60 protein-coding genes and 3 tRNA genes (2 of these 63 running past the window's edge) are annotated in these 55626 nt (G+C 65.8%); 21 read left to right on the top strand and 42 right to left on the bottom strand.

The window, feature by feature from the left end; all coding sequences use genetic code 11:
* Positions 1 to 1036, top strand: partial view of a phage portal protein gene (locus SAOR_RS00850; protein WP_123629790.1) — the 3' portion only. It extends 35 nt beyond the left edge of the window; only the last 1036 of its 1071 coding nucleotides appear in the window; its start codon lies beyond the left edge, outside the window; its stop codon occupies positions 1034 to 1036.
* Between the two features lie 386 nt (positions 1037 to 1422).
* Here the strand turns inward: SAOR_RS00850 and SAOR_RS00855 are convergent.
* The 12 genes from SAOR_RS00855 to uvrB all read right to left on the bottom strand — a co-directional run bounded on the left by SAOR_RS00855 (position 1423) and on the right by uvrB (position 12056).
* Positions 1423 to 1499, bottom strand: a tRNA-Pro gene (locus tag SAOR_RS00855).
* Positions 1500 to 1846: 347 nt separating this feature from the next.
* The gene (locus SAOR_RS00860) at positions 1847 to 2203 is read right to left on the bottom strand and encodes a MerR family transcriptional regulator (RefSeq protein ID WP_123589833.1); all 357 of its coding nucleotides are present in this window, start codon (positions 2201 to 2203) and stop codon (positions 1847 to 1849) included.
* Positions 2187 to 2486 (bottom strand): integration host factor subunit alpha, encoded by a 300-nt coding sequence (locus SAOR_RS00865; RefSeq protein ID WP_123589834.1) that lies wholly within the window; start codon positions 2484 to 2486, stop codon positions 2187 to 2189. The genes SAOR_RS00860 and SAOR_RS00865 overlap by 17 nt, the downstream gene beginning before the upstream one ends.
* Before the next feature lie 2 nt (positions 2487 to 2488).
* The gene (gene pheT, locus SAOR_RS00870) at positions 2489 to 4876 is read right to left on the bottom strand and encodes a phenylalanine--tRNA ligase subunit beta (RefSeq protein ID WP_123629791.1); all 2388 of its coding nucleotides are present in this window, start codon (positions 4874 to 4876) and stop codon (positions 2489 to 2491) included.
* A gap of 28 nt (positions 4877 to 4904) precedes the next feature.
* Positions 4905 to 5906, bottom strand: coding sequence for a phenylalanine--tRNA ligase subunit alpha (gene pheS / locus SAOR_RS00875; RefSeq protein ID WP_123589836.1), 1002 nt, complete (start codon positions 5904 to 5906; stop codon positions 4905 to 4907).
* 127 nt (positions 5907 to 6033) lie between these two features.
* Positions 6034 to 6390 (bottom strand): 50S ribosomal protein L20, encoded by a 357-nt coding sequence (gene rplT, locus SAOR_RS00880; protein ID WP_123589837.1) that lies wholly within the window; start codon positions 6388 to 6390, stop codon positions 6034 to 6036.
* 77 nt (positions 6391 to 6467) lie between these two features.
* Complete coding sequence (rpmI, locus tag SAOR_RS00885) at positions 6468 to 6665, bottom strand: 50S ribosomal protein L35 (protein WP_123589838.1); 198 nt, start codon at positions 6663 to 6665, stop codon at positions 6468 to 6470.
* Positions 6666 to 6691: 26 nt separating this feature from the next.
* Positions 6692 to 7231, bottom strand: a complete 540-nt coding sequence (infC, locus tag SAOR_RS00890; protein ID WP_123589839.1) for a translation initiation factor IF-3 — start codon at positions 7229 to 7231, stop codon at positions 6692 to 6694.
* Between the two features lie 104 nt (positions 7232 to 7335).
* On the bottom strand, positions 7336 to 9243 hold the full coding sequence (gene thrS / locus SAOR_RS00895) for a threonine--tRNA ligase (RefSeq protein WP_123629792.1): 1908 nt from the start codon (positions 9241 to 9243) through the stop codon (positions 7336 to 7338).
* A gap of 220 nt (positions 9244 to 9463) precedes the next feature.
* Positions 9464 to 9540 (bottom strand) — tRNA-Val (locus SAOR_RS00900).
* Positions 9541 to 9565: 25 nt separating this feature from the next.
* Positions 9566 to 9739 (bottom strand): hypothetical protein, encoded by a 174-nt coding sequence (locus tag SAOR_RS16740; RefSeq protein ID WP_185015497.1) that lies wholly within the window; start codon positions 9737 to 9739, stop codon positions 9566 to 9568.
* A 298-nt stretch (positions 9740 to 10037) separates the two neighbouring features.
* Positions 10038 to 12056, bottom strand: coding sequence for an excinuclease ABC subunit UvrB (uvrB, locus tag SAOR_RS00905; protein WP_123629793.1), 2019 nt, complete (start codon positions 12054 to 12056; stop codon positions 10038 to 10040).
* 197 nt (positions 12057 to 12253) lie between these two features.
* Here uvrB and SAOR_RS00910 point away from each other — a divergent pair.
* Positions 12254 to 12329, top strand: a tRNA-Asn gene (locus tag SAOR_RS00910).
* 1099 nt (positions 12330 to 13428) lie between these two features.
* On the opposite strand, the gene SAOR_RS00920 is transcribed toward SAOR_RS00910, so the two are convergent.
* The 24 genes from SAOR_RS00920 to SAOR_RS01030 all read right to left on the bottom strand — a co-directional run bounded on the left by SAOR_RS00920 (position 13429) and on the right by SAOR_RS01030 (position 30013).
* Entirely contained in the window at positions 13429 to 14103 is a 675-nt protein-coding gene (locus tag SAOR_RS00920; RefSeq protein ID WP_123629794.1) for a hypothetical protein, read from the bottom strand.
* Positions 14104 to 14112: 9 nt separating this feature from the next.
* On the bottom strand, positions 14113 to 14475 hold the full coding sequence (locus tag SAOR_RS00925; protein WP_123629795.1) for a hypothetical protein: 363 nt from the start codon (positions 14473 to 14475) through the stop codon (positions 14113 to 14115).
* 160 nt (positions 14476 to 14635) lie between these two features.
* A complete protein-coding gene (locus SAOR_RS00930) occupies positions 14636 to 14827 on the bottom strand; it encodes a hypothetical protein (RefSeq protein WP_123629796.1) in 192 nt (63 codons plus the stop codon).
* A complete protein-coding gene (locus SAOR_RS00935) occupies positions 14827 to 17232 on the bottom strand; it encodes a hypothetical protein (protein ID WP_123629797.1) in 2406 nt (801 codons plus the stop codon). The genes SAOR_RS00930 and SAOR_RS00935 overlap by 1 nt, the downstream gene beginning before the upstream one ends.
* A 1-nt stretch (position 17233) precedes the next feature.
* Complete coding sequence (locus SAOR_RS16745) at positions 17234 to 17518, bottom strand: phage tail assembly protein T (protein WP_425472086.1); 285 nt, start codon at positions 17516 to 17518, stop codon at positions 17234 to 17236.
* Positions 17470 to 17871: a phage tail assembly chaperone family protein, TAC gene (locus SAOR_RS00945; protein WP_123629798.1), complete on the bottom strand. Its 402-nt coding sequence runs from the start codon at positions 17869 to 17871 to the stop codon at positions 17470 to 17472. Before SAOR_RS00945 ends, SAOR_RS16745 begins: the two co-directional genes overlap by 49 nt.
* Positions 17868 to 18335, bottom strand: coding sequence for a phage tail tube protein (locus SAOR_RS00950; protein WP_123629799.1), 468 nt, complete (start codon positions 18333 to 18335; stop codon positions 17868 to 17870). The genes SAOR_RS00945 and SAOR_RS00950 overlap by 4 nt, the downstream gene beginning before the upstream one ends.
* Positions 18336 to 18345: 10 nt before the next feature.
* The gene (locus SAOR_RS00955) at positions 18346 to 18765 is read right to left on the bottom strand and encodes an HK97-gp10 family putative phage morphogenesis protein (RefSeq protein ID WP_123629800.1); all 420 of its coding nucleotides are present in this window, start codon (positions 18763 to 18765) and stop codon (positions 18346 to 18348) included.
* Entirely contained in the window at positions 18762 to 19121 is a 360-nt protein-coding gene (locus SAOR_RS00960) for a DUF3168 domain-containing protein (RefSeq protein WP_123629801.1), read from the bottom strand. Before SAOR_RS00960 ends, SAOR_RS00955 begins: the two co-directional genes overlap by 4 nt.
* Positions 19118 to 19447, bottom strand: a complete 330-nt coding sequence (locus SAOR_RS00965; protein WP_123629802.1) for a phage head closure protein — start codon at positions 19445 to 19447, stop codon at positions 19118 to 19120. Before SAOR_RS00965 ends, SAOR_RS00960 begins: the two co-directional genes overlap by 4 nt.
* Positions 19447 to 19767 carry a head-tail connector protein gene (locus SAOR_RS00970; protein ID WP_123629803.1) on the bottom strand — a complete coding sequence of 107 codons (321 nt, stop codon included), beginning with the start codon at positions 19765 to 19767 and terminating at the stop codon, positions 19447 to 19449. Before SAOR_RS00970 ends, SAOR_RS00965 begins: the two co-directional genes overlap by 1 nt.
* Positions 19760 to 20968, bottom strand: coding sequence for a phage portal protein (locus tag SAOR_RS00975; RefSeq protein WP_123629804.1), 1209 nt, complete (start codon positions 20966 to 20968; stop codon positions 19760 to 19762). Before SAOR_RS00975 ends, SAOR_RS00970 begins: the two co-directional genes overlap by 8 nt.
* Before the next feature lie 2 nt (positions 20969 to 20970).
* Entirely contained in the window at positions 20971 to 22290 is a 1320-nt protein-coding gene (locus SAOR_RS00980; protein ID WP_221179825.1) for a phage major capsid protein, read from the bottom strand.
* 30 nt (positions 22291 to 22320) lie between these two features.
* Positions 22321 to 22869 (bottom strand): HK97 family phage prohead protease, encoded by a 549-nt coding sequence (locus SAOR_RS16880; RefSeq protein WP_221179826.1) that lies wholly within the window; start codon positions 22867 to 22869, stop codon positions 22321 to 22323.
* 15 nt (positions 22870 to 22884) lie between these two features.
* On the bottom strand, positions 22885 to 24435 hold the full coding sequence (locus SAOR_RS00985) for a terminase large subunit (protein ID WP_221179827.1): 1551 nt from the start codon (positions 24433 to 24435) through the stop codon (positions 22885 to 22887).
* A 32-nt stretch (positions 24436 to 24467) separates the two neighbouring features.
* Positions 24468 to 24680, bottom strand: coding sequence for a hypothetical protein (locus tag SAOR_RS00990; RefSeq protein WP_123629805.1), 213 nt, complete (start codon positions 24678 to 24680; stop codon positions 24468 to 24470).
* Between the two features lie 14 nt (positions 24681 to 24694).
* Positions 24695 to 25333, bottom strand: coding sequence for an HNH endonuclease signature motif containing protein (locus SAOR_RS00995; protein WP_123629806.1), 639 nt, complete (start codon positions 25331 to 25333; stop codon positions 24695 to 24697).
* A 334-nt stretch (positions 25334 to 25667) separates the two neighbouring features.
* Positions 25668 to 26672: a bifunctional DNA primase/polymerase gene (locus SAOR_RS01000; RefSeq protein ID WP_123629807.1), complete on the bottom strand. Its 1005-nt coding sequence runs from the start codon at positions 26670 to 26672 to the stop codon at positions 25668 to 25670.
* 79 nt (positions 26673 to 26751) lie between these two features.
* Positions 26752 to 26955: a hypothetical protein gene (locus SAOR_RS01005; RefSeq protein ID WP_123629808.1), complete on the bottom strand. Its 204-nt coding sequence runs from the start codon at positions 26953 to 26955 to the stop codon at positions 26752 to 26754.
* Positions 26952 to 27158 (bottom strand): helix-turn-helix transcriptional regulator, encoded by a 207-nt coding sequence (locus tag SAOR_RS17260; RefSeq protein ID WP_342782553.1) that lies wholly within the window; start codon positions 27156 to 27158, stop codon positions 26952 to 26954. Before SAOR_RS17260 ends, SAOR_RS01005 begins: the two co-directional genes overlap by 4 nt.
* 611 nt (positions 27159 to 27769) lie before the next feature.
* Positions 27770 to 27967, bottom strand: coding sequence for a hypothetical protein (locus tag SAOR_RS01015; RefSeq protein ID WP_123629809.1), 198 nt, complete (start codon positions 27965 to 27967; stop codon positions 27770 to 27772).
* Entirely contained in the window at positions 27964 to 28170 is a 207-nt protein-coding gene (locus SAOR_RS01020; protein ID WP_123629810.1) for a hypothetical protein, read from the bottom strand. Before SAOR_RS01020 ends, SAOR_RS01015 begins: the two co-directional genes overlap by 4 nt.
* The gene (locus SAOR_RS01025) at positions 28163 to 28363 is read right to left on the bottom strand and encodes a hypothetical protein (RefSeq protein ID WP_123629811.1); all 201 of its coding nucleotides are present in this window, start codon (positions 28361 to 28363) and stop codon (positions 28163 to 28165) included. Before SAOR_RS01025 ends, SAOR_RS01020 begins: the two co-directional genes overlap by 8 nt.
* Before the next feature lie 423 nt (positions 28364 to 28786).
* On the bottom strand, positions 28787 to 30013 hold the full coding sequence (locus SAOR_RS01030; RefSeq protein ID WP_123629812.1) for a tyrosine-type recombinase/integrase: 1227 nt from the start codon (positions 30011 to 30013) through the stop codon (positions 28787 to 28789).
* 398 nt (positions 30014 to 30411) lie between these two features.
* Between SAOR_RS01030 and SAOR_RS01035 the strand changes: the two genes are divergently transcribed.
* The 3 genes from SAOR_RS01035 to SAOR_RS01045 are packed head-to-tail and all read left to right on the top strand — an operon-like array spanning position 30412 to position 34259.
* A complete protein-coding gene (locus tag SAOR_RS01035; RefSeq protein ID WP_425472087.1) occupies positions 30412 to 31047 on the top strand; it encodes a (2Fe-2S)-binding protein in 636 nt (211 codons plus the stop codon).
* Positions 31048 to 31056: 9 nt separating this feature from the next.
* A complete protein-coding gene (locus SAOR_RS01040) occupies positions 31057 to 32058 on the top strand; it encodes an FAD binding domain-containing protein (RefSeq protein ID WP_123629814.1) in 1002 nt (333 codons plus the stop codon).
* On the top strand, positions 32055 to 34259 hold the full coding sequence (locus SAOR_RS01045) for a xanthine dehydrogenase family protein molybdopterin-binding subunit (RefSeq protein ID WP_123629815.1): 2205 nt from the start codon (positions 32055 to 32057) through the stop codon (positions 34257 to 34259). The genes SAOR_RS01040 and SAOR_RS01045 overlap by 4 nt, the downstream gene beginning before the upstream one ends.
* A gap of 413 nt (positions 34260 to 34672) precedes the next feature.
* On the opposite strand, the gene SAOR_RS01050 is transcribed toward SAOR_RS01045, so the two are convergent.
* From SAOR_RS01050 to SAOR_RS01060, 3 genes are all read right to left on the bottom strand, one after another.
* Positions 34673 to 35212 carry a DUF2845 domain-containing protein gene (locus SAOR_RS01050; protein ID WP_245965349.1) on the bottom strand — a complete coding sequence of 180 codons (540 nt, stop codon included), beginning with the start codon at positions 35210 to 35212 and terminating at the stop codon, positions 34673 to 34675.
* Positions 35213 to 35273: 61 nt separating this feature from the next.
* The gene (locus tag SAOR_RS01055) at positions 35274 to 35891 is read right to left on the bottom strand and encodes a general secretion pathway protein GspB (RefSeq protein WP_245965350.1); all 618 of its coding nucleotides are present in this window, start codon (positions 35889 to 35891) and stop codon (positions 35274 to 35276) included.
* A 139-nt stretch (positions 35892 to 36030) separates the two neighbouring features.
* Positions 36031 to 37728: an ExeA family protein gene (locus SAOR_RS01060; protein WP_123629818.1), complete on the bottom strand. Its 1698-nt coding sequence runs from the start codon at positions 37726 to 37728 to the stop codon at positions 36031 to 36033.
* A gap of 137 nt (positions 37729 to 37865) precedes the next feature.
* Here SAOR_RS01060 and gspC point away from each other — a divergent pair, with 137 nt between their 5' ends.
* The 12 genes from gspC to SAOR_RS01120 all read left to right on the top strand — a co-directional run bounded on the left by gspC (position 37866) and on the right by SAOR_RS01120 (position 49361).
* A complete protein-coding gene (gspC, locus tag SAOR_RS01065) occupies positions 37866 to 38717 on the top strand; it encodes a type II secretion system protein GspC (RefSeq protein WP_281273401.1) in 852 nt (283 codons plus the stop codon).
* Positions 38718 to 38764: 47 nt separating this feature from the next.
* Positions 38765 to 40792, top strand: a complete 2028-nt coding sequence (gspD, locus tag SAOR_RS01070; RefSeq protein ID WP_245965352.1) for a type II secretion system secretin GspD — start codon at positions 38765 to 38767, stop codon at positions 40790 to 40792.
* Positions 40793 to 40814: 22 nt separating this feature from the next.
* Positions 40815 to 42386 carry a type II secretion system ATPase GspE gene (gene gspE, locus SAOR_RS01075; protein WP_123629821.1) on the top strand — a complete coding sequence of 524 codons (1572 nt, stop codon included), beginning with the start codon at positions 40815 to 40817 and terminating at the stop codon, positions 42384 to 42386.
* A gap of 18 nt (positions 42387 to 42404) precedes the next feature.
* The gene (gene gspF, locus SAOR_RS01080; protein ID WP_123629822.1) at positions 42405 to 43622 is read left to right on the top strand and encodes a type II secretion system inner membrane protein GspF; all 1218 of its coding nucleotides are present in this window, start codon (positions 42405 to 42407) and stop codon (positions 43620 to 43622) included.
* Between the two features lie 84 nt (positions 43623 to 43706).
* Positions 43707 to 44165, top strand: a complete 459-nt coding sequence (gspG, locus tag SAOR_RS01085; RefSeq protein WP_123629823.1) for a type II secretion system major pseudopilin GspG — start codon at positions 43707 to 43709, stop codon at positions 44163 to 44165.
* A 26-nt stretch (positions 44166 to 44191) separates the two neighbouring features.
* On the top strand, positions 44192 to 44734 hold the full coding sequence (gspH, locus tag SAOR_RS01090) for a type II secretion system minor pseudopilin GspH (RefSeq protein WP_245965353.1): 543 nt from the start codon (positions 44192 to 44194) through the stop codon (positions 44732 to 44734).
* On the top strand, positions 44731 to 45195 hold the full coding sequence (gene gspI / locus SAOR_RS01095) for a type II secretion system minor pseudopilin GspI (RefSeq protein WP_123629824.1): 465 nt from the start codon (positions 44731 to 44733) through the stop codon (positions 45193 to 45195). Before gspH ends, gspI begins: the two co-directional genes overlap by 4 nt.
* Positions 45192 to 45851, top strand: coding sequence for a type II secretion system minor pseudopilin GspJ (gene gspJ / locus SAOR_RS01100; protein WP_245965354.1), 660 nt, complete (start codon positions 45192 to 45194; stop codon positions 45849 to 45851). Before gspI ends, gspJ begins: the two co-directional genes overlap by 4 nt.
* Positions 45848 to 46789, top strand: a complete 942-nt coding sequence (gene gspK / locus SAOR_RS01105) for a type II secretion system minor pseudopilin GspK (RefSeq protein ID WP_245965355.1) — start codon at positions 45848 to 45850, stop codon at positions 46787 to 46789. Before gspJ ends, gspK begins: the two co-directional genes overlap by 4 nt.
* Before the next feature lie 120 nt (positions 46790 to 46909).
* Entirely contained in the window at positions 46910 to 48112 is a 1203-nt protein-coding gene (gene gspL / locus SAOR_RS01110; RefSeq protein WP_245965356.1) for a type II secretion system protein GspL, read from the top strand.
* Entirely contained in the window at positions 48109 to 48609 is a 501-nt protein-coding gene (gspM, locus tag SAOR_RS01115; RefSeq protein ID WP_123629825.1) for a type II secretion system protein GspM, read from the top strand. Before gspL ends, gspM begins: the two co-directional genes overlap by 4 nt.
* Positions 48610 to 48635: 26 nt before the next feature.
* Positions 48636 to 49361, top strand: coding sequence for a type II secretion system protein N (locus tag SAOR_RS01120; RefSeq protein ID WP_245965357.1), 726 nt, complete (start codon positions 48636 to 48638; stop codon positions 49359 to 49361).
* 137 nt (positions 49362 to 49498) lie between these two features.
* Here SAOR_RS01120 and SAOR_RS01125 read toward each other — a convergent pair whose 3' ends face one another.
* Positions 49499 to 50746: an SAM-dependent methyltransferase gene (locus SAOR_RS01125; RefSeq protein WP_123629827.1), complete on the bottom strand. Its 1248-nt coding sequence runs from the start codon at positions 50744 to 50746 to the stop codon at positions 49499 to 49501.
* A gap of 215 nt (positions 50747 to 50961) precedes the next feature.
* Between SAOR_RS01125 and SAOR_RS01130 the strand changes: the two genes are divergently transcribed.
* Positions 50962 to 51432: a universal stress protein gene (locus tag SAOR_RS01130; RefSeq protein WP_245965358.1), complete on the top strand. Its 471-nt coding sequence runs from the start codon at positions 50962 to 50964 to the stop codon at positions 51430 to 51432.
* Between the two features lie 336 nt (positions 51433 to 51768).
* On the opposite strand, the gene SAOR_RS01135 is transcribed toward SAOR_RS01130, so the two are convergent.
* Both SAOR_RS01135 and SAOR_RS01140 read right to left on the bottom strand, forming a co-directional pair.
* Positions 51769 to 52374, bottom strand: a complete 606-nt coding sequence (locus SAOR_RS01135; protein ID WP_123629828.1) for a YceI family protein — start codon at positions 52372 to 52374, stop codon at positions 51769 to 51771.
* Positions 52375 to 52429: 55 nt separating this feature from the next.
* Complete coding sequence (locus SAOR_RS01140; RefSeq protein ID WP_245965359.1) at positions 52430 to 53221, bottom strand: CDP-alcohol phosphatidyltransferase family protein; 792 nt, start codon at positions 53219 to 53221, stop codon at positions 52430 to 52432.
* Between the two features lie 115 nt (positions 53222 to 53336).
* On the opposite strand from SAOR_RS01140, the gene SAOR_RS01145 reads away from it, so the two are divergent.
* The 3 genes in view from SAOR_RS01145 to SAOR_RS01155 are tightly spaced (at most 37 nt apart) and all read left to right on the top strand, a layout consistent with a single transcriptional unit that may run on beyond the window.
* Positions 53337 to 54314, top strand: coding sequence for a zinc-dependent alcohol dehydrogenase (locus SAOR_RS01145; RefSeq protein ID WP_123629829.1), 978 nt, complete (start codon positions 53337 to 53339; stop codon positions 54312 to 54314).
* Positions 54315 to 54351: 37 nt separating this feature from the next.
* The gene (locus SAOR_RS01150) at positions 54352 to 54750 is read left to right on the top strand and encodes a 6-pyruvoyl trahydropterin synthase family protein (RefSeq protein ID WP_123629830.1); all 399 of its coding nucleotides are present in this window, start codon (positions 54352 to 54354) and stop codon (positions 54748 to 54750) included.
* Positions 54747 to 55626 carry the 5' portion of a glycosyltransferase family 4 protein gene (locus SAOR_RS01155; RefSeq protein WP_123629831.1) on the top strand. Its footprint extends 182 nt past the window's final position, so only the first 880 of its 1062 coding nucleotides appear in the window; its start codon is at positions 54747 to 54749; its stop codon lies beyond the right edge, outside the window. Before SAOR_RS01150 ends, SAOR_RS01155 begins: the two co-directional genes overlap by 4 nt.

Genomic DNA, 55626 nt, shown 5'->3' on the forward strand with positions numbered 1-55626 from the left:
CCCCGACGAAACGCGCAACTACACGTCGCAGATGATGGCGTCGCGGTTCGTGGAGATCACCGGCCAACGCGGCATCGCCGATCTGACGGCGACGGTGCAGGGCTGTATCAGTCTGTGGGAGTCCGGCCTGTCCCTGGCCGACGTGAACGGCACGGATGCGCTGACACCGCGCGATCTGACGCTGATGGCCCGGCAACTGGGCCTGAAAGGCGAAAGCGTGTTTCTCATGGGCGACGACCGGCTGATTCCGGTCTCACAGTGGGATCTTAAGACTCGAGACGGTATCCCGACCGCCTACCGGCTGACCTTGCCCGACGTGGCCGGGGGGCGATCGTTCACGGCTCTGGCCGGCGAAGTGCTGCATATCCGCGTCGGCTCGACCGTTGAAGCCCCGTGGCGTGGCACGGCCCCGTTGATGCGCGCCAGTCTCACCGCCGGGCTGCTGCATGCCGTCGAGTCCGCGCTTTCCGACGTATACGCCGATAGTCCGCTCGGTAGCCAAGTGGTGCCGATGCCCGAAGACCCGAATATCAGCAACGAACAACTGGCCCGGTCATTCCGAGGCCAGCGGGGCCGCGTACTGCTGCGCGAATCCACCGCGGTCACGGCAGCCGGCGGCCCGGCCCCGACGACCGACTGGCGCCCGTCCGACCTGTCGCCCGATCTATCGCGCACCATGAGCACCGAGAGCATGGCCGCAGCCCGCCAAGCCATTCTCGGCGTCTACGGCGTCCTGCCGAGCCTGATGGATGCACAAGCCGCCGGGCCGTCTGTACGCGAAGGCCAGCGGCATCTCGCACAGTGGCAACTGCAACCGATCGCCACGCTGATCGCCCAGGAGGCCAGCGAGAAGCTGGGCACGGCCGTATCGCTGGATACCCTGCGGCCGACGCAAGCCTACGATGCCGGCGGCCGTGCGCGCACGCTCGCGGGCGTCATCGAGGGCATGGCGGCTGCGAAGGAGGCCGGCTTGTCCGATGAGCAGGTAACGGCCGCGCTCAACTTCGCGGGTATCACTGACCGGGCTTATCCCTAGACTCCCCCGAGCCAGACGGGCCGGCGCTTTCCCGGTAGGTGGCGCTGGATAATCTGGACGCGGCTTTGTCGATCTGTGCCGCGTACGGAAATCATCGACAGCCGAAGGCGTTTAAGGCGCGCACGATCGGCAGCCCCTACGCCATGCGCTGGGGGCTTTTTTGTGTCTACCGGTAGAGGTTCGCCCGTGCGCGCGGGGAGCGCAGCGAGAATAGTGGGACAACTTGTCCCACTAATCCGGTTCGCCCGTGCGCGCGGGGAGCGCAGGGTTATAGAGCCTTGTCGGCACCGTCGAGGCTGCATGCTGATACGCCATGCCGAACTGCTGACATAGCGCTGACACGAAAAACCCGGCGCTTGGCCGGGCTCTGTAAGTTCCTGTTTTTATGGTCGGGGTAGCAGGATTTGAACCTGCGACCTTCTGCACCCCATGCAGACGCGCTACCAAGCTGCGCCATACCCCGATTACAGAGCGCGCATGATACCAGAACTCGCCCCTGCGTCGACCATCTCGCGCCGGCGTCTGCCAGCACTTCATGCGAACGCCGCGTTTAAGAGTGCATGTCGCATGCGGCAAGGTGTGGAGTCGCCGATCGTGGCGAGTCCCGATCGAGACTGGCAACGCCGCAGCACTCCCATGGTCAGGTTTCATGGGCAGCCCAAGCCGAATGGCCAAGCGCTGTTGTCGGCAAGCCAGCGTTGTCGCACGCTGGCGCAGAACAAGTGCGCGGCGTGCACGGTGCCTCGTCTCGCCGCCCATCATCACTTCTCACGAAGCGATTGGCGCGGGCTCACGTGCAATGGGGCAGCCCTAGTCGAGCCTTTGAAGTATGGCCTCGAGTTCACGCCGAACCGCCGCCAGCGAATCCGCCGCGCTCGCGGCCGGCAGCGAAGCGAGCGTACGGCCCTTGCTCCGCAGCTGAAGCCGCGCACCCTGGATCGTGAACCCCTGCTCATAGAGCAGCATGCGGATGTCGCGCGCGATGAGCACGTCGTGCTGCTGATAGTAGCGGCGATTGCCGCGCCGCTTCACCGGCTTGAGCTGCGTGAACTCCTGTTCCCAGTAGCGCAGCACATGCGGTTTGACGCGACAGAGCTCGCTGACTTCACCGATGGTGAAGTAGCGTTTGTCTGGAATGTCCGGCAGCGATTCAGCGGGCTGCGTCAACGCTGGACTCGACACGGGCGCGCATCTTCTGGCCGGGCTTGAAGCTCACGACACGGCGCGCGGAAATCGGTATTTCCTCGCCCGTCTTCGGATTGCGGCCGGGCCGCTCGTTCTTGTCCCGCAGTTCGAAGTTGCCGAAACCGGAGAGCTTCACATAGTCGCCGTCCTCGAGCGTCGACCGCACTTCCTCGAAGAAACAATCGACAAACTCCTTGGACTCGCGCTTGTTGAACCCGAGCTGCTCGAAGAGATACTCGGTCAGATCTGCCTTGGTCAGTGCCACCGCTATTCACCCCTGATGTGCGCACCGCATCGGCGTCCCAGAGCCTCGACCACGGCGCTTATTGTTGTATCCACGCTGCTGTCGGTAAGCGTGCTCGCTTTATCTTGGAAAATCAAGCCTAAAGCGACGCTCTTGAATCCTCTCTCAAGGCCCTCTCCGCGAAAGACGTCGAAGACGTCGATCGACTGCAACGCCGGCGGATCCAGGTCCTCGATCACATCGATCAGTTCGGCCACCGGCCGCTCCTCGGCAACGACTACGGCGAGGTCGCGTCGTATCCGTGGCTGCTCGGAAAGCGATTCGAAGCGAATGCCGCCGCGATCACTCAGCGCATGCGAATCGACTTCAAAAAGATACGGCAAATCACTTTTTTTGCTTAGCTTCTTGAATTCCGGAGCGAGCTGCCCCAGCCAGCCGACGGCTTCGCCGTCCAAACGGATGCGTGCACTTCGACCCGGATGCAGCGCGGGATGGCTGGCCGCGTCGAAGCGCAGGCGACCGGAAACGCCGGCGAACAGCGCCTCGACATCGCCCTTGATGTCGAAGAAATCCACGGCCCGCGACGGGCGGTCCCAGTGTGTGTTTTCGGCCTGTCCCCATATCAAGCCGGCCAGCGTCGAAATCTGGGCGATCCCGTGTTCGGCCGCCGTATCAGGCTCGAACCGCAGGCCCGCTTCGTAGAGACGCACATCCGTATGCTGCCGCCGCACGTTGTGCTGCCAGCTGGGCAGCAGCCCGGCCCAGAGGGTACGGCGCATTTCCGCGTACTGCTCCGAAATGGGGTTGTCCAGCGCGACCACCGCGCCCTCGCCCATCAGCGCACGATGCAGCCCCGGCTCGACGAAACTGTAGGTGATGGCTTCACTGTAGCCGCGCTGTCGCAGCGTCTCGTGCCAACGCGCCTCGTCGTCGACGGCGGCCCCGGCGTCGGCTGGCGGCAGATCTACGCCCTGCGTGCCGCTCTGGAGACGCTCGTAGCCGTAGATCCGTGCGACCTCCTCGATCAGATCCGCCTCGAGCTCGATGTCGTAGCGCCAGCTCGGCGGCACCACGTGCCAGCGATCTTCATCCGTTGTTTCGACGACCATGCCGAGTGCGCCGAGGATCCGCTCGATCTCGACCGCGGCCACCGGCTGGCCGAGCAGGCGCTCGACGTGGGCGCCTTCCAGCGCGATCTCGCGCGACTGCGGCCAGACGGGCTCGCCGCTGACATGCGTCACCGGACCGACCTCGCCGCCACCGTGGGCGATCAGCAGCGCGCTGGCCCGCTCCAGTGCCGGTCTGCGCAGTGCGGGATCGACGCCGCGCTCGAAGCGATGCAGCGCGTCCGTGTGAATCTTGTAGCGTCGGCCCTGGCCGGCGACGGCCGACGGCGTGAAGCAGGCCGATTCGAACACCACATGCGTCGTGGTGGCGTCGACGGCGGTGCGCTGGCCCCCGATGACGCCCGCGATGGCGACGGGCCCCTCGTCGTCGGCAATGACCAGCGTATCGTCGGCAAGTGCGACCGTCTCGCCGTCGAGGGTCTCGATCCGTTCGCCCGGCGCCGCGAGCCGCACGCGGATCGCGCCCACCAGCCGATCGCCATCGAAGGCGTGCATCGGCTGACCGAGCTCCAGCATCACATAGTTGCCGACGTCCACCGGCAGGTTGATGCGACGAACGCCGGCCCGCCGCAGGCGCTCCGCCATCCAGAGAGGTGTCGCCGCATCCGCGCCTACCGACGTGATGCAGCGTGCCGCATAGCCGGCGCAGCGTTCCGGCGCATCGATCCCCACGTCGCGCCGCACCGTGCTCACAACGGCGCAGGGGGTGACGTCCGGCTCGCCCAGCGGCAGATCCTCGTCGATCGCCACCTCGCGGGCGATGCCGCGCATACTCAGACAATCCCCCCGGTTGGGCGTCAGATCGATCTCGAGCACGTGATCAGGCAGCTGGAGATAATCGGCGAGCGGCGTGCCCACCGGGGCATCGTCAGGCAGCTGCCAGAGGCCGTCGTCGTCCGTCCCCAGGCCGAGCTCGCTCGCGCTGCAGAGCATGCCGCTGGATGCGACGCCGCGAATGGTCGTGGCCTCGATCGCGACCCCGCCCGCCAGCACGGCGCCGACGCGCGCAACCGGGACACGGGCGCCGGTCTGGGCGTTGGCCGCACCGCAGACGATCGACAGCGGCTCGGCTCCCCCCACGGCAACCGTGCACACTCGCAGGCGGTCGGCCTCCGGATGGGGCGCCGTATCTTCGATCCGCCCGATCACGACCCGGTCGAGCGACGGCGCGGCCGCCTCGACGGAGTCCACCTCGAGGCCGGCCATGGTCAGGCGTTCGGCGATCGTGTCGATATCGGCGCGCGAGGCGACCCATTCGCGCAGCCATTGCTCACTGACTTGCATCGCGACTCCCGGGGCCTTGGATGATCGATCAGGCGAACTGCGCGAGGAAACGCAGATCGTTGTCGTAGAACTGGCGTAGATCGGTGACGCCGTAACGCAGCATGGCCAGGCGCTCGATGCCCATGCCGAGGGCGTAGCCCGTATAGCGCGCACCGTCGATACCTGCGGCCTCGAGCACGCGCGGATGCACCATGCCGCAGCCGAGCACTTCCATCCAGCCGGAGCCGGTCCCCAGTGCCCGGCCGTCGATATCGACCTCCGCCGAGGGCTCGGTGAACGGAAAGTACGACGGCCGGAAGCGCAGCTTCAGCTCGGTCTCGAAAAAAGCCTCCAGAAACGACTGCAGCTCGGCACGCAGATCGGCGAAGTTCACCGCCTCGGCAACGTACAGCGCCTCCACCTGATGGAACATCGGGCTGTGCGTGCGATCCGAGTCGCAGCGATAGACACGCCCCGGCGCGATGATGCGTATCGGCGGCTGGCGGGCCTCCATGGTCCGGATCTGCACCGGCGAGGTATGGGTGCGCAACAGCAGCCGCGCGCCGTCGACATAGAACGTGTCCTGCATCGCCCGCGCGGGATGATCCGGCGGCACGTTCAGCGCCTCGAAGTTGTGGTAGTCGTCCTCGACCTCGGGGCCGGTCACCACTTCGAAGCCCCGCCGTGCGAACAGCGACTCGATGCGGCGCCGCGTCAGCGTGATCGGATGCATCGCACCCGGGCGACGGCCGCGACCGGGCAGCGTCACATCCACCCGCTCCTGGGCCAGCCGCTGCGCCCGCGCCTCGGCTTCCAGCACCTCGCGTCGCGCCGTGATCGCCTCGCCGAGTTCCTGCTTCAGGGCGTTGATCGCGCCGCCCGCCGCACGACGCTCGTCGGCGGGCAGATCCCCCAGCGTCTTCAGGCGCCGGGTCACGCTGCCCTTCTTGCCCAGCAGAGCTACGCGCTGGGCCTCGAGAGCCTGCAGATCACCGGCATCCGCGATCGCAGCCAGCGCCTCGCTGCGGAGACGGTCTAGATCAGTGGTCATGCGGGAGCGGCCTCCGGTCACGTTCTCATCGCGCAAAAACAAAAGGGAAAGGCGATGACCTTTCCCTTTGCAGCAAGCCGGGCGCGCGCGGGCGCCGCAGCCGGCGACCGCCGGCTCGTGACTCGGGTCAGGCCTGGGCGGCGCGCGCCTGTTCGACCACCGCGGCGAACGCAGCCTTGTCGCGCACCGCGAGATCCGCCAGAACCTTGCGGTCCAGCTCGATGCCGGCCTTGTTCAGACCGTTCATGAGCGCGCTGTAGGACAGCCCCAGCTCTTTCGCGCCCGCATTGATCCGCGTGATCCAGAGGGCGCGAAACTCGCGCTTGCGATTGCGACGATCGCGATACGCATACTGGCCGGCCTTGAAAACGGCCTGCCGAGCAACGCGATAGGTCCGGCTGCGTGCGCCGTAATAACCCTTCGCCTTCTTGAGAACCTTCTTGTGACGCGCCTTCGCCGTCACCCCGCGACTGACTCGTGCCATTTTCGCGTTACCTGCTGTATTTCAAACCGAAGCAGTCCGCCGACGGCGGACTGCGCGAACACTCTCGGGCGATGCGCCTACTTGTACGGAATCAACCGATCCATGGACGGCTGATCGGCCTCGGCCACCAACGCGCCCTGCGCGAAGCGACGCTTACGCTTGGTCGCCTTCTTGGTCAGGATATGGTTGCCGAACGCACGGCGCCGGCGCAGCTTGCCGCTGCCGGTCCGCTTGAATCGCTTGGCCGCGCCGCGGTTGGTCTTGAGCTTGGGCATAGTAGATCTCTGACTCGAACTGTGCGTTATTTCTTGCTGTGCTTCGGCACGCCCTTGAGCGGCGACATCACCATCGTCATCAGCCGCCCCTGCATTTCGGGGCGCTGCTCGACCGACGCCAGCTCTTCAAGGTCGTCCCGTACACGGTCCATCAACTCTTTGCCGAGCTCCTGATGGGCCATCTCACGACCACGAAAACGCAGCGTGATCTTGATCTTGTCGCCCTCTTCCAGAAACTCCTTCAACTTACGCAGCTTGATGTTGTAGTCGCCGGTATCCGTACCCGGTCGAAACTTCACTTCCTTGAGCTGCGTCTGTTTCTGCTTCTGCTTGCCGGCCTGCTGTGTCTTCTTCTTCTCGAAGATGTGCTTGCCGTAGTCCATGATTCGGGCGACCGGCGGCGAGGCATTCGGCGACACCTCGACCAGATCGAGATCGTACGCGCCGGCACGCTCGAGCGCCTCCTCGATCGGCAGTATCCCGATCTGTTCCCCGTCCGGGGCGATCACGCGGACTTCGCGCGCAGTTATCGCATCGTTGCGACGATCCTTTTGTCCAGAAGCGATTTCGGCGTCCTCCTTAGCTTAGCCGGTCGTCCGCGCGGGCAGTCCACCCGACGCGAAGCGCGCGAGTATAGCAGATGCGCACGAACGTTCCAGCCATCGAACCGTTATTTTCTTTCCGAGACACGCTGCAGCGCCATCGCCACGAAGTCCGCCACGGTCATGCGTCCCAGATCCTCGCCTTCGCGGGTCCGGACCGCCACCGCGCCGGCCTCGACCTCGCGGTCGCCGACCACGAGCAGATACGGCACGCGCTGCATCGTATGTTCCCGGATCTTGTAGCCGATCTTTTCGTTTCTCAAGTCCGTTTCCACACGGAGACCGGAATCGCGGAGCTGTTTCTCGGTTTCCTGCAGGTAATCGCGCTGGGCATCGGTGATGTTGAGCAGCACCGCCTGGCTCGGCGACAGCCACAGCGGCAGAGACCCCGCATAGTGCTCGATCAGGATCCCGATGAAACGCTCCAGCGAGCCGAGGATGGCCCGATGGATCATCACCGGCACCTGCCGATCGCCCTGCTCGTCGACATAGCCGGCGCCCAGCCGCTCGGGCATGGAGAAATCGAGCTGGGCAGTGCCGAGCTGCCAGACCCGGTTGAGGCAGTCGCGCAGCGAGAACTCGATCTTGGGCCCGTAGAACGCGCCTTCGCCGGGCTGCAGGTCGAAGGCGAGGCCCTTGTCCTCGAGACACTGTTGCAGCGCGGCCTCGGACTTGTCCCATACCGCGTCGGAGCCCACGCGTTTTTCCGGACGCGTTGAGAGCTTGATCAGCACCTCGTCGAAGCCGAAGTCGGCATAGACTTCGTACAGCAGATCTATGAACCTGGAGACCTCGTCGCCGATCTGGGATTCGGTGCAGAAGATATGCGCATCGTCCTGCGTGAATCCGCGCACGCGCATCAGGCCGTGCAGCGTGCCCGAGGCCTCGTTGCGATGACAGGAGCCGAATTCGGCCAGGCGCAACGGCAGGTCGCGGTAGCTCTTCAAGCCCCGGTTGTAGATCTGCACATGCGCCGGGCAGTTCATCGGCTTGACCGCGAACTGGCGGTCCTCCGAGCCGGTGATGAACATGTCGTCGGCGAATTTCTCGGCGTGGCCGGATTTCTCCCACAGGGACAGGTCGATCAGCGACGGCGTGTGGACTTCCTTGTAGCCTTCGCGATCCAGCCGCGCACGGATATAGTCGGTGATCTGCAGATAGATCTGCCAACCGCGGTCGTGCCAGAAGATCATGCCCGGCGCTTCTTCCTGAATATGGAAGAGATCCTGCTTGCGGGCGATCAGGCGATGGTCGCGCTTCTTGGCCTCCTCGAGGAATGCCAGGTGCGCCTTGAAATCCTTTTCGGTGGCCCAGGCGGTACCGTAGATGCGCGTGAGCATCTCGTTGTCGGAGTCGCCGCGCCAGTAGGCGCCGGCCAGGCTCATCAGCTTGAAGTGGCGCAGATGCCGCGAGTTGGGCACGTGCGGGCCCGTGCACATGTCCACGTAGTCTTCGTGGTGATACAGCGCGATCGTCTCGCCTTCCGGAATCTCGCGGACGATTTCCTGCTTGTAGGGCTCGCCACGATCGACGAACGTCGCCAGCGCCTTGTCGCGGGTGACCACTTCGCGGATCACCTCGTGATCGCGGTCGGCCAGCTCGTGCATGCGCGCCTCGATGGATTCGAGATCCTCGGGCGTGAGCGTGCGGCCGATGTTGATGTCGTAGTAGAACCCGTCGTCGATGACCGGGCCGATGGCCATCTGCACATCGGGATACATCGTCTTGAGCGCCTGGCCGAGCAGATGCGCACACGAGTGACGAATGATATCGAGACCGTCCTGCTCGCGGGCTGTGACCAGTTCGACTTTCGCATCGTGATCAATGGGAACCGACGCATCGGCCAGTTCACCATCGATGCGCGCGGCGAGCGTGGCCCTGGCCAGGCCGGCGCCGATCGATTCGGCGACCTGCATGCCGGTCACGGCATGATCGAACTGTTTGACGGTACCGTCGGGGAGCGTGATCGCGGGCATCGCGGTGTCCTTTCAGTGGCGGCCGATACCAGGGGCCGCGTGCGTGGCGCCAGCGGAGACGGACCGCTGGAACGTAAAAGGCCGCCAACATGTGTCGGCGGCCGATCCGAAGTCCGGCTTGCACGACTCGGGAGACCGGGCGGATCCGACCTCGCAAAGCCGGATACCGACGTCGTGTGACCGAACGGCAACCGAGACAAGGCCGCGGTTGCGAAAGATCTGGTAGGCGCGGCCGGATTCGAACCAGCGACCTCTACCATGTCAAGGTAGCGCTCTAACCAACTGAGCTACGCGCCTAGCGAAGTGCGAGACGATACCGCCATCAGAACGGCGGGACAACCCTTTCGACGCAAAAAATCGCCTGCACGGCGCCGACGAAGCCGCCCACCGAGACATTCCGAACGCCGCCATAGCGGCAGACGCTTCCGGGCGGCCGTAAGGACGGCTCGAGGTCGTCGTCGTTCCTGGCCACCGCGTTACACCGCTGCGTTTTCATGCGGCCCTCTTTGCGCAGGCGAGACGACCGCATCGCCCCCTCTTGCGCCAGTCGATCGCCGCTCCCCGCCGGCCAGCGCGCAGCCTACGCCTTGGTCGCGATACGTCAAACACATGGCGAAGCGGCGACCGGACACGCGAGAATCGGTCAGGCGCGCCGCAAACAGCGGCTGGACGCATCGCGCGGGTCGACGCCTGCAATAATTCGGAGCGGCTCGGCACCGACCGCAAAGCACCGCCCCGGCCTGTTCGCCGATCGCGTGTGCCGCGGCTCGATCGTCACGAGCCGCGAAATCGAATCATCCAGCCTTCGCAGGGAGTTCCAGTGCGTGTTCGCGGATTTTCGCGATCCGATCACGCAGTTCGCCCGCCTGCTCGAACTCAAGGTTCTCGGCGTGCTTGAACATCTGCTTCTCGAGCTTGTCGATCTCCTTGGCCAGCTGGCTGGCCGACATGCGCGCATAGTCGGCGCCGACCTCGGCCACCTTCTTGCGCTCCTTGGCGCTCGAGTAATCCTCGTAGCCGTGACGCATGACGTCGGCCACCGCCTTCTCGATCGTCTTCGGCGTGATGCCGTACTCCTCGTTGAAGGCGATCTGCTTGGCGCGGCGCCGTTCGGTCTCGTCGATGGCGCGCCGCATGGAGCCGGTGACCTGGTCGGCGTAGAGCACCGCCCGGCCCTCGACGTTGCGCGCTGCCCGGCCCATCGTCTGGATCAGCGAGCGCTCGGCCCGCAGGAAGCCCTCCTTGTCGGCGTCGAGCACCGCCACCAGCGCGACCTCGGGGATGTCCAGCCCCTCGCGCAGGAGATTGATGCCGACCAGGACGTCGAACTCGCCCAGCCGCAGATCACGGATGATCTCGCTGCGTTCGACCGTGTCGATATCGGAGTGCAGATAGCGCACCCGCACGCCCGCCTCGTGCAGATATTCGGTCAGATCCTCGGCCATGCGCTTGGTGAGCACGGTCACCAGCACCCGCTGTTCGCGCGCCACCACGTCCCGGACCTCCGAGAGCAGATCGTCGACCTGATTCTCCGCCGGCCGCACCTCGATATCCGGGTCGACAAGCCCCGTCGGGCGCACGACCTGTTCGACGGTGTTGTCCGCGTGCTCCGTCTCGTACGGGCCCGGCGTGGCTGAGACGTAGACCATCTGCGGCGCCACGCGCTCGAACTCCTCGAACTTGAGCGGCCGGTTGTCCAGCGCCGAAGGCAGACGGAAGCCGTACTCGACCAGCGTCTCCTTCCGCGCCCGGTCGCCCTTGTACATGCCGCCGATCTGGGGAACGGTCACGTGCGACTCGTCCAGCACCATGATCGCGTCGTCGGGCAGATAATCAAGCAGACAGGGCGGCGGCTCGCCCGGCGCGCGCCCGGAGAGATAGCGCGAATAGTTCTCGATGCCGGAGCAGAAGCCGATCTCGTTGATCATCTCCAGATCGAAGAGCGTGCGCTGTTCGATCCGCTGGGCCTCGATCAGCTTGTTCTGCGACTCGAAGTATTTAACCCGCTCCTTCATCTCGGCCTTGATCTGATCCATGGCCCCGACGATGCGATCGCGCGGGGTGACGTAATGCGTCTTGGGATAGATCGTCAGCCGCGGCACCTTGCGGTTGATCGTGCCGGTGAGCGGATCGAAATAGGACAGCCGCTCGATCTCGTCGTCGAACAGCTCGATGCGAACGGCCTCCTCATCGGCCTCCGCCGGAAAGACGTCGATGATCTCGCCGCGTACGCGATAGGTGCCGCGTTCCAGCGCCATGTCATTGCGCGTGTACTGCAGCTCGGTCAGGCGCTTGACGATGTCGCGCTGGCCGATCGTCTCGCCCTCGTCCAGATGCAGCACCATCGCGAAATAGGCCTGGGGATCGCCCAGACCGTAAATCGCCGAGACCGACGCCACCACGATCGTGTCGCGCCGTTCGATCAGCGCCTTGGTCGCCGACAGCCGCATCTGCTCGATGTGCTCGTTCATCGACGAATCCTTCTCGATGAAGGTGTCCGACGACGGCACGTAGGCTTCGGGCTGGTAATAGTCGTAGTAGGAGACGAAATATTCGACGGCGTTGTTCGGGAAGAACTCCTTCATCTCGCCGTAGAGTTGCGCGGCGAGCGTCTTGTTCGGCGCCATGATCAGCATGGGCCGCCCCGCCCGCATGGCGACGTTGGCCATCGTGAAGGTCTTGCCCGACCCGGTCACGCCCAGCAGCACCTGGTGCGCCAGGCCGTCGTCCAGCCCTTCGACGAGCCCCTCGATGGCCGCGGGCTGGTCGCCGGCCGGGTCCCAGTTCGCCTGCAATTTGAATCGATCGCTCATGAGATGGAGGTTCGGCCTGTGCACTAAAAATACAAGTGGGCGCGCCGAGGAAAGCCGCGTGGCCGGGCCGACGCGAACGCGTCCGAGAACAAGCTGACGCATCGCCGCCCGATTCACCGGCCGGACGGCTTGCCAAGTACCGCATGTCACCCTAGAATACGCGACCTTCGCCGCAGGGCGATGCATGCCAACGCCGTTCCCCGGTAGCTCAGTTGGTAGAGCGGGTGACTGTTAATCACTAGGTCGGCGGTTCGAGCCCGTCCCGGGGAGCCAACAAAATCAAGGGTTTAGAGAAAATTTCCAGCTTCTCTAAGCCCTTTTTTTATGGCCGGGGTACAAACCGGGGTACAACCGGATTTCCCCAAACCGCGAGGCTTGCACGCTGCTCTCGCCGAGCGCACAGACGACGCCTTCACTCCAGCTTTGGAGCCCCGAACACTCGGCACAGGTCGGCATAAGACCTTGGCCCGAGATTGGGCATAGACTCCGGCCGGATTGAGCCGTCTCGCAGCCCCGCCCGGATCGCTTCCGGCGTGTCATAGCCTGCGCGCTTCAGCATCGTGACCGTCTGCGGCCTCAAGCCGTCGTACCAACGTGGATCCCGAGCCCGCCGGCGCATGACGCGGTCGTAACGCTTCACAATCTCGGACGCGCGCTGACTGGACGTCCTCGGCCGCCCCTGAAACCTCGCCAGCCGTTCGGCGATCGCCGGGTAGGTATATCCCCGCTGCCTCAACAGCCAGGCCAGTCGGTCGCGCCGTTTGAGCTTTGCCATGGGCGAGAATTTAGCACCTCGCTGGCGCAGCGCCATCCCACCGTGATGCGACGTAAAAAAAGCCCGCCGAAGCGGGCTCGTTATCAACTGCGTGGGCGCGTCGCGTTTATCGGACCTGAATCGACTGCGACGTGCAGTCCCCATTCGATACAGTCCCCATAAAGGCATTGAGCTTGACAGTGCACTTTTCGACGTTGAGACCACTGCGGCCGTCACTAGAGATGTTCGTGACGTACGGGCCAGCGGTCGTGCATCCGACCAAACCGGCTGCGATCACGGTAAGTGCCATTATTTGCTTCATTTTTCTCCCTCGGTTTTTGCGCGCATATCGCGCCCGAGGAGCGTAAAAGCGAGCAAAGTCCCATGCAAGCATCAAGTCACAAGCTGGGCCTTCGGCAGCCCCAGAGATAGAAAGCCCCCACCGGCACCGCCGATAGGGGCTATGTCGGCCACGCGGTCAAGGAGCATGCCCGTAGGCAAAAAACCGCTGCCGGCCGTCGGGGTTTTGTCATGCACGGCACTCGCCGACTAATCCGCGTCCGTCCTAGAGCCTGGCTCGGGCGACGGCAGCCCACTCGATTGTTGGTAATAACCCCGCTAGGCAACTGCGGCCGCTTCAGCGCCCTGCACGACCCGCGCGCCGTCCGAATCGACCGACGCCAGGGTGTAGTCGTCGGAGAGCAGCACACCGGCCCGCAGGCGGCGATGTTCACACTGCCATTTCTGATTGGCGAACATGGCGTCGAAGAACTCGGGAACACGCCGGCCGCAGCGCGCCTGTTCGGCCAATGCCTCGGCGCGATCAATACCCGGCGCGTCTCCGCTGAGATGTGGCGAGTGCATGACCGCGCCCGCCGGCAACCGGACCGGCACGAAGTCGTTCTCGGCCTGATAGAGCAGACCGATCACACGCCCCTCGGCGGCACTGAACCCGGCATGCAGGACATAGCATTCACGCAACGCGGGCTTGTAGTGATGGAAGATCCGCCGAAGCTCGTCGGTCGCATAGCCCGCCAGCCCGTCAATGTCGTCGCCGCGCTGATCGAGCACATGAAGCCACGCCATGCCGTACACGACCGATCCGGCGATCCCCATGAGCAGGCGCCGGTCCGGAAATACTTGAACCTTGCACGCCTCGCCGAGCGATTGCGCCCGAAAGACGTAATCGGATGCGGTGACATCCTTCGCCGGCATGCCGCGCGAGTCATACGTGGAATGATCCTGTGCCATCCAGGCACGGTCATCAGTAATCAGGCAATTCAGGACCGTCATAGAAACACCTCAAGTGAGTCGGGACGTGGATAGGCGGATCGTCAACGCTGTCCATGCCACTGTTGCTGCTAGGCCGCTCAAGCCGAGGAAACCAACACTGCCCGCAGCTGCAGCACCGGCCGCCGCAGAGCCAATCGCCGCAGCCGCCGCAACGACCAGGCCCGTCGGCACAGCCCGGATCACCACATAATCGCCCTCGATGGGCTCATGCGTGGCGTACTGTTCGAGCGGGATCACGCGGTTGTTGACGATCACAATCGCGTGGCGCTCGGGCGGAACCATGTCCGCCACGGTGCAACCCGTATCGACCGTCAAAACGTGGCGCGTGTCTTCGAGAACCACGGGATAGACTTCTGCCGTGAACGTACTCATGGTCGCTCCATCAGCGAAACGAAATAGATGCCGGCCACGCGGTCAGGAGGGCCCGTAGGCAAAAAAACCGCTGCCGGCCGTCGGGGTTTTGTCATGCACGGCACTCACCGACTAATCCGTGTCCGTCCTAAGAGCTTTCGCCCGGGCGACGGCAACCCTCTCACTTGTTGCGCTCGTAATACTCGACCATGCGGTCATAGACGCCGCGTATGGCGCGCTCCCGCACGTCGTCGGATTCAAAGGATTCATCCGCGATCTTGACGATCGCCAAGCCCAATATGGCGGCGGCGCTTTCGGGTTTCTCGGTGCGCAGCAGCTCCCGTGCAATCCAGCTCGCCCGCTGTTCGTACATCACGCCGCTCCCTTGCGTTTGAGGTTGAAAATGTTCTGGAAACTGCGACTCATCGGGCCACGCTGGGCCATGTCGCTAACGACCACGCTCGTGATCTGATTCTCAAGCGTCTTCGCAAGGCTCTGCTGATCGCGTTGACGTTCTTCGCCCGTCTTGCCTTCGGCTTCGTTATAAGTCACGTACTGATTCACGACCGGGCCGCTATTCGAGCCACCTTGAGGAATCGCATGGTTGGGAATGACAGTCGTCGGCGTACGCGGGACGATCAATTCCGGGCCGTTCTCGCCGACGATCGAACCCTTCCCGATAGGCGGATTGCCGCCCTTGGCGAAGAAGCCGCCGAACTGAGACTGGACGCCCGTGCCGATGCCGCCGATGCCCGCGTCGGCAAACGACGTGCCGATGCTGGCCGAGCTGGGGCCAAACATGCTGCCGAACATGCCGCCGAGCGATTTGCCAGCGGCGCCCAGCAGGCCGCCGAGCTTGCCGTCGGACGCGAAGGAGTCACCCAGCAGCGCCCGGTTGAGCTGCGCCGCCTGCGCCTGCGCGGCCATTTCGAGCAGCATATTGCTCCAGCTCTCGAGAATGCCGTCGAAGTTGCCCGCCAGGGTCTGCTTGAGCGTGCGGCCGAGCGTGTCCTGCACGTTACGCGCCGCCTGCTGGGCGAACTCACTCATGCGGTTGTATTGCTCGCCCGTCATCTGGGCCACTGCCTTGGCGCGCTCGGACTGGATACGGGCCAGCACCTCGGCCTTTTTGCCCGCATCGTTGTAGTAGAGCCGCGCATACTCGGCGAGCTTGTCGTACTTGGCCTTCACGGACTCGACCGTGCGGTTGCCCTGGTTGAATTGATCCAGGGCATCGCGGGCGCGATCGGACATGCTGTAGATTTCGGGCCGCTTCGGAACCTCGACGCGCTGAACGGACGTGCCGGAGGCGGTGCCGCCGGTCGGAGTCGTCGGCGTGGGCTTCGGCGGGCCACCGCCAAAGTCGGCCATATCAATGTCGCCGGACTTGAGCTGCTGGAGGCGTTTCCGCTCCTTGTATAGCCGCTGGCTGATATCGGCGAGCTTCGATTGATTCTCGATCGCCTGCCGGTCGTAATCGTTCGCCAGCTTCTGGCTGGTCGCCTGATTCGTGGTGGCGTCGGTCACGAGCCGCCGCGACATGGCGACCTTTTCCATCTCCTGCGCCTGCTGCGAGACCTGTTCCTGCAGCTTCGTGACGACTTCCTGCTGCTGGAATATCGCGTTCTGGCGCTGTGCCTTGGTCAGCTCACCCCACTTGCGGGCGAGCGTGTCGATCTTGTTGGCCTGTTCGTTGACCTCGGAGCGGACATCGTTGGAGCTGCTGATCCACTGATACGCGGCACTGGCGGCCAGCAACAGCACACCCGCCGGCCCGCCGAGCAGCGCCAGAGCACCCTTGAGGCCGCGTATCGCCACGGCCGCCGTTGAGGCCGCCACACCCGCGCTGCGGACCGCTGCGGCGGCACTCCGGGCGGCCAGAGCGAAGGCCGACCAGCCGACGTTCACCACGGCCGCGGTCAGGCGCGCACCGATGAGCGTTGCGGCGACCTCGACCACACGGATGATGCGGTCCATGTTCTCCACAACCGCCTGCGTGGCGCGGGTAAACGCTTTGGCGAAGGACTGGATTGTCGGGGCGAGCTCGACGATCAGGGCATTGATCACGCCCGTGATCGAGGCGCCCATCTGATCGAACGACCGGGCCGCGTCGGTGATCCGGTTGGTCTCGAACGCAGACAGGGCCGTATTCATCTCGACGGCTTCGCCGGCAAATCGCCGGAGCTCCGTCGCGCCCTCCCGTAGCAGCGGCAACAGCGCCGAGCTTTCAGAGGCCAGGCTCTCGAGGATGTAGACCTGTTGTGCCTTGGGCAGCCCCTTGATGGCCTCGCCGATGCGCGTGAGCTGATCGACGATACTCAGCTTTTGCAGTTTCTCGGCATCAAGGCCGATCTGCTGCAGGACTTCGTAGCCTTCGCCCGACTGCGACATGGCCGCTTCGCCGATGCGCTCCTGCAGATCCTTGACCAGCCCCAGCGCGTCGTCGGCCTGACCGCCCACCATCGTTATCGCGTACTGGAGCTGCTGGAACTCGCCGGTTGCCACACCCGTGGCCTGCGCCATGGCGTTGGTACGCTGGACGGCCTGCGCCTGCTGGGACGCGAAGTAACCCAGCGCCGTGGCTGCGCCGCCCACGACCGTGCCGAGACGGGCGAACGTCCGCCCGAGTTGCCGCGCATCATCCGCGACCTTGCGAAAGTCACGCCGCGCCCGACGGGCAAAGCGTTCCATCTCGCTTTCGGCGCCTTTCAGATTCCGCGTGAACCCGCCCGTGCGGGCGATCAGGTCGATGCTGAGTGTGCCGAGACTGCCCGCCATGTCAGCTCACCAAACCCATCGATTCAAACGCGCCCAGCGCCTGCTCGAAGTCGATACCCGACGAACGATCCTGTGTCTTCGCCATGCCCGGCATGAAGTCGCTTGGTTCGGCCTTGCCGCCCAATGCCTGCACGATCATCGCCTGCACCCCGGCCAACTGGACTTCCAGCCGGGGCGCCGTCGCGATCGCGCCGTGCTTATTGCGGTAGGCCAGCCACATCATCGTTTCGGGATAGCTCAGGCGCTCGCGGGCTTCGGCGACCGTGCAGCCGAGGACTTGCGCGATTTCGAGCCAGAACTCGGTGCGGGCGTCGAGGCTTTTGGGTCGCCGGCATCCTCGCCCACGCCGTTGACTTCCATGACGTGCTCGGCGAACACCGTCGCAAGGTTCGGATCGAGGCTGTACGCCTGCTCATAGGTCAGCGCCTCGTCACCGTTGTCGCCCAGCCGAACCGCCTTGCTGATCATCTCGGCGGCCTGCGAGGCGTCCAGGTTCTCGCCGTTATAGATGCGATCCACATCGCCAAACGAGAGCTTGCGGACGTAGAACGTGATCTCGCTGCCGTTCCAGTGCGCCATGCGCTGGGTCAGCTGCGATTCGACGATGCCGCCATTGGCCTTCAGGTCCTCGATATTCATGCGGCGCTCGCCTTGCTGACTTCGACTTCACCCGTGATCTGAATGCCGACAGAGGCACTCACGACGCTGTTCTGCTCGAAGGAGAACTCGACGCTGGTGATGAAGCCGTTGAACGCGATGCCGCTACGCGACGTGAACGTGAGCTTGTCTTCGGCGAAGGTGGGCTCTTCATCGCCGTCGGAAAAACCGATGGCCCAGGCGGCGGTCGTGCGGTTCTTGCGCATGGTCTCGAGCAGCATGTGCGACGTGTTGCCGGTATCGAACCGCACGTCGAAGCTCAATTCGCCGGGGCTCGACAGGCCGGGAATATACTGGCGGCTCTTGTCGCTGAGGCACGTCGTTTCGATCGATTCCTGCGTCGCGCCCGCACCGCTGATCGAGGTCGGACAGCCGATCTCGACCACCGACGGGGTGCCGGAATCGTCATGCACATAAAGGGCGGTTTCTTGCGTAGGCGTTGCCATCGTGATTCACCTATTCGGTCTGTTTGCGGATGCCATCCCAGAGGTCGTCTGCGAAGGCGTTGAGAGCTTCGGTCTGCTTGGTGTCGGCCGATCGGCGCAGCACCGGGTTGGCCTGAATCTGGCTGGTGCCGAGCAGCACGAACTTGGCGTAATGAAATGTTTCGCCCGGCTTGGAGTCCTTCACGCCGACGGCAACGCCCAGGTCGCCGCCGCTGGCCTTAACGGCGCGCTTGGGCAGCGATCGCGTGGTGATCTGCTTCCACACCCGGTCAGGCGTTTCCGGCCGGTCGAATTGCTTGGCCTGTCGCCGCGCCTCGGCCTGTATGGGCTTGGCGGCGGCGCGCAGGGCATGGCGCGTGACTTTCTTCTGCACCTTCGCGTCGAGCTCGCTCAGGCTGCGCTTGATGCCTTCGAGACCTTCGACTTTCATGACGCCCGCCGATGGAACAGCGAGACGTCCAGCGAGTAGCGATGCAGGCGGGTCTCGTTCTCGAAGGATGGAATCGCGCCCGAGAGCACGTTGCCGTGCTGCGCCACACACCGCGTCACTGCCCCGGCCAGTGCCCGCGCCTGCGTCGGGTCGCCGGCGTACACGTCGATCTGGATGCGCTGCTGGTCGTCCGTCGGGCCCAGGGCGAGCGTGTTGTAGGGCACGCTGGAGATGGGCTGCCAGACGATGAACGGGGTCTCGGCGTGTTGCCGTGCGACCGTCATGTAGATCCGATCGGCCACGGCCGCCGCAATGTCCGTATCGGCGGCGAGTATCGGGTAGATGTTGGCGATCATGGCGAGACCTCACTGCACATCAGCGTCAGGTGGTCCCGGCCCGAGCCGTCATCGGCCATAACCGCTTCGATCCGGTAGGTCTGGCCCCGGTGCTGCAGCCGCATGGTGGCGTTCACGTCATCGCGGTAACGGATCGTGACGCGCGTCGAGACCTCGGACTGCACCTGCTGCGCGGCGAAGTACTCGCGGCCGGACTGCGGCGCCACATGCGCCCACACACGGGCCAGAGTCACCCAATCGACGATGATCTCGCCGTATTCGCTGCGGGTCTCCTGCTGGGCCTGCAGGGTGACCTTGTGGCGGAGTTGGCCGGCGGAGACCTGCATCACGCCACCGTCGGCTTGCGAAGCGGCTGCAGCAGCGCCGTGGCGCCGGGGCCGAGGCTGTAGCCCTGCATGAACCAGTCGACCTGATTCTTCTGCTGCGGGCCTTCCCGCTGGATGTACTGGCGGGACAGCTCGACCAGCGCGGCCAGCCGGACGCATTCGTGCAGGTCGCCGTCGGCGTCATGGAGTCGCGATTCGGATCCGCACCACAGGACGATGGCGTTGCGCACGGGCGGGAGCGCCATGGTCAGCCAGGCCGTATCGTCGTCGTCCAGGCGGAGATGTTCCTTGGCTTCTTCGGCCGTGATGATTTCAGCCATTGGTGTTCCCCACGCTGGACAGCGGCACGTCCTGCTGTTGCACGAGCAGCTGATCGCCGCCGGGGGCCGGGGGTAGATCGAACTGCTTGCGGGCCTCGTTGCGGCTATAGATGCCGTCCGTGACCAGGCGGCCGTAGACTTCGGCCCGGCGACCCTGATCCATGCGCACCAGCTGGTCGGTGTCGAGCTGGACGTACTGCCCTTGCGGCAGATTCAGCGAGCGCGTGAGCAGCGTCTCCATTGCGTTGACGTGCTGCTGCAGGCCGAGCACGAAGTAGCTCAGCATGTATTCCGCCGGCTTCTGGCCCGACGGCAGGGATTCCGCGCCGACGATGAACGGCGGGATACCGAACGGCTGGCAGATCGACTTATCGGAGAGCTGGAGCTGCTCGACGACCTGCGAATCGACCGCATTGGAGCCGAAGGGCGTGTACTTGGCATCTGCGCCCACGACGCGCGTGTCGGTGGGCTTGGTGTTCGACCAGTAGTCTTTCAGCGCCTTGGCGTCGTCATCGGATAGGCCGGCCGGCACGGTCAACAGGCCGCCCAGCACCGAGCCGTTGCTGAACAGCTCGGCGTTGTTCCGGTGGATGTGGAACGACTTGACCGCCGTCCAGTACGCCGCCGTGACGGGCGGCACGCCGATCAGCTGGTGATACAGGCAGGGGCCGCGATCATGGATCACGTCGCTGGCGGGGATGGTGATCTGACCCTCGCCGAACGCCTCGGGGAGCAGGTTCTGATTGCTGCCCAGGCTGAGCCGATAGAACACGCTGCCGGACTCGCTGACCAGCGGCTGCACCTTCGTCCAGTCGAGGACGAACATCTGACCGCCAGCCTTGAGCATCAGGGCATTGCCGTGCTGCAGCTTCGACAGGCTCCACGCCCGGCGGAACGCATCGGGCGTCTGGTAGTCGTTCGGGGACTCCAGGGCGCGGGCCTTCGCCGGCGTCTCGATCGTGCGCGGGATGCCGTTGCTGTCCTTCTGCTTGACGTGCCACGGCAGGTTCCCGATATCCGAGCTGATCCGATCAAGGCACGCGAACAGCGTCGGGCTGGACGTGACCAGCGCGTCCTGACGCACTTCGACGTTGCGCTGCCAGGCGCCGGTGAACGGCTCCAGAATCCGACGCCAGCCGCCCGAGTTATACCCGGACGGCTGATCGGTTGCGGCCTTGGTGCGGAAGGGGCTCCAGCGCATCTTTACGCCGCCGCTTCACCGTAGGCTGCGCCCGTGATGCGGGCTACGCTGTTCGTACGGCGCGGCATCCAGTTCAGGCGCTGCTCGACACGGAAGGCCGACAGATTGTTCTGCCAGAGCGAGACCAGCGAGCCGGTGCCGTCCGGGCTGTCGTTCATCTCGATCGAAGCCTGATCGGACATGCTCAGCTCAATGCCGCCGTCCGTGGCCCAGTAGATGTTGTCGGCGTCTACCAGGTAGATATCGCCCGCGGTGACGTACTCGCTCACGACAACCGGAAGGCCGCCCAGCGTGCCGCCGTTCATGCCGATGCCGGGGAACTCGGGCTGGCCGAGGGTATTGGTCATCAACGAGATGGCAAGCGCGGTGCTGCCGTCCATAACCCACGAGCAGCCGCTCACGTTGCGATTGTTGGTAATGAACTGGCTGAATACCGCCTTCATGTCGGTTCGCAGCGCTTCGGCATCCGTGCCAGAGGCTGCGATGCCGGTCACACCATCGGTGATCGAGGCCGGCTTGACGTTCGCGGTGCCACCATTGCTCGGATCGATGAAGCTGGTGTCGATCTGCATCCGCAGGGCATCGACCAGAGAATCGCGGATCAGGGCATCGGCGGCCGGGCTGGAATCGCGCAGAAGCTCCATCGAGGCAACCGCGATGCTCGCGACCTTGAGCGGGTCCAAGCTGGTCTGGCTGAAACCCTGCGACGTGGCCGGCTTCGGGCTACCTTCGCCTACCCAGTTCGCGGAACCGATCGAGTCCTGCGCAATGAGCGGCACACGGAAAGGCACGCTGCGCATCGGCAGATTACCCACGATGGTGCGGGGCATGAGGTAAGCCACGAAGTCGCCGTAGACCCCCGACTCGGTGACAAGCCCGTTGTCCGACGTCTGCGGATTCACCGCGGCCTTGGTCATGATGGCCTCGGTCGTCTTCACGATCCGTTCATCGCCGTAAAGACGCTCTGCGATCTGAGTTGCGTCCCGCTTCTCGATACTGCCCAGGGCCAGACAGCGGGCCGCCTTGGCAAAGCCGATGCCGCCGGACAGGTCCGACGTATTCTTGGCCTGGCGAAACTGCGTGCCGGGCTGGCTCTTGTCGACCGGCTCGGCGTTGGCCTGCTCGGTGGTCAGCATCTTTTCCAGCCGCGCCACGTCGGCGTCGATCTGCTCGATCTCGGTCTGGAGCTCGTCGACGCTGGCCTGCTCGTCGCTCGACAGGCTGCGGTCCTCGTTGGCGGCCTTGTCGGTGAACTCGACCTGTTTCTCGAACGCGGCCTTGCGGCTGTCCTTGTACTGCGTGATCTGTTCGGCGATGCCCATAGCGTTACCTGCAAATTGTTGAATAAGTCTTCAACCGTTACGCAAAATAAAATGCGTCTTCCGGAGAGAAAAGCCGTGATGCGGCGTGGTGATTGGCGTCGGCATTGACGCCGAAAGGCTCTTGATCGTCTGAATCGAGGCGTCCTGATTGGCCGGCACGGTCACGGCGGAGAGTTCCAGCCAGTCCCATGCGCTGATCGCCATGCCGCCGTCCTCGCGGGGCTCCCATGCCTTGGGGACAAACCCGATCGAAAGACCGCGAACTAGGCCGCTCTTGATGCTCGCCCAAGCTTCTTGCAATCGCCCGGTCATGCCGCGCGGCATGTCGTCGGTGGGCTGCGTGATGCTGGCGCTGATCTCGATGCCGGCGTCGGTGATCGAGGCGGTCTTCACGTCGCCGATGGGCGCGCCGTGATCGTGTTGCCACAGCAGCGGGATCGGCAGGGAAAACTGTGCGCCCTTGGGATCAACCGTGTCTCGCATCCGGTCAGGCGTCGGCGTCGAAGCGATGCCGGTGAAGGTCCAGCCGTCGCTATCGGCGGCCTTGATTCGGAGCGTCGAATACAGGCGGTTGTACATATATACAGTTTACCTTCATAAACTGAAAAGTGCAAGCTTCTTCGTCATAGGCTCGGGATTAAGCGCCATAATTGCAGTCGCATCGAACAGCGCCATCAGCGGATCGATCTTGCCGCGCCCGCTGGCCTGCTTGGTGATCAGGATCGAATTGGCGCGCGGCTCCACCCGTGCATTGCCGACCGCCCAGCGCATAAGCCCTTGGTCTGCCGGGATGAACGACCCATCGGCCAGCCAGCGTTCGGCGGTACTGATCGCACTACCGAGCTTCCAGCCCTGCGAGATGCCGATGATCTTGTCTTCGGGCACGCCGGCATTCTGGATTGCCTCAACAATCTGCCCGATTCCGGCGGGATCACAGCCGATTTGATATAACTTTCGCGACGCTTGAACCTTCGCGCACATCGCGGCCAGCTGCTCGATGTCCGGCCCGACCGTGGGCACGATGGTTAGATCGCCGTCCTGCTCAAAGCCCCGCAGCGTCGGCGCAAGCTGTTCCCGGCGCTGCAGGGCGATCTTGGCGCACCATGCGTGCGCCCATCCCAGCTTGCGCCCCGTGCCGCTCTCGCGACCGACCACGTACAGGCCCAGCAGGTCATCGAGGCCGCCGCCATCAACGCCGATCGTCACGACCTCGCTGCGGTCGATCAGGGAATCCAGCGTGAGCGGGGTCTCGTTGCTTTGCCAGTAGTCCGCGCCGGCCCAGCGATCGGTGCGGAGGGCGAGACCGATCTCGACGTTGAGATGTTTCGCGAGGAACCGCTGGAGCCCGCCGTCCTGCTTGTGCTCGACCTTGCGGTATTCAGCGAGCAGCCAGCGCCGCGAGACGGATGCGTCCAGGTTCGGATTCGTGAGCTCGAAGGCCCGCTCTATATCGCGCGAGTAGTCGACCCCCGTGGGGAGTTCGTACAGCACCGGCAGGAACGACGGATCATCCACTTCGCCGTCGCGGACCTGACGGGCATATTGCAGCTTGTCGCGGAAGACGCCGGCGGGCGGTTCGTCAGATTGTGTGGTCAGGTAGAGCGCCCAGCCTTCCTTACGGCTCGCCATGCCACCCATGGCTTCCTGAAGCGCGCTCTCGGCGCGGGCAATGCCACCCAACAGCCATAGTTCATCGACCAGCACATAGGAGGCCCGTTTACCGGCCAAGCTGTTGCTGTCGAGGCTGACGACCTTGAGCACGTTGTCGTTGACGCGGTGCTCGATCGACTTGAGATGGTCGCGAACGTGGAAGACGGCCGACAGGTCGGGGTCGGCGCGGACCATGCCCGCCGCGATGCTGAAGGTTGTGTTCGCGGTCTCGCGGGTGGCGGAGAGCAGCAGCAGCTCGTCGTTCTGGCGCTCGTGGAGGATCAGCGCCACCAGCATGATTCCGGCCGATATGGTGCTCTTGCTGTTCTTTTTCGGGATCAACAACAAGTATTCCCTGATCTCCTGCTCTCCGGTCTCGGGATTCAGGCCGCCGAAGACTGAGCGCACGAAGTCGAACACCCATTCCCGGCACACGTCGGCCATCGTGGGCTGGCCGGTCATGTCCGGCACGTGCAGCCGTGAGAACAGCTCCACGGCGCGTTCGGCCGACTCCGGGTAGAGGGCCACTACTTCACTAGCTTGAGGCGCTCAGCAGCCTCTACAGCGCTGTCCTTCTTCTGATCCTTGGCGCCCTTGCCCTGATAGTGGTTCACGGACTCTTTGTAGTGCGACAGCACCGCCTTGGCCGCCGTCTGCCGGTCCTTCGCGGCGAGATTCTCGTCTTCGATCTGCTCGCGGAGCAGGCCGAGCGCCTGTTCGATGTCCTGTGCCTTACTCATAAGTTTAGCCTCGGCTAAGTTTTGGCCTTTAAAAAATCTCCGTGGGGTCGCTGGGTGTTGCAGCTATCATCGCCATCGCCATATATCCAGCTCCCCGCCCGTCGCGTCCTGGCACGCTCGGTAATCTCGGTGGCCGTCTTGTCTCGGTGGCACGGCTGGCACAGCACCTGCGCGTTGTCGTCGCCTGTGTCGCCGCCATCGCAGAGAGGCGTCACGTGGTCCAGTTCAAACGATTCAAACGCCACAACGGCCGCACAGGACGCACAGCGCGGGCTCTTCTTCCATACGCGAAGCCGCTGGGCATCACGTTGGGAGGTCTTGAGCCGTCGCGCCATGTTCGCCCGCTGGCCGAGCGTCGGCAGGCGCCGAGCTTCAAGCGTCCGCAGGTTATTGGCGCGGAGTGTCTTCATAGCCTCATTATAACATTTGAATGAGTGTTGAATTGTTGTCTCGCTGATCAGATCACGGGCCTGCTGGCAGACGGTGCGGGCGCGTTTGGTGGCGCGGTTGGTGTCCTTCTTGCTTTTGCCGGTGGCTTTAGCGGTGGACTCGGCGAAGCCTTCGTCGCCCGGCGCGGCAGATTGATACGTGGGACAAGTTGTCCCACGTTCCTGCTCTCGCATCGCCTCCCAAACCTCCTTGCGCCGCTGCATATGCTCGGCGTACTCGGTGGCGGACGGATCTGCGACTAGTCTCAAAGCTGTCGCCGAGTCTCGTTTCGATGCGCATTGTCGCGAGACGCTAGTGCGATTCCGCGGGCAGCCCGGCTTGTATGCGTGACACGCCACGGGTTCCCATGTGCTCCATCAGGGCGACCTGTTCCATGCTTAGCTGTTCGTAATCCATCGTTGCCTCGTTGGTTTCGGTTTTTCGTCACGCCCAATGGGGTTCCATCGCCTGTATGACACCCAGGGCAGAGGGGGATGTGTCTATTTCTTATAGGTGGTCGATTTCGACCGGTCTTGGGGTTAAGTCATTGATTTATCGTTACGCGGGCCACGAGAACAGGCCTGCGCCATATTTAGATGACGGCCGGCGTTCCTCGACTACATACCCGTGTTGTTTTAGATACCGGCGTGCAGCTCGAAGCCGCTTCACGTTGAACGGAACGACCTTGTTCGCCATTGCGTCAGCAATCAGGAACTCGTCACGGCCCCAGTGATTGCAGCGCAGGATCGACAGCAAGATGTAGGCGTCCGGCTGGTCGAACGCGAGCGTGTTGATCTCGTCGTTCAGAAGGCGTGTGTGAGGCTGTGAGGCGTAATTCTCGCCTCGCACGGTGTACCCCCATGCCGAAGCCACGGTGCGCTGTACTTCGCTGTCGGGCAGCGCTGGATCGAACGTCTCGATCGCATATTGGCGAGCCTTGGCTAAAAGGTCAGGTTCGCTCTCACAGTTATGGGCAGCCCGCATCGTGTAAGTGAACAGGGCATGATTTCGCCGACCTGTGGTGATAGTCCGGTCGCGCGGTTCTTCGACGCCGTCATCGTTGATCGGATCGGGGAGATTGCGCAGCTTCGGCAGATCGGATAGGTCTTCCAGATCGCCGACGATGATCTCGTAGTTGCCTTTATGGCCCTGGCTGGGTGCAGCTACGGTCATACCGCCGCCTAGCAGGTCGATCCTGTGACCCGGCCACCGGCGTTTCGTGGTATCACGCGGTTCGCCGTTATTACGGTAGTACGCTTGGAAATTGCCGCCTTGGCTGCGAACGATGAACGAGGATTGACCGTGCCAATCCATTGCGTCGGCCAGTAGTTTTTCGTTTGGCTCGTCGATGTCCAGCACTGTGATACCGCTTCGGCGTAGGTCGATGCCCAGCGCATCGGTATCCGCAAACTTGGTCGCATCGGCCCAGGCTCGGCGCGTGTTATCGCCGGCCTTCAGGTATCCACGCACAGTCGGGCGTGTGCCCTCCTCGTCGATATTGACGGGGAAGACACGCACGCCGGCGTCAGCGTAGATTGGTGCCCAATCCGCGAAAATGCCCATACCGCGAGCGGCGCGGGCGCGACAACGCTGTTATAATTACGTCAGTAGATAGGGCGCTGTCGTGCCCGCTTTCAGCCGCCTAGGATTCGTCCTCGGCGGCTTTTTCTCGCAGGGCCTCGACGTCCGTAACCTCGAACACGTGATACTGATCACCCAGCTCGACGCTGACTTGCTTAGCCAACAGATATTCCTGATACGGCCCGGATACGGAGCGTTTCGGCTGCACGCTGCCGTCGTCGGTGAGTCGGATTTCGGCGACCATATAGAAGGTGCGGGTACTCATGCCGCCCCCTCAGCCGCTTGGAACATCGCTTCGACATCAGCAGCGCGCCAGCGAGTCACGCCTGCCGAGAGCTTGATCGGTTTCGCGATTAGGCCTTTATCAGCCCACCGCCAAACGGTCGAGGGATGCACGTCCAGCACCTTTGCGATGCTAGACGCACTGTAGAAACGCGGCTGAACCGCAGGCAGGGTCGTAGCTTTCATCGGTCGCTCCGTATGTGTAGAGAGCGCCCGGAGTCGTGGCAACGTTGTTGACACGTACCGACAAATTGTCGGATGCTAAGGTTGCGATAAAAGGCCCTAGCCTCCGGGCTTCCTTTCCCGCCCTCCTCGCCGAAATACCACTAACGGCGTCGGGGGCGGTTTTACGTCTAGCTTCAGTTAGTAAAACATCGTCTGTTGCTCGTATTCCTCGGATAAGGCCGCAACCAAGTGCCGCGTCCTTATGAGTTAAAACTCTACCCCACTAGATAGTGTGGTCAAGCCGCCATTCAGTGCGTATTGAACGCCGTATTTATCGAGTTAGCAGTAGTTGGCACTCAATGGCACTCAGTGGCACTCAGTGGCACTCAGTAGTTTTTAGTTGCCTTGATTATTTTTTCCAAAATTATTGAAAATTGACCTCCAGGACTTCGCTCGCGCGCGCTATTGCTCTCCCTCTGCGCTTCGTGCGCTACGCATCGCTTTAGCTTAGTGAGCTGGCGAGTTCATACTTTGTGTTCCGGCATGAAAACCGGCGGACACGACAACGGGGATATGTAGGCGCTGCCGTGCCCGCTTGATTTATCTATTGCCCGTAGTTCCGGGAATACTCATCATTGGCTCTCCTTGCCGTGCACCGCGTTGTGGATCTGTTCGATCTCTTCGCGGATCATCAGGATCGACGCAGCGATCTTGTTCGCTTTCTGCTCTAACTCACTGGGACTGCCGAACACGACTTCGCCGTCGAGATAATCCAGCAACACGAGCGCTCGCTCGGTGTGGTTTTCGGCTATGTCTTGCAGATTGCTCATACATCCTCCTCGTCGTAGCTCTTAACCTCGCAACAGTGCACACAGCGGCTCGGCTCGACGCGGCGAATCAAGTCACGCGCATTGCGGGCTTCGTCGGGATCATCGAACGGGCCGGCCACGAACTCGGTGACGGTCCGGCCGCCGGCGAGGTCGAAACGCTCCATGACGTAATATTCGCTGGTGGGTTCAGGGAACTCACTCATCGGTCGCCCCCTCCTGCAGCTGTTCGCGCAGGGCGTCGAGCTCGTTCGTCAGCTCGGCGATCCAGAGCGTGGCGTCGTGGATCTCGGAGAGGTCGGCGGAGCCCGTCATAATCTTGCGATTGATGTCGGCAACAAGCAGCTGGACGCGGCTAATGGTGGTCATCATCGCGTCGTCGATTTCATCGGGCATCATGCCGACACCTCCCGGCGAGCCAGGCGGCGGGCTTCGGCCATGTGGCGGTTATAGCGCTCAAGCCGGACGGCAAGGCTAGAATCGGATCGCAGGGCCGCGTAGGCCATGTGACGGTGGGCGTATGCGCGTGTCGCGCGGAATGGGATTTTCATTGTGGCTCCTATTTGACTGGAGCCATCCCCCACTGTCGCCAAACAATGAAAGGAGATGGCTGTACGCAGGTTGGCGAACCGGTCAAATAGGAAGCCGGCAGACCTTGCGGTCTCCCGCGCACAGCCACCATGGGAAGCGGGCACAAAAAAAGCGCCTGCTGAATAGTGGCGCTTGTGCGCCTATTTGATCGAGTCGCCAAACCCGGCCCCCGAATTTGCGGGGACAGATTCAATCTGCCACGGCTGCGGCGATGATGCAAGCAAACCGGGCCTACCGAGCCATCGGCACAACCTTGTTCTCTCTCTCGCCGTCGATGACGGCCTGCAGAGCACTAGCCCATGTATCGAGCGCGGCCCGCTTCTCCAGGTCGTAGGAATGCCGGTCGTAGACGCCGCCGATACTTCGGTCCTTGTGATTGAGCACCTTGTCCACGATCAGGCGATTGAACCCTAGTTCGCCCAGGCGCGTCCCTACAGTCCGTCTCAGGTCGTGCGGCGTATATCGTGGCTCCCACCCGTCGAAGATCCGTTCCATCGCCTGTACGGGCGCATAGCTCGTCAGGTGGCCGGCTTCACTGCTCGCCGCGAACAGGTGCTCGTCGCTGGCGGTATCCATCGCCTCGGCGATCACGTCGAGTGCCATATCGGACAAAGGCACCGTCTGGTCGAGTCCGTTCTTGGTCCGCCGACCCGGAATCATCCAAACCGACTTATCGTGATCCAGTTCGGCCAGCGCCAGCCCGCAGACTTCACCGCTGCGTTGCCCGGTCAGCAGCATGAGCCGCAGGGCCAGCCGGGTCGCGTGGTGCATCGGCAATGCCTTGTCAGATTCGCCATACGGCGCTGTAACGGCCCACAGGTGGCGGATCGCATCATCGGTCAGCACTACGTCGCGCGAACGCTCAGCGGTCAGCTTGATGTGCTGTGCGGGCGACAGGTCGAGCACGCCCCGCTCCACCGCGAAGCCGAACATCTTTCGCACCACGGCATAGGTCCGGTTGGCCATCGTGTCCGCGCCACGATCTCGGATGCGGTCCAGCACGCCGACAATATCCCGGCGGTGCACCGCGTCGAGCCCGATCTTGCCGATATACGGGGTCACCTCGCGGTCGAGAATCCGCTTGTCGGTCGCCCACGACTTCTTGTTCACCTTGGCGTGACGTTCGATGTACTCCTCGGCGAACTCCTCGACCGTGGGCATCCGGTCGCGTACCGCCTTCGCCTTCTGCACGTCGCCAGCCGGATCGCTGCCTTCGGCCAACGTCTCGTGATGGTCCAGCACGGCCTTGCGTGCCGCCGACAGCTTCATGGCCGGCCACTCGCCCAGCGACAGCACGCGGGGTTTGTCATGGAACTGATAGCGCATCCGCCACGACTTCCGCCCGCTTGGGTGCACGCGCAGGTAGAGGCCGGTCGTCTGGGCGTCCCGGATATCGGTCCGCTTGGCCGGTTTCGGCATGTTCTTGAGGACCGCTTCGGTCAGCTTCTGGGATGGCATAGCACACCTCACTAGGTCCGCTGGGGTACAATCTGGGGTACAATTTCGGGCGCAGTGTCATGCTACGCCATGCAACAGACTGAAGCGAGAGATTCCTTTTACGATGCTGTTTTGACTATATTTTTTTGGCTATCGCGCAGTTTATCGCTATGCCATGAAAAGCCGCCACGACTTTCTGTTAATCACTAGGTCGGCGGTTCGAGCCCGTCCCGGGGAGCCATTCCGAGGCCTCGATGGCCTCGAGCCAGGTTGGCACCATACCCTCATTTCCGAATTGTTCTGCGAAACCAGTCGCGGACCGTCTCCGCGCGTCCACTGTCGCCACCGCGTCATGACCAGCGCGCACGGTGTCGGATACGTGCCGACCGCCAAGACCGCCTCCACCCGCGCGCAATACGATCCGACGTATCCTCCCTACTCCGGGCATTGCCGATCACACCCGGTTTGGTCCATCGTCTGCTGTACGACACACCGACTCCGCCTGCGCGCTTGCATCCGCCGGCACGATCGATCCGCTCCGGAGACCGCTCATGGATTCCAACAACGCCCCCACCGACGTCGCCATTTCGCTTCGCGTCAACGGCACGCTGCGCAAGCTGGACGTTCCGCCGAACGTCGTTCTGCTCGACGCGCTGCGCGAGCGCATCGGCCTGACCGGCACCAAGAAAGGCTGCGACCACGGCCAGTGCGGTGCCTGCACCGTGCTGATCAACGGCCAGGCGGTCAATTCCTGTCTTGCGCTGGCGGTCGTGCACGACGGCGACGACATCACCACCGTCGAGGGCCTGGCCCGGGACGGCGAACTCAGCCCGTTGCAGCAGGCCTTTCTCGATCATGACGCCTATCAGTGCGGCTACTGCACGCCCGGCCAGCTGACCTCGGCCACCGAACTCCTGAACAACGACAGCGTTGGCTCCAGCGACGCCGACGTCGCCGAGGCGATGAGCGGCAACATCTGCCGCTGCGGTGCCTACAAGAACATCCGGGCCGCGATCCAGCAGGCGCGCGGCAATCCCGGCCTGAATCAGAGCTAGAGGTTTTCCATGCGAACATTCGACTACAAGCGCGCCGACGATGCGCACAGCGCCGTAAACGCACACAGCGGCCAGGCAGCGGCGTATCTCGCCGGCGGCACGACGCTCATCGATCTGGTCAAGCTCGATGTGATGCAGCCGGAACGGCTCGTGGACATCAACCGGCTGGCCTACGACGCCATCGAGACCACGGCCGAGGGCGGCCTGCGGATCGGGGCGATGGTGCGCAACACCGCGCTGGCCGACGACGACCGCGTGCGGCGCGATTACACCGTCCTTTCGGAGGCCCTGCTCCAGGGCGCCTCGCGCCAGCTGCGCAACCGCGCCACCACCGCGGGCAACGTCATGCAGCGCGTGCGCTGCAGTTATTTCCGCGACGGCGTGTCACCCTGCAACAAACGCGTGCCCGGCAGCGGCTGCTCGGCGATCGAAGGCCACAACCGCGAGGTGTTCGCGGTTCTCGGCACCAGCGATCACTGCATCGCCGCACACCCCTCCGACATGTGCGTGGCGATGGCCGCGATCGGCGCCACCGTGCACGTCACCGGGCCGAGCGGCGACCGCACGGTGGATTTTCTCGACTTCCACAAACTGCCGGGCGACACGCCCCACATCGAGCACGAACTGGGCGAGGACGAGCTGATCACCCAGGTCAGCCTGGATGCACCGATCGACGGCAGCGGCTCGACCTATATCAAGCTGCGCGACCGCTCCTCGTATCAGTTCGCACTCGCCTCCTGCGCCGCCGTCGTGGCGCTGGACGGTGACCGCATCACCGCGGCGCGACTCGCGCTCGGCGGGGTCGGCACCAAGCCCTGGCGCGCCGCCGATGCCGAAGCCGCGCTCGTGGGCCAGCCGGCCACGCGCGAGGCCTTCAAGCAGGCCGCGGCCACCGCAATGCAGGGCGCCACGCCCTACAAGCACAACGCCTTCAAGATTCCGCTGGCGCGCAAGGCCATCGTCCGCGCCCTGACCGACGCCGCGGCCCGCGCGCGAGGAGACACGACATGAGCGATTCCATCATCGGCGCGGCCGTCTCGCGTATCGACGGCCCCGACAAGCTGACCGGCCGCGCCCGTTATGCGGGCGACTTCCAGCCCGAGGGCATGGTCTATGCCTACGGCGTCTACAGCACCATCGCCCGCGGCCGCATCACCGGAATCGACACCACTCTGGCCATGCGTTCGCCGGGTGTCATCGATATCTTTCACCACGGTCGCTTTCCGCGTCTGCATCGTTCGCCGGGCACCTTCGCCGAGGAGAACGTCGTCGACGAGAAGCGCACGCCCTTCGAGGACGACCGCATCCACTACATGGGCCAGTTCGTGGCCCTGGTGGTCGCCGAGACCTACGAACAGGCGCGAGCGGCGGCCTACAAGGTCCGTGTGGATTACGAACGCGACGCACAGCGCGCGGCCGCGACCCTGGCCCAGGGCATCGAGGACAACGGCGTCGAACACGCCAACGACAGCGAACGCGGCGATCCCGCCGGCGCCTACGACGGCGCCGCATATCGCGTCGATGCCGTCTACACCACGCCGGTCGAGACCCACAACCCGATGGAGACGCACGCCACCGTGGCCGAGTGGGTCGACGGCCGGCTGCGGGTGTTCGACTCCACCCAGGGCGTGATCTTCACGCGCAACACGCTCTCCCGGGTCTTCGACCTCGACCCGAGCCAGGTCGAGGTCCACGCCGACTTCATCGGCTCCGGCTTCGGCGGCAAGCTCTGGGTCTGGCCGCACTGTGTCGCGACCTGCGCGGCCGCGCGCGAGGTGGGCCGGCCGGTGCAGTTCGTGCTGCCCCGTCAGCAGATGTTCACGACCGTGGGCCATCGCCCGGAGACGCGTCAGCACGTACGCCTGGGTGCCGACGACGACGGTCGGCTGCTGTCGATCCGGCACGAAACGATCAACAGCTCCTCGCCGGTGGGCACGGTGGTCGAAGCCTGCGGCGGCTCCACCCAAGGGCTCTACGCCTGCGACAACCTGCGCATCAGCCACGCCACCGCGATCACCAACCGCGGCACGCCCACGGCGATGCGCGCGCCCGGCGCCGGCGTCGGGCTGTTCGCGCTGGAATCGGCCATGGACGAACTCGCGGCCGAGCTGGGCATCGATCCGCTGGAACTGCGGCGGCGGAACTTCACCGCCCATGACCAGGGCGCGGACAAGCCCTACTCCAGCAACCACCTGCTGGAATGCTACGACCGCGCGGCCGAAGCCTTCGGCTGGTCCCGGCGCACACCGGAAGTCGGTTCCATGCGCGACGGCGATCGTATTCTCGGCTGGGGCATGGCGGCCTGCAACTGGGAGGCGATGCGCAACCCCTGCGACGCCCGCGTGGCCCTGCGCGCCGACGGCACCGCGAGCATCCACTGCGCGAGCCAGGACATCGGCACCGGCACCTACACCATCCTGGCGCAGATCGCGAGCCATGAACTCGGGCTGCCGCTGGAGTCGATCCACGTCACGCTGGGCGATTCGACCTTCCCGCACGGCCCGATCTCGGGCGGCTCCTGGGCCACCGCCACGCTGCTGCCCGCGGTCGCCGAAGCCTCGCGCGCCGCGATCAAGAAGCTCAAGAACTACGCCCGCAATGCCGCCAGCCCCCTGGCCGGCGCGCGGGGCGACAGTCTGGTCTACGACAGCGGACGACTCAGCGACGACAGCGGCCGTTCGGCGACCGTGGCCGAAATCCTGGGCGCCCAGTCCCTGGCCAACGCCGTCGGCGAGGCCCATACCGGGGGCGCCCCCGACAGCGGCTACTCCTTCGACTCCTTCGGCGTGCATTTCGTCGAGGTGGCCTGGGAGCCGGAGATCGCGCATCTGGAAGTCACACGGGTGGTCAGCGCGATCGACGCCGGCGCGATCATCAACGCCAAATCGGCGCGCAACCAGGTCGAGGGTGCGGTCGTCATGGGGCTGGGCTCGGCCCTGCTGGAGACCACCGAGTACGACGAGCGCAATGCCCGGCCGGTCAACAGCAACTATGCCGAGTATCTCGTGCCGGTGAACGCCGACATGCCCGATCTCGACGTCATCCTGCTGGATCATCCCGACTACGAACTCAACGAGTTCGGGGCCCGCGGCATCGGCGAGATCGGGCTCACCGGCATGCAGGCGGCGGTGGCCAATGCCGTCTACCACGCCACCGGCAGGCGCGTCCGCGATCTGCCCATCATGCTCGACAAGCTGATCGACGACGACTGACGATGACGGGGGCGTCGGGCCGATGCGGTCGGCCCCGCGCCCGTCGCCACAGGAAGGCCTCGATGGTTTACCGGGTCGATGGGCATGGCCGGCGGTCGCCCGCACAATCCGAAGTCTTCGCGGCACACGGCCCGCCGGCGGCGCTGCGCGCTCGATCACCGACCGATGGATCAAGCCGCAGATTCGACCTCGTTGACGACACATCGGCCGGTAGTCGACCGCCTCTTCCGGCGATGCCCTTGACGAGCCCGGCGGGCTTGTCGGTCTGCACTGCGGCGTGCACGGTTCATGCCGGCTCGAGACGATCCGAGATCCGCGCATACCCGCACGCACGGCGCCGACGACTCACTGCGGTAACGCGCCACGCGCACGCGGGACACCGCCCGCAGTTGTCGAACCTATCTTTAAAGTGATTACTCGTCGTAACCGCGGTCGAGTGTTTCCGTATCCACGACCATGGCGTTTTCGAGCGTCACCTCGCGCAGGAACCGGTTAGGGCCAAAGTTGAAGATCCAGCGCTCCCGAAAGACCGGCACCCGCCCCCGGCGTTGATAATAGGTCCGACCGGCCAGATCGCGACGCGAACTGTAGACGAACACGCCGCCGCTGCGCTGGGCCGGCTCGCCGCAGGCCTGCCGCAGGCGATACTTGCTCATGCCGCGGACGATATCGGAGGGGCGGCAGTCCGAGGCGCCGGCGCGCTCGCGAAACCCGTGACCGTCGCTCCGGATGGCCTGCAGTCGGCCGTTGCGAAAGACCAGGATCCGGAGCAGGCGATTGGGCCCGCGGTTGTATGTCCACTGCTCCATGGACGGGGCGACACCGTAGGCCAGCGACGAGCCGCCGATCCACGGGTCGACGAAGCTCGGCTCGCCGCAGGCCGCACGCACCGACACCGCCGGATCGCCCGTCTGAACGAGTGCGCCGTCACAGCGAAAACTGTCCGCGCTCACCGGCGCCGATAGACACGTTCCTGCCAACAACGCAAATGCGGCGGCACGGCGGCCCATCACGCTAGCCGGGGCCTTTCACATGAAAACGCTCGCCACGATAGTTGAGCGTGGCACCGGTCACATCGATGCTTTCCACCGCCGGCCCGGCCGACAAGCGCTCGCCTTCGTGATAGCGCTGGCCGTTGACGAGTATGAAGCTGCGTCCCGGCACGCTGCTGTACAGATGGCCGTTGATGTTGACCTCGGGCACGCCGGACGGGTTCATCGCCGGCGGCGACGCCGACCGACGCGGCGCGTTCGTCGACCGGTTCGACGCGGCAGCGTTGCCGAGGGACGCGCTGTCATCCAGCGGCGTCTTCGAATAGGTCACGCGCCCACCGCCCGAATTCGCACCCGCCGACAGACGCAGACTCGACATGTCCGATGGCTGCTGCGGCGATCGCCCCGTATCGCCGCCGAGAGTATCGGCCCCGGATCCCCCGCCGGCCGCCCGGCGACGCGGGATCGGCTGCGGCGCGGGCATCTCGGACACATCAGCTGCGCTCGGCACCGTATCGGCCGAGCCCGACGCGACGGTTTGCGCGGCGACCCGCTCATCAGCCGACTCGGTGTCGAACGGCCCGGCCACGGGCCGGAAGAGATAGACCAGCAGGGCCGCATTGCAGACCACCAGAATCATGACCACCCAGCGCATGACACGACCACCGCCGCGTCCCACATCCGACACCTCGGTCGCCGACAGAGACTCCACGGTGGCCGCCTGGTGGCGATGCCGTTCGCGCTCGGCCTTTTTTAGCGCATCGACGAGATACGACACGTCATTCCTCCACGCGATTCAGCGCGGGCGAGCCCGGCGAGGGCACGGCCCCGTTGAGCATGATCTGGGTGCGCGGGCCCGCCATGCCGTCCGCCCTCAGCCCCTTGGACAGCTGAAACGCCTCCAGTTCGGCCTGCAGCTCGTCATCGTAGACCGGCGACGGCGGACCCAGCTCCGCCGCCGGGTTGCGGCCCGATGCGCGTGCCAGTCGCTGGCGCAGCCAGACCACCGCGTCCCCGACCGCGCCCGGCTGGATCAGACCGACGCCCGAGTCCGAGCGCCAGATGATGCGGAAATCGCCGGTCCACATCCCCGCCAGCTCGCGCCGATCGACGCGGCGCGTGCCGTTGGCGCCGACCAGCGTGGCGTGGGTCTCGTCGAGCGCGCTCAGAAGCACGGTCTGTCGCCGGCCCTCGCGCTGCAGCGTCAACAGCGCCGGACGATTGTAGCGCTCGACCATCGCGAAGCTGCCGCTGTCGGACAGACAGCGGAGGTCGCCGACCCGCAGAGAATCGCAACTGCTCTGGACCTGGGATCCGAAGACGCCCCACAGCCGCAGCATCTGATTGATGTCCGCGTCGCCCGCCGGGATGCCGCTGGGTGGCGCGTCGTCCTTGCCCTCCGGCCCGGACCCGGCGCGCTCGCCGTCGGCCGCCGCAGCCTCTGCACTCTCGCCAGCGGCATCGGGCCCGTCTCCGGAGACATCGTCCGACGACTCATTCGACGCGGCCTCGTCCGCCGAGGCTACCTGAGCGGCCTGGCCGCCGCCGATCCAGCCCGCGGCGCGGCTCAACTGAATGCCCGGATACCACGCCACCGCACCCATCAAGGCCACCAGGGCAAGCGCGGCCGCGGGAAGCACCACACGCATGCGCGATACGCGACGCCGGCGCGGCAGCGTCTCCATCGCCGCGCGCGAGAGCATGAGCGCACCGATGCGCGACTTGCCGTTGGCGTAGCCGCCCATGAGCGCCCGCTCACAGACCATGTTGATCAACCTCGGGATACCGCCGCTGTACAGCCGGACGAGCGCGGTCGCTGGCCGCGTGAACAGATGCTGCGAGCCGCCGGCGAGGTCGAGCCGGTGCTGGATGTAGGCCCGCGTCTCCTGACGGTCCAGCGGCCGGAGCCGGAAACGGGCCGTGATGCGCTGCGCCAGCTGGCGCAGATCGTGGCGCTCGAGCAGCTCCGAGAGTTCGGGCTGGCCCACGAGGATGATACGCAGCAGCTTGTGCTTGTGCGTTTCGAGATTGGTCAGCAGGCGCAGCTGCTCGAGGACCTCGCGACTGAGGTTCTGCGCCTCGTCGATGATGAGCACGGTCCGTCGATTGGCGGCGTGCGTGGCCAGCAGATGGGCGTTGAGCCGGTCGACGAGCGCTTTCTGCGTCGTATCCTCGCGCGGGTCATAGTCCGCACCCAGTTCGTCGCAGATGGTGGCCACGAACTCCTTGACCTGGAGCTGCGGATTCCAGCACAGGGCGATGTCCAGATCCGCCATCTCATTGTCGACCAGGGCCCGGATGAGCGTGGTCTTGCCCGTACCGACCTCGCCGATCAGCGCGACGAAGCCCCCATGCTCGCCCGCGCCGTAGAGCAGATGGCCGAGCGCCTCGCGGTGGCTGGCGCTCAGGTAGAGAAAGGCCGGATCCGGCGTGACCGAAAACGGAAAATCCTTGAAGCCGTAGTAGCGCAGATACATGGAAGACGGGCCCGGGTCAGTCAGACGGAGTCTAACCCGGTGCCGCGCTGCGGCAAACCGCGACGCGTCGCCCATCGCGACGCCCGCGCCTGTTAACCGCAACGCCATCAACGTGGGTTAGACTCCGCGCCATGGCCATGGAACTCTCGCGAGACGCCCAGCGCTGGTTGGCTCGGGCGCCGGAACTGCTCAACCTGCTACTCATCGTGCTGATCGCGCTGTCGGCGGCACGCCTGTTCTGGCTGGCCTGGCCGGTTTCGGACAATGAGTTGCTGCCGTCGACCACCGGCCCGGCCACGGCGACCGATCGCGAGGGTGTCGACGTCGACACCATCGCCAGCGCCCATCTCTTCGGGGAACAGACCGCCCGCGACGGCGGCGACCGGCAGCAGGAGATCATCGACGCGCCCGAGACGCGGCTCAATCTGACCCTGACCGGCATCATCTCCGACAGCGCGGCGCAGCGCTCGCGGGCGCTGATCAAGGCCGGCGACAAGGATCAGGCTGCGTTCGCGACCGGCGATACCATCGACAACGGCGTGACGCTCCACGAGATCTACGCCAATCGTGTCATCCTCGACCGGGAAGGCCGCTACGAGACCCTCACACTGGAAAGCGTGAAGCAGGCGCGCGAGATGGCCGGCGTCGAGCGCACCCAGCGCGTGTCCAGCGAACTGGCCAATGATCTGGGCGCCGTACGCCAGAAGATACTCGACAACCCCTCCAGCGCCTCGCGTTATATTCGCTTGCAGCCGGAGCGGCAAAACGGCAACCTCGTTGGATATCGGGTCTATCCGGGGGCGGAAAAAGCACTTTTCGAGAAGGCGGGCCTCGAGCCGGGGGAACTCGTCACGGCCATCAACGGCCAGCCACTCGACAATCCGGCCGCTTCGCTCCAGATGCTCAGCGGGTTGGCCTCGGCCGGAAGCGCCTCGGTCACCCTTGAGCGGGATGGCCAGCAACGCACCGTAACCGTGAACTTTGAATGACAGCCTTCTCCTTCCGCCGGCTTTGCCGTGTCGTCATCCTATGGCTCGTGATCGCTACCGCCGCGACGGCTCAGACCGCGGTTGACAACAACGGCGACGCGTTCACGCTCAACCTCAAGGATGCGGACATCAAGACGCTGATCGCGACGGTCAGCGAAGTCACGGGCCGCAACTTCGTCGTGGACCCGCGCGTCAAGGGCGACGTGACCGTGTTGTCGAGTGAGCCGATGACCCCGCAGGAGCTCTACGAGACGTTCCTGTCCGTGCTCGAGGTGCACGGCTTCTCGGTGGTGCCCGCCGGCGAGATCACGAAGATCATTCCGCAGGTCAACGCGAAGCAGGATGGCGGCTTCGGCGGTAGCGAGACCGGCACGCGCGAAGACATCGTTACCCGTGTGATCAAGGTGGACAACGTGCCGGCGGACCAGCTGGTGCCGATCCTGCGGCCACTCGTGCCGCAGTACGGGCATCTCGCGGCCTACTCGGCCTCGAACACACTCGTCATATCCGATCGAGCGGCCAACGCCGAGCGCCTCGCCGGTATCGTGGACAAGATCGATCGCAGCGGAATGCAGGAGGTCGAGCACATCCGGCTCGAGTATGCCAGCGCCACCGAGGTGGCCCGCGTCATCGAGCAACTCAAATCGGAAAGTGGCGGCGAGAGTCCCGGCCGCGGCTTCACGGTCATTCCGGACGAGCGCACGAACAGCCTCATCGTGAGCGGCGGCAAGCAGCAGCGCCTGAGAATCCGGGCGATCATCGCCGATCTCGACACACAGACCGAACGCAGCGGCGGCACCCAGGTCATCTATCTCGACTATGCCGACGCCGAGGCGATCGCGCCGGTGCTGCAGAATTTCGCCGAGGGTCGCAGCAGCAGCGGCGCGTCCGCCAGCGCGGGCGGTGACAGCGGTGGCGGCGCCGCAAGCCGCACCGTGGGCGGCTCAAATAACGGCGTCACCGTCATCGCGGAACCCGGCGCCAACGCACTGGTGGTCACCGCGGCGGCGGACAAGATGCAGGAGATCCGCCAGGTGATCGAGCAGCTCGACATTCGTCGCGGCCAGGTGCTGGTCGAGGCGATCATTGCCGAGGTCAGCCTGAGCCGATCGCGGCAACTGGGCGTGGATATTGCCGCCTTCAACGACAGCGGCCCGGGCGCCGCGAGCGTACTCGACGGCGACACCCTAAACGCCGTGCCCTCGCTCGCCGAGGACGGCACGCCGCTGAGCCTCATCCAGCAGGGCCTCAACGTGGCGCTGGGCTCGTACAACGAGGGCGGCACGAGTTTCGCGGTGCTCGTCAACGCCCTGTCGGGCAACACCAACACCAATGTGCTGTCCACACCGTCGCTAATCACGCGCGACAATGAAGAAGCCGAGATCAAGGTCGGTCAGGAGGTACCCTTCGTCACCGGCAACTACACCAACAACAATGCAAGCGGCGGCGCGACCGGCGTGGTCAACCCGTTCCAGACGGTCGAGCGCAAGGATGTGGGTCTGACGCTGGCCTTCACGCCGCAGATCAACGCCGGCAAGACCATCCAGATGACGATCAATCAGGAGGTCTCGAGCATCGCCCAGAACTCGGGTCAGACGGGGGCGGTGGACCTGGTCACCAACAACCGCACGCTCAATACCTCGGTCGAGGTCGAAAGCGGCCAGATCCTGGTGCTGGGCGGCCTGATCGACGATCAGGTGACCGAAAGCGAACAGAAGGTTCCGTTGCTGGGCGACATTCCTCTGCTGGGCGCGCTGTTCACCTCCCGCAACGTACAGAAGGAAAAGCGCAACCTGCTCAATTTCATCCGTCCGACCATCCTGCGGGGCGACGGCGAAGCCAACTATTACACCCGCAAGAAGTACGATTACATCCGCTCGCTGCAGCAGGAACAGGCCGAATCCAGCATTCCGCTGATGGGCGAGCGCCAGCGCCCCCAATTGCCGCCGATCGACGAATACGAGCAGAGCGACTCCTTTTCCGAGGACAGCGGTGTGTCCACGGAGCGCACGGTCACGCCACGCGACGAAGACGGACGCCGTACGGGCGACAAGCGTCGGGGCGACCAGTTCTAGCCGGCATTCGGCGAGCGATAGCATGAGCGATACCCTCGAGGAACTCAGTCTGGAACCGGTGCGAACCACCTCGCCGGAAAACGACGAGGCCCCACCGCGGCCACCCGGGCCGGGGCCGGTCGAAGGCATCGACCGCCTGCCCTTCGCCTTCGCCAAACGCTACGGCGTGATGCTCAGCGGCGCGCGCGAGGACGCGATCGAGGTCACCTGCCGGCGCGACGTCGCCCAGAGCACGCTCTCCGAGGTCCGGCGCCATCTCGGCCGCCCGATCGTGCTCCAGCGCGTGGAGGCCGCGGCCTTCGACGCCATGCTGCAGAACGACTACGAAGGCAAGGCCAACGAGTCGATGCAGATCGTCGAAGGCATGGACGAGGAGATGGATCTGTCCGACGCCGCCCGGGCGCTGTCGGAGCCGGCCGATCTGCTCGAATCCTCCGATGACGCGCCGATCATCCGTCTGATCAACGCGCTGCTGACAGAGGCGATCAAGGAGAACGCCTCCGACATCCATATCGAGCCGTTCGAGGCGCGCCTGACCGTGCGCTTCAGGATCGACGGCGTCTTGCGCGAGGTGCTCAACCCGCCGCGCCAGCTGGCGCCGCGCCTGATCTCCCGCGTCAAGGTCATGGCCAAGCTCGACATCGCCGAAAAACGCATCCCCCAGGACGGCCGCATATCGGTGCGCATCGCCGGGCGGCCGGTCGACGTGCGCGTGTCCACCATTCCCTCCGGCAACGGCGAACGCGTGGTGATGCGTCTGCTGGACAAGCAGGCCGGCCGGCTTGATCTGCCCCAGCTCGGCATGCCGGCAGAGACGCTGAGCAACATCGACGAGCTGATCCACAAGCCGCACGGCATCATCCTGGTCACCGGTCCCACCGGCTCGGGCAAGACGACCACGCTCTACGCCGGCATCACCCGGATCAACGACCGCTCGCGCAACATCATGACGGTCGAGGATCCGATCGAGTACTACCTCGACGGTATCGGCCAGACCCAGGTCAACAGCAAGGTCGACATGAGCTTCGCGCGCGGTCTGCGCGCGATCCTGCGCCAGGACCCGGACGTGGTGATGATCGGCGAGATCCGCGACCTGGAGACCGCCGAAATCGCGGTGCAGGCCTCGCTGACCGGCCATCTGGTGCTTTCGACCCTGCACACGAACACCGCCGTGGGCGCCATCGCGCGTCTGCGCGACATGGGCGTCGAGCCCTTCCTGCTGTCGTCATCGGTGATCGGCATCATGGCGCAGCGGCTGGTGCGCACGCTCTGCGCGGAGTGTCGCGACCCCTACACCGCCGATCGCCGCGAGTGCGAGCTGCTCCACTGCGACCCCGACGAGCCACCGACGCTCTACCGCCCGACCGGCTGCGCGACCTGCAACGGCTCCGGCTTTCGCGGCCGCACCGGCATCTACGAGCTGGTCGTCGTCGACGACGAAATGCGTAACCTCATCCACGAGCAGGCCGCCGAGCACACCCTGGAGAAACACGCCCGCACGATCACGCCAAGCATCCGCGCGGACGGCCGTGCCAACGTGCTCGCGGGCAACACCACGCTCGAGGAAGTCCTGCGCGTGACCCGCGAGGGCTAGCGGCCGGGCCGCGCGACCATGGGCGCCTACGAATACACCGCACTCGACGAACGCGGTCGCGAGAAGAAGGGCGTGCTCGAGGGCGATGCCGCCCGCGGCATTCGGGCCCAGCTGCGCGAACGCGGGCTCACGCCGCTGGACGTCCACGAGATCGCCGACCGCAAGGCCGGTGGTCGACGCCGGCTGCTGTCCTTCCAGCGCGGCTTGAGCGTCACCGAGCTGTCGCTGTTCACCCGCCAGCTGGCCACGCTCACCCACGCCGGCCTGCCGATGGAGGAAGCACTCAAGGCGGTCGCCGAGCAGACCGACAGCGACAAGGTACGCAAGATCATCGTCGGCGTGCGCGCCCAGGTCGTCGAGGGCCACACGCTGGCCAACGCGCTCGGGGACTTTCCCAACAGCTTCGACGAGCTCTATCGCGCGACCACCGCCGCCGGCGAACAGTCCGGCCGCATCGACGAGGTGCTGAACGGTCTGGCCGACTATGTCGAGGACCAGCAGTCCATGCGCCAGAAGGTGCTGGCCGCGCTCATTTATCCGGCCTTCCTGTCGGTGGTCGCCATCGGCATCGTGATCGCGCTTCTGGCCACGGTCGTGCCAGACCTGGTCGAAGTCTTCGAGAGCGTCAACGCCGACCTGCCGCCGCTCACGACCACGCTGATCGCCGTGAGCGATTTTCTCCGCGCCTGGGGCTGGCTGCTCGCGCTGAGCTTCGCGGCCGCCCTGACCGTGTTCATCTACGGCATGCGGCGACCGGGGTTCAAGCGCGCGGTCCAATCGCGCATCCTGCGGATACCGCTGATCGGTCGCTTCGCCCGCGGCGTGAACACGGCCCGCTTCACCCGCACGCTGGCGATTCTCACCCGCAGCGGCGTACCGGCTCTGGATGCGATGACCATCGGCGCCGACGTGGTCACCAATCTACCCATGCGCGATGCCATCCAGCGCGCGGCGACCCGTGTACGCGAGGGCGACGCCATCCACCGCGCGCTCGGCCACGAGCGCCTGTTCCCGCCGATCACGCTGCACATGATCGCCAACGGCGAAATCTCCGGCGAACTCGACATGATGCTCGGCCGCGCCGCCGACCATCAGGAGCGCGAAGTGGAAACACTCCGGCAAGGTGTCATGGGCATACTCGGCCCCGCGGTCATCCTGGCGATGGGCGGTCTCGTACTGATCATCGTGCTCGCGATCCTGTTGCCGGTGTTCAATCTGAACCAGCTGGTCAAATAAACCGGCCGCGCCGCCGATAACGGCGGGCATGACACGCGCAACCTGCTATCTTTACGACCGTTTTCCCGCAGGAGAGGAAAGGACATGAAACACGCCCTGCCCCGGGCCGGTGCCCGTCGCGGCCAACACGGCTTCACCCTGATCGAGATCATGGTCGTGGTCGTCATTCTCGGTATTCTCGCGGCCATCGTCGTGCCCAACATCATCGACCGGCCGGACGCCGCACGTGTCGCCAAGGCGCGACAGGACATCCGCGCCATCGAGAGCGCACTCAAGCTCTACCGCCTCGATAATTTCCGTTACCCAACCACCGAACAGGGCCTGGCGGCGCTCGTGGACAAGCCCACCAGCCAGCCGGAGCCGCGCAACTGGAAGTCCGGCGGCTATCTCGACCGCATTCCGACGGACCCGTGGGGCGAGGTCTATCACTACCGCAATCCCGGCGAACACGGCGAAATCGACGTCTACACGCTCGGCCGCGACGGCCGACCGGGCGGCGAAGAGACCGACGCCGACATCGGCAACTGGACGCTGGACAACTAGCGCCGCGGCGGGATACGGCACGCACGGTGCGGCGAACGGAGGTACAGCGCGGCTTCACGCTGATCGAGCTGCTGGTGGTGGTGCTGATCATGGGCGTCGTGCTGTCGTTTCTGTCGCTGTCGATCAACCCGACCAGCAACGCCGATCGGCTCGATACCGAATCGCGGCGGCTCGGTGCCCTGCTCCGCACCGCCGCCGACGACGCGGTGCTCTACGGCCGCGAGCTCGGTCTCGACATCGTGCGCGGGGGCTATCGCTTCATTCGTCTCGGCGACGACGGCTGGCAGGTCATCAACCGGGCGGAATCGCCGCTGCGTCCACGTGACCTGCCCGAAGGCGTGGCGATCGCACTGATCGAGCGCGACGAGGCGCAGCCAAGACTGGCCGGCGGCGGCGACGAGGACGAGAACGAGGAGGACGCGCTGCGCCCCGAGGCCGTGTTGCTGTCCAGCGGCGAATTCGTGCCCTTCGAACTCGAGCTCTACGCCGACGACGTCGATCATCGCTATCGGCTGACAGGCGAAGCCAACGGCGAACTGTCGCTGGATCGCGTGGACGGCACGCGATGAGGCGGGCGCGCGGTTTCACCCTGATCGAAGTGCTGATCGCCACGGCGGTCCTCGCCCTGGCACTGGGCGCGTTCATCACGGGCGGCGCCCGCTACGCCGACTACGCGCGTTACATCCACGACCGCACGCTGGCCCAGTGGGTCGCCCGAAACCAGCTGGTCGAATACCACACCGCCGAGCAATGGCCCGGCACCGGCACCGAGGACGGCGAGGCCGAGATGGGCGACAGCACCTGGCGCTGGGTGGCCGAGATCGAGGAATCCCCCGACCCGGACGTGCGCCGCATCGACATCCGGGTGTTTCGCATCGACGGCGACAGCGGCGATCCGGAGGCCGATTCCGTCGCCCTGCTCAGCGGCTTCGTCACCCAGCACGTCGACGCCGCCGATGCCCCGGCCGGCGCCGACGGAGCCGGTGACACGGAGGACGGCGACGCGTCCGCCTCGGGGCTCGGGTCGTGAGCGCAGCGCGGGGCCAGCGCGGCTTCACCCTCATTGAGCTGATGATCGCCATCGCGGTGTTCGTGGTCATGGCGGCGATGGCCTACGGCGGCCTGTCGTCGGTCATCAGCACGCGCGAAGCCGTCACCGACGCGCTCGAACGCAGCAAGACCCTGCAGATGTCGGTCTGGCGCATCCGCCGCGATCTCGAACAGATCGTCAACCGCCCGATTCGCGACGGTTTCGGCGACACCCAGCCGGCGATCGTCGGCAGCCCGAACGTGGGCCTGCGGGTGACCCGCAACGGCTGGCGCAACCCGCTCGGCGAAGCCCGCAGCACCCTGCAGCGGGTGGGCTACCGGATCAATGAGGATGACGAACTCGTGCGCGAGTACTGGCGCGTGCTCGACCGGGCCCAGGACAGCGCGCCGGTGGAGTCCACACTTCTGGAGAACGTCGAGACCATCGAATGGCGTTATCTCGACAGCGACCGCCAGTGGCGCGACAACTGGCCGCCCGGAAGCGCCAACACCGGCGCCAACACCGGCGCCAGCGGCACGCCCAGCGCCGTCGCGTCACAGCGCTACGACCCGCCGCTGGCGATCGAACTCCGCCTGACCACGGCCGCCTGGGGCGAGCTGCGCCTCCTGTTCATGGTCCCCGGAGCCGAGAAGTGAGCGGCCCGAAACAACGCGGCGTCGCCCTGATCACGGCGATGCTCATCGTGGCCCTGGTCGCGATCATCGGCGCGGGCATGCTCTCGCAGATGAATCTGGCCCTGCACCGCAGCGGCAACATCTGGCAGTCGGAGCAGGCCTGGTGGTACGCCGTGGGCATCGAGAACTGGCTCGGCAAGCTGCTGCGTCAGGACGCGCAGTACACCGAGGTCGACAGCCTCGACGAGCGCTGGGCTGAGCCGGTGGACTACCTGCCGCTGGACGGCGGGGCGCTCCAGGGCCGCATCATCGATCTTCAGGGCCGCTTCAATCTCAACAATCTCGGGACCGGTAACGCCGAGGCGGCCATGGCGCAGTTCCAGCGCCTGATCGAGCTCGTGGCGGATACCGACACCGTCACCGCGCGCACGATCGCGGCATCCACCCGGGACTGGGTCGATGCCGACATCAACCCAACCCGGCCGGACGGCGCCGAGGACAACTACTACCTCGGCCTGACCCCGGCCTACCGCGCCGGCAATACCTTCATGATCAGCCCGAGCGAGCTGCGTCTGATCAAGGGCGTGACCGACGAGATCTACACCGCCCTCGCGCCCTACATCAGCGCCCTGCCCGAAAGCACGCCGATCAATGTGAACACGGCACCGCCCCCGGTGCTCGCGACGCTGGCACCGAATCTGCCGCCCACGACGGGCGAAGCACTGGTCGAAGCCCGATCCGAGGAGCCCTGGACATCCGTGGATGCCTTCCTGCAGGAGAGTGCGATCGCCGGCACGGGCGACACCCTCGGCGCCGATCGCCTCTCGGTGACCACCGGATACTTCCTCGCCCGCGGGCAGATCACAGTCGACCGGGCCCAGGTCCAGTTCTTCGCCGTACTGGAACGCGCGGACAACGGTGCCGTCCGTACCATCAATCACAGCACCAATGTCTACTGACCTTCCGGTAGACTGGGCCCGCCGACGCGCACGGGGGCGCGTCCGGCGCATTCACGAGACGACACGGGGTTCGCGGCGGTCGCGCGCAGGCGCGAACCGCGCGACCATCAAGGAATGCCGGTGGCAGACAGACTGATCATCCATTTCGACGGCGAGCGGGCCGCCTGGCTCGATGACCGGGGCGCTCTGGCTCGCGGCACGCCGGCCGACGCCGCGAGCGCCGCCGGCGAGCGGCCGGCCGTCGTGCTGCTGCCGAGCGAACAGATTCTGCTCACCACCGTCCGTCTGCCGCCGATTCGCCAGGCGCGGCGGCGCCTCCAGGCGGCGCGCTATGCGCTGGAGGACCGGCTCGTCAGTCGCGTCGACAGTCTCCACTTCGCCCTCGCGGCCCGCGCGGGCACGGACGGCGAGACCGCGGTGGCGGTCGTCGACGAGACGCTGCTTCGCGATCACCTCGACCGGCTCGAAGAGGCCGGCCTGGATGTCCTGCAGCTCACCGCCGACGCGTTGACGCTTCCGGCCCCGGCCGAGGACCAGTGGCAGGTGCTCGCCCTGGACGAGCGCGTGCTGGCGCGCACCGACGTGCGCCACGCCTTCGCCGCGGAGGCCGGGCTCTGGCCCGCACTCGCGGCCGGCGGCACACCGCCGGCACGCGTGCTGCTTCATGCCGACAGCGAGGCCGCGGCCGAGACGGCCGCCGCGATCGATGTCGAACCGAAACCGGCGATCGACCGCAAGATCTTCGACGGCCCCGACGCCGCTCTGATCTGGCTCCTCGCCAACGTCGATCTGCAGCACGCGATCAACCTGCGCCAGGGTGCGTTCGCGCGCACCTCGGCGATGCAGGCCTGGTGGCAGCCGTTCAAGATCACCGCCGGGCTGGCCGCCGCCTGGCTGATCGTCGCGATCGCCGCCCGCGGCATCGAGAGCTGGCAGCTCGGCAGCCGCATCGACGGACTCGAGGCCACCACCGAATCGGCGTTCAGAGACGCCTTCCCGGACGTGCAGACCATCAACGATGTCCGCGTCCAGGCCGAGCAGCGCATCCGCGAGCTGCGCGGCTCCGGCGGCAGCGGCGGCGTCTTCGCTCTGCTCCAGGCGATCGCCGAAGTCACGGGCGATGCCGGTGACATCCGCATCCAATCGCTGCAGTATCGCGACGGCGCGGTGTACCTCAATCTGCGCGGCGAGAACGTGCAGGCGCTGGAATCGCTCCGCGCCGGCTTCGCCCGACAGCCGGCTACCCGGCTCAGCGTCGAGAGCGCGGACGCCGCCGCCGACGGCGTGCAGATCCGCGCACGGGTCAGCGGAGCCGAGGCATGAACGCCGTCAAGCAGTGGTATGACAGCCTCGCGCCGCGAGAGCGTATCGCCGTGATCGCGGGGGCCATCGCCGTCGTGCTGGCGTTGTTCTGGTTCGGCATCTGGCAGCCGCTGAACGAGAGCGTGGCCGATCGCCGCCAGCGCGTGAACGTCGCCGCAGAGCAGGCGCGCTGGATGCTCGGCATCCGCGAGGAGGCCCGCCTGCTTCAGTCCGACAACAGCCAGCGCAGCATCCAGGGCCGCAACGAGTCGCTGCTGTCGATCGTCGACGCGACCAGCCGGGAGAACGGACTGGCCGATGCCGTTCGGCGTATCCAGCCAGACGACGACGATCAGGCGACGGTCAATCTCGATGCCGCGAATTTCAACCAGATGCTGTTCTGGCTGCGCAGCCTGCAGCGAGACTACGGCGTGAGCACGCGCCAGATCACGGTCACGCCCGACGAGGATGCCGGCACGGTGCAGGCCCGAATCACGCTGGCACGGAGTGGCGCATGAACTGGCGGCTGGTGCGCTACCTGCTCGTGGGGCTGATCACCTTCGTGATCGGTCTGATCGCATTTTTTCCGGCGCGGATCGCCGCAGGCTGGATCGAATCGTCGACGCCGGTCACGCTCGGCGGGGTGACCGGCACCGTGTTCGACGGACATGCCGGCTATGTCCAGGGCCCCGGCGGCGCAATCGAGAACCTGGACTGGCGTCTGCATCCGCTGAATCTCCTCCTGGCGCAGGTCGCAGCCGACATCGAGGTGGACTCCGACCTGGGCGGCTTCTCCGGCCGCGTCACGCGCTCGCTATTCGGCGGCACACACGTCCGGAACCTCACTGGGAGCGCGTCGGCCGGCTGGCTCGCGAAGCGGGGCGGTGTCACCTTCCTGCCGCTGTCATCCGACGTCGCGGTCGACATCCGCGAGGCCAGCGTCGACGACCAGCTTAATTTCAGCGCGCTCGACGGCGCCGTGCGCCTGGGCAACACCCGCTGGGAACTGTTCAATCCGCCGGTCGAGCTTGGACAGTTCGAGACCGTCCTGGCGCACGGCGACGACGGCATCCGCGCGACGATCGTCGACAGCAACGGCCCGCTGGCGATCGACGGCAGCGCCACACTCACCCCCGAACGCCGCTACCGGCTGAACGTGCGCCTGCGCGCTCGCGCCGGTGCCGATGACCGCCTCGACGGCATGCTCGACCAGCTCGGCGAGGGCGACGACGAGGGCTGGCACCGCGTGCAGGAACAGGGCTCGCTCTAGCGCGTGGCGCGCCCGCGAGCGGGCTGCCCACACAATTTCCGCCGGACCTGATCGGTCGACTCGAATACGGCCCGGTCGCGCCTCGCAGCGCTGTCAGGGTCCGCACGGGCCGCATCACCCGAGCCGGTGGCTGTGGTCTAGCCCGTTCGCTCCAGATCCGCGCTCCAGCGGGCCGCCGGGTCGCTGACCGCCGCCGCGGCCACCGGGTCGGGACCGTACTGATAGTCGCGGGTGACCGGGACGATGTCGTTGCGCTTGGCCAGCTGCATCTGGAAGACCACGAGGTCCCCCCAGCGGAAGATCGCCTGACAGCCGAGCAGGTAGAACTCCCACATGCGGCAGAAGCGCTCGCCCAGCCGGTCCCGGAACTCCCCGCGGTGGCGCTGGAAGCGCTCGTTCCAGGCCGCCAGCGTGCGTGCATAGTGGAGGCGCAGCACTTCCAGATCCGACAGGCACATGCCGGTCTCCTCAATACAGGGCGCGACCTCGGACAATGACGGCACATAACCGCCGGGAAAGATGTATTTCTCGATCCAGCCCTTGGTGTCCTCCACCGGCGGACCGCTGCGGCCGATGCTGTGGATCAGGCTGCGTCCGCCCGGCGCCAGCAGCGCGTTCACGGTATCGAAGAAGGTCTGGAACTGCGGCCGACCCACATGCTCGAACATGCCCACGCTCACGATCGCGTCGTAGCTGCCCTCGTGCTCGCGATAGTCCTGCTGCAGGAAACGCACCCGCTCGGACAGCCCTTCGGCCTCGGCCCGCTCACAGGCGTAGCGGTACTGATTGTCCGACAGCGTCAGCCCCGTCACGTCGACGCCGTGGTGGCGTGCAAGATATAGCGCCATACCGCCCCAGCCGCAGCCGATGTCCAGCACCCGGTCGCCGGGCTTGAGACACAGCTTGCGCGCGATGTGGCGGCATTTGGCTCGCTGCGCCTCCTCCAGCGAGGCGTCCGGCGTCTCGAAATAGGCGCAGGAGTACTGCATGTCGCCGTCCAGGAAGCGCTCGAACAGGCCGTTGTCGATGTCGTAGTGGTGCTGGACGTTGCGCCGCGAGCGCAGCCGCGAGTTGGCTTCGCGGATGCCCCGCAGGGCGTGGCGCGCGATGTCGAGTATCCGGCTGCCACCGAAGTTGCGCGCATTGGCGAAGTAGAGTTCGAACAGCGCCATGAGGCCGCCCTCGCCGGGCCACCAGTCACCGTCCATATACGCCTCGCCGAAGGCCATCTCCGGATCGGAGAGCAGCCGCGTGAGGACCCGGCGGTCGCGCAGATGGATGTGCGCCTTGGGCGCCCCCTGGCCGATCAGCTGCGTACGACCGTCCGGGTAATGAATGACGAGCGTGCCCTCGTCGATCAGCCGGTCGAAAAAACGTGTCTTCATTGTCTCCCGTCCCCGGGGCCGACAACACGTAGCGGCGCCGTCCGCCCCATTGATGCCAAGGACTCAACCATACACCGATCGTATTTCAATGTATAGTGCACTTTTATTTTCGCGCGACCTGCCGCCACGAGGACCGCCATGCCGCGATGGTTCAAGTGTGCCTCGGCGGCGGCCGCAGTTGAAGGCCGGGCGCACCCCGGGCCGTGCTAGGGTCGATGCCTGACCTGACGACCCGCAAAGACAACATGATCGACACGATTCTCGTTGCCGTCGACGGTTCGGAACATTCCCGGCGTGCGCTGGAATGGGCCTGCGACATGGCCCCGCGCTACGACGCCCGGCTGCACGTGCTGCATGTCCCGCAGGCGGTCGGCCACGACAAGACGCTGGTCCTCGGCGGCGCCGCGATCAGCGTGAAGACCAGCAACGAGGACGTTGAGAAGGCCGGCCACGACGTGATCGAGGCCGCCCGGCGCATCGCCGCGGACCACGCGATCCGCGAAATGACCACCGAGGTCGGCTCCGGCGATCCGGCGCGCCGCATCGTCGAGTGCGCCGAGCGGCTCGACGCCGATCTCATCGTCATGGGCCGGCGCGGGCTGACGAATTTCGGCGGCCTGCTCATGGGTAGCGTGACCCACAAGGTCGGCCACCTCGCGCCGTGCGCCTGCATGACGGTGCGCTAGGGCCTGCCAACACGGCATACGAGCCCGCGCCGGGCGTTGCCTGAAAATCACTACGGGCGGCAAGACGAGGCGTCGTGCGTGCCGCATCGTCATTCAACGCCAGAGTGCCACAACACTGGACTGCCTTACCCCGGTCGTTTCACGGGGCGCTTGGCCCTTCAGGCTGGGTCGCCCATCAACACTCGACCAGGGCGCGCTGCGGCGCTGCCAGTCTGCACCGTGCGCGCCACGCTCGGCGAGTCGCACCTTGCCGCAGTCGACGTGCAGTCTGCAACGCGACGTGCGAATGCAGTTTTAGCGGGCGCTGGCCGCCGGCACGGGCCGGGCGATCGTCGGCTACTGGCGTATCGCCTCGAACTCGAAGTCCAGTTCGACCGTGTCGCCCACCATGCCGTTGGCCACCCCGTAATCGATGCCCCAGCGGCTGCGCTCGATGCGGGTGCTCGCCGATACGCCCAGGGTATGCTGGCCGTGGCCGAAGGGATACTCCGCGCTCTTGTTGATGGTCACATCCAGCGTCACCGGATGGGTCTCACCGTGCAGCGTGAGATCGCCCTCGAGTTGTCCGCCGTCCTCGCCGTCCGGCCTGTACTCGCGCGCCACGAATACGATCTCCGGGTGATCCTCGACCGCCAGGAAATCGTCGCCGCGGACGTGGCCGTCGCGCTCCTCGTGATTGGTGAACACGCTGTCGGCGGCGATCTCCACGCGACCTTCGGACAGCTCGCGGGCAGCCTCGTCGTAGACGAAGCTGCCTTCACCCTCCAGAAACATGCCCAGCACATCGGCATAGCCGACGTGCTCGATCGAGAAACCGATGGAGAAATGGTCCGGATCGATCTCGTAGCGTTCGGGCTCCGCCACGGCCGTGCCTGCGGCACATAGGGCGAGCGCGGCCGCGGTCAGGCGCGCGCCGGTCAGGGTCGACGTCGGGAATGGCATGATCGTGTCTCCTATGGGCTCGGGGTCATCGATTGTCGTCTTGCCGCGTCGGCCGTCATGACGCGTCAGGCGTACGAGCATCGCATCGGTGGCGCAGCAGCCACCACGTGTCGCGGCCGAACGACACCGCCAGCAGCGACAGCGCCGTCGCAGCGGCCCCGACGGCCACGGCGGCGGGCATCGCCGGCACAAAGCACAGCAACAGGGTCACGACCTGCCAGACGCACACGACCTTGCGGAAAACGCTCGGCGGCAGGGGCCGGCGCATCCACGGCAGCAGGCGCCCCGCGCACACGAACAGATAGCGCGCCAGGCCGATCCCCAGCACCCAGGGGCCGACCCGTTCGGTCGCCACCAGGCCGACGCAGAGCACGAGGATGAAAAACGCATCCAGTTCCATGTCGAAGCGGGCGCCGAACGCGGTGATCGAGCGCGTGCGGCGCGCCACCCAGCCGTCGACGCCGTCGAGCAGCAGTGCCGCTAGCGCCAGGCCGAGCACGGCATAGGGGTGGGCACGCGGCACCTCCGGAAACACCAGCAGGCCGGCGATGAGCAGCACGAAGGCCGCGCGCAGCAGCGTGACCCGGTTGGCCCAGCCCAGCCGGGCCGGCGGCGCCTCGCCCGGCCCCACGAGCACGACCGCGAGCGCGAGATACAATCCCCCGGCCGAGACGCGCAGCATCGGCGGCGCGTCGAGAAGCCCCATGGCCAGCTCCACGCCCGCGAACAGCAGTGTAAATCCGATCAGCAGTTCGCCCGCCGCTCGCAGACGCCGCCGGGCCGGCGAGGCGGCGCTAGTGGGCCCCTCGCCGACCGCCGGCGTGCCATGCTCGAACGCGCGCATCATCGCGGCTCGCCGCGGATATCGATGCGCGGCCACCCTGCACGCCGGCCGCGCGCTGGATCAACCGCGCCCGGGCTGCAAGTATTGCCGGAGAATTTCTGTTGCATGACATCCATACATGAATGATACCGGCGACCGCGCCTTTTGGTTGCACCCGCCCCACGACAGCCGCATCGAGCCGATCGCCGTGGGCGCGCCGGACGCCGGCGAACTGCGCGTGCGCAGCCGCTACAGTGCGGTCAGCCGCGGCACCGAGACGCTGGTCTACGCCGGTGGCGTGCCGGCGAGCGAATACGAGCGCATGCGGGCACCGTTCCAGGCCGGCGCCCTGCCCGGCCCAGTACGCCACGGCTACGCGAACGTCGGCGTGGTCGAGGCCGGTCCGGACGAGTGGCTCGGGCGCGAGGTGTTCTGTCTGTATTCGCACCAGACGCGCTACGTGGTGCCCGTCGACGCCGTCGTCGCCCTGCCGGCGGACGTACCGCCGGAGCGCGCGATCCTCGCGGCCAACATGGAGACCGCGATCAACGCGCTCTGGGACACGGCGCCGGGCATCGGCGAGCGCATCACCGTGATCGGCGCCGGCGTGGTCGGCGCGCTGGTCGCGGGACTCGCCGCGTCGCTGCCCGGCGCCGACGTCGAACTGGTGGACATCGACGACCGCAAGGCGCGGCTGGGCGACGCTCTGGGCGTGCGCTTTCGCTCGCCGGCGGCGGCCGCGGGCGAGCGCGACCGCGTCATTCACGCCAGTGGCAGCGAGGCCGGGCTCGCCCAGGCTCTGACGCTGGCCGGTTTCGAGGCCACCGTCACCGAGATGAGCTGGTACGGCACGCAGGCGCCGCGGGTTCCGCTCGGCGGCGCCTTCCACTCGCGGCGTCTGACGCTGCGGGCAAGCCAGGTGGGCGGCGTCGCGCCCGGCCAGCGCCCGCGCTGGAGCCACCACCGCCGCCTCGCGCTGGCGGTCTCGCTGCTCGCCGACGCCCGCTTCGACGCCCTCATCGACGCCGAGGCGCCCTTCGAGCGCCTGCCCGAGGTCATGGCGCGTCTGGCCGACCCGCAGGATGCCACGCTCTGCCAGCGCATCCGCTATGACTAGCGCGCGCGTATCGCCACCCCATACCACAGGATCTGCCATGTACAGTCTGACCGTCCGCGATCACTTCATGATCGCCCACAGTTTCAACGGCGAGATATTCGGCCCGGCCCAGCACACCCACGGTGCGACCTACGTGGTCGACGTCACCTTCCGGCGCGAGGCGCTCGACGCCGACGACCTGGTCATCGACATCGGTCTGGCCGGCGCGGGCCTCAAGGAGGTGCTCGCCGGGCTGAACATGCGCGATCTGGACGAGGAGCCGGCCTTCTCGGGCCGCAACACCACGACCGAATTCCTCGCCGGGGTGGTCTTCGAGCGCATGCGCGAGGCCATCCGCGCCGGCCGGCTCGGCGACAGCGCCCGCGGCGTCGAGGCGATGAGCGTGACTCTGTCGGAGTCGCATATCGCCTGGGCGAGCTTCGAGGGCCGCGTGTGACGCCGATCACGTTCGTCGTCGCCGGCGATCCGGAACAGCGCACCGGCGGCTACCGTTACGACGCGCGCATCGTCGCCGGTCTGCGCGAACTCGGCCACCCGGTCTCGGTGGCCGGGCTCGAGGGCCGCTTTCCGGAGCCCGATGCCCGGGCCGCGCGCGCCCTCGAACGGGCGCTGGACGCCTGCGCCGACGGCGCCTGCGTGATCGTCGACGGGCTCGTGCTCGGCGGCCTGGCCGAGACCGCCCGTGCCCACGCCGATCGCCTGCGCCTGATCGCGCTCGTACATCACCCGCTCGCCGACGAGACCGGCCTGACGGCCGCCGCGAGCGCCCGGCTGCTCGCCGACGAACGCGCCGCACTGGCCGTCGCCCGGGCGGTGGTCGTCACCAGCGGCTTCACCGCCCGCCGACTGGTCGAGCTCGGCCTCGCCGCCGCTCCGCCGCGGGTGATCGAGCCCGGCACCGATCCGGCGCCGGTGGCCCGCGGCAGCGACGGCCCCGGCTGCCGCCTGCTGTGTGTCGCGACCGTCACCCCCCGCAAGGGCCACGCCGTGCTCCTCGACGCACTCGCCCGGCTCGCCGACCGCGACTGGCACTGCGACGTGGTCGGCAGCCTCGACCGCGAGCCGGCACACGCGGCCTGTATCCGCGCCCGCATCGACACGCTCGGCCTCGGCGCACGCGTGCACTTGCACGGCGACTGCAACGAGCGCGAACTCGCCGCCGCCTACGATCGTGCCGATCTGTTCGTGCTGGCCTCGCATTACGAAGGCTACGGGATGGTCGTCACCGAGGCCCTGGCCCGCGGTCTGCCGCTGGTCACGACTAACGGCGGAGCGCTCGCCGATACGGTTCCGGCGCGGGCCGCGCGCACGG

Origin of the sequence: Salinisphaera orenii subsp. orenii MK-B5 (assembly GCF_003788635.1) — a bacterium.
Classification (GTDB): domain Bacteria; phylum Pseudomonadota; class Gammaproteobacteria; order Nevskiales; family Salinisphaeraceae; genus Salinisphaera; species Salinisphaera orenii.

Bases quoted from the DNA above. Each gene is read 5' to 3' on its own strand.
- pheT (WP_123629791.1), bottom strand. From the start codon at position 4,876: ATGCAAGTCAGTGAGCAATGGCTGCGCGAATGGGTCGCCTCGCGCGCC.
- pheS (WP_123589836.1), bottom strand. From the start codon at position 5,906: ATGACCACTGATCTAGACCGTCTCCGCAGCGAGGCGCTGGCTGCGATC.
- rplT (WP_123589837.1), bottom strand. From the start codon at position 6,390: ATGGCACGAGTCAGTCGCGGGGTGACGGCGAAGGCGCGTCACAAGAAG.
- rpmI (WP_123589838.1), bottom strand. From the start codon at position 6,665: ATGCCCAAGCTCAAGACCAACCGCGGCGCGGCCAAGCGATTCAAGCGG.
- thrS (WP_123629792.1), bottom strand. From the start codon at position 9,243: ATGCCCGCGATCACGCTCCCCGACGGTACCGTCAAACAGTTCGATCAT.
- SAOR_RS16740 (WP_185015497.1), bottom strand. From the start codon at position 9,739: ATGAAAACGCAGCGGTGTAACGCGGTGGCCAGGAACGACGACGACCTC.
- uvrB (WP_123629793.1), bottom strand. From the start codon at position 12,056: ATGAGCGATCGATTCAAATTGCAGGCGAACTGGGACCCGGCCGGCGAC.
- SAOR_RS00920 (WP_123629794.1), bottom strand. From the start codon at position 14,103: ATGACGGTCCTGAATTGCCTGATTACTGATGACCGTGCCTGGATGGCA.
- SAOR_RS00925 (WP_123629795.1), bottom strand. From the start codon at position 14,475: ATGAGTACGTTCACGGCAGAAGTCTATCCCGTGGTTCTCGAAGACACG.
- SAOR_RS00930 (WP_123629796.1), bottom strand. From the start codon at position 14,827: ATGTACGAACAGCGGGCGAGCTGGATTGCACGGGAGCTGCTGCGCACC.
- SAOR_RS00935 (WP_123629797.1), bottom strand. From the start codon at position 17,232: ATGGCGGGCAGTCTCGGCACACTCAGCATCGACCTGATCGCCCGCACG.
- SAOR_RS00945 (WP_123629798.1), bottom strand. From the start codon at position 17,871: ATGAATATCGAGGACCTGAAGGCCAATGGCGGCATCGTCGAATCGCAG.
- SAOR_RS00950 (WP_123629799.1), bottom strand. From the start codon at position 18,335: ATGGCAACGCCTACGCAAGAAACCGCCCTTTATGTGCATGACGATTCC.
- SAOR_RS00955 (WP_123629800.1), bottom strand. From the start codon at position 18,765: ATGAAAGTCGAAGGTCTCGAAGGCATCAAGCGCAGCCTGAGCGAGCTC.
- SAOR_RS00960 (WP_123629801.1), bottom strand. From the start codon at position 19,121: ATGATCGCCAACATCTACCCGATACTCGCCGCCGATACGGACATTGCG.
- SAOR_RS00965 (WP_123629802.1), bottom strand. From the start codon at position 19,447: ATGCAGGTCTCCGCCGGCCAACTCCGCCACAAGGTCACCCTGCAGGCC.
- SAOR_RS00970 (WP_123629803.1), bottom strand. From the start codon at position 19,767: ATGGCTGAAATCATCACGGCCGAAGAAGCCAAGGAACATCTCCGCCTG.
- SAOR_RS00975 (WP_123629804.1), bottom strand. From the start codon at position 20,968: ATGCGCTGGAGCCCCTTCCGCACCAAGGCCGCAACCGATCAGCCGTCC.
- SAOR_RS00980 (WP_221179825.1), bottom strand. From the start codon at position 22,290: ATGGGCATCGCCGAACAGATCACGCAGTACAAGGACAGCCGCAAGGCC.
- SAOR_RS16880 (WP_221179826.1), bottom strand. From the start codon at position 22,869: ATGTACAACCGCCTGTATTCGACGCTCCGAATCAAGGCCGCCGATAGC.
- SAOR_RS00990 (WP_123629805.1), bottom strand. From the start codon at position 24,680: ATGAGTAAGGCACAGGACATCGAACAGGCGCTCGGCCTGCTCCGCGAG.
- SAOR_RS00995 (WP_123629806.1), bottom strand. From the start codon at position 25,333: ATGCAGCGGCGCAAGGAGGTTTGGGAGGCGATGCGAGAGCAGGAACGT.
- SAOR_RS01000 (WP_123629807.1), bottom strand. From the start codon at position 26,672: ATGGGCATTTTCGCGGATTGGGCACCAATCTACGCTGACGCCGGCGTG.
- SAOR_RS01005 (WP_123629808.1), bottom strand. From the start codon at position 26,955: ATGAGTACCCGCACCTTCTATATGGTCGCCGAAATCCGACTCACCGAC.
- SAOR_RS17260 (WP_342782553.1), bottom strand. From the start codon at position 27,158: ATGAAAGCTACGACCCTGCCTGCGGTTCAGCCGCGTTTCTACAGTGCG.
- SAOR_RS01015 (WP_123629809.1), bottom strand. From the start codon at position 27,967: ATGAGCAATCTGCAAGACATAGCCGAAAACCACACCGAGCGAGCGCTC.
- SAOR_RS01020 (WP_123629810.1), bottom strand. From the start codon at position 28,170: ATGAGTGAGTTCCCTGAACCCACCAGCGAATATTACGTCATGGAGCGT.
- SAOR_RS01025 (WP_123629811.1), bottom strand. From the start codon at position 28,363: ATGATGCCCGATGAAATCGACGACGCGATGATGACCACCATTAGCCGC.
- SAOR_RS01030 (WP_123629812.1), bottom strand. From the start codon at position 30,013: ATGCCATCCCAGAAGCTGACCGAAGCGGTCCTCAAGAACATGCCGAAA.
- SAOR_RS01040 (WP_123629814.1), top strand. From the start codon at position 31,057: ATGCGAACATTCGACTACAAGCGCGCCGACGATGCGCACAGCGCCGTA.
- SAOR_RS01045 (WP_123629815.1), top strand. From the start codon at position 32,055: ATGAGCGATTCCATCATCGGCGCGGCCGTCTCGCGTATCGACGGCCCC.
- SAOR_RS01055 (WP_245965350.1), bottom strand. From the start codon at position 35,891: ATGATTCTGGTGGTCTGCAATGCGGCCCTGCTGGTCTATCTCTTCCGG.
- SAOR_RS01060 (WP_123629818.1), bottom strand. From the start codon at position 37,728: ATGTATCTGCGCTACTACGGCTTCAAGGATTTTCCGTTTTCGGTCACG.
- gspC (WP_281273401.1), top strand. From the start codon at position 37,866: ATGGAACTCTCGCGAGACGCCCAGCGCTGGTTGGCTCGGGCGCCGGAA.
- gspE (WP_123629821.1), top strand. From the start codon at position 40,815: ATGAGCGATACCCTCGAGGAACTCAGTCTGGAACCGGTGCGAACCACC.
- gspF (WP_123629822.1), top strand. From the start codon at position 42,405: ATGGGCGCCTACGAATACACCGCACTCGACGAACGCGGTCGCGAGAAG.
- gspG (WP_123629823.1), top strand. From the start codon at position 43,707: ATGAAACACGCCCTGCCCCGGGCCGGTGCCCGTCGCGGCCAACACGGC.
- gspI (WP_123629824.1), top strand. From the start codon at position 44,731: ATGAGGCGGGCGCGCGGTTTCACCCTGATCGAAGTGCTGATCGCCACG.
- gspM (WP_123629825.1), top strand. From the start codon at position 48,109: ATGAACGCCGTCAAGCAGTGGTATGACAGCCTCGCGCCGCGAGAGCGT.
- SAOR_RS01125 (WP_123629827.1), bottom strand. From the start codon at position 50,746: ATGAAGACACGTTTTTTCGACCGGCTGATCGACGAGGGCACGCTCGTC.
- SAOR_RS01130 (WP_245965358.1), top strand. From the start codon at position 50,962: ATGCCTGACCTGACGACCCGCAAAGACAACATGATCGACACGATTCTC.
- SAOR_RS01135 (WP_123629828.1), bottom strand. From the start codon at position 52,374: ATGCCATTCCCGACGTCGACCCTGACCGGCGCGCGCCTGACCGCGGCC.
- SAOR_RS01140 (WP_245965359.1), bottom strand. From the start codon at position 53,221: ATGATGCGCGCGTTCGAGCATGGCACGCCGGCGGTCGGCGAGGGGCCC.
- SAOR_RS01145 (WP_123629829.1), top strand. From the start codon at position 53,337: ATGAATGATACCGGCGACCGCGCCTTTTGGTTGCACCCGCCCCACGAC.
- SAOR_RS01150 (WP_123629830.1), top strand. From the start codon at position 54,352: ATGTACAGTCTGACCGTCCGCGATCACTTCATGATCGCCCACAGTTTC.